At 71.5% G+C, this 57671-nt stretch carries 50 protein-coding genes; 21 read left to right on the top strand and 29 right to left on the bottom strand.

All coding sequences use genetic code 11. The features are described from left to right. Positions 1 to 6: 6 nt before the first annotated feature. Together IF46_RS0123555 and IF46_RS0123550 are read right to left on the bottom strand one after the other, a co-directional pair. The gene (locus IF46_RS0123555) at positions 7 to 1446 is read right to left on the bottom strand and encodes an ATP-binding protein (protein ID WP_420063589.1); all 1440 of its coding nucleotides are present in this window, start codon (positions 1444 to 1446) and stop codon (positions 7 to 9) included. A 61-nt stretch (positions 1447 to 1507) separates the two neighbouring features. Beyond that, entirely contained in the window at positions 1508 to 3166 is a 1659-nt protein-coding gene (locus IF46_RS0123550) for an FAD-dependent oxidoreductase (RefSeq protein ID WP_030490545.1), read from the bottom strand. Between the two features lie 147 nt (positions 3167 to 3313). On the opposite strand from IF46_RS0123550, the gene IF46_RS0123545 reads away from it, so the two are divergent. The 7 genes from IF46_RS0123545 (at position 3314) to IF46_RS0123515 (ending at position 10058) form a co-directional block, all read left to right on the top strand. Next, positions 3314 to 5542, top strand: coding sequence for a hypothetical protein (locus IF46_RS0123545; RefSeq protein WP_030490544.1), 2229 nt, complete (start codon positions 3314 to 3316; stop codon positions 5540 to 5542). Positions 5543 to 5567: 25 nt separating this feature from the next. Beyond that, positions 5568 to 6059 (top strand): SsrA-binding protein SmpB, encoded by a 492-nt coding sequence (smpB, locus tag IF46_RS0123540; RefSeq protein WP_030490543.1) that lies wholly within the window; start codon positions 5568 to 5570, stop codon positions 6057 to 6059. A 218-nt stretch (positions 6060 to 6277) separates the two neighbouring features. After that, positions 6278 to 6670, top strand: coding sequence for an SCO5389 family protein (locus IF46_RS0123535; protein WP_030490542.1), 393 nt, complete (start codon positions 6278 to 6280; stop codon positions 6668 to 6670). A 262-nt stretch (positions 6671 to 6932) separates the two neighbouring features. Then, on the top strand, positions 6933 to 7355 hold the full coding sequence (locus tag IF46_RS0123530) for a TOBE domain-containing protein (protein ID WP_030490541.1): 423 nt from the start codon (positions 6933 to 6935) through the stop codon (positions 7353 to 7355). A gap of 11 nt (positions 7356 to 7366) precedes the next feature. Beyond that, positions 7367 to 8146 (top strand): molybdate ABC transporter substrate-binding protein, encoded by a 780-nt coding sequence (gene modA / locus IF46_RS0123525; protein ID WP_030490540.1) that lies wholly within the window; start codon positions 7367 to 7369, stop codon positions 8144 to 8146. A 56-nt stretch (positions 8147 to 8202) separates the two neighbouring features. After that, positions 8203 to 8994, top strand: a complete 792-nt coding sequence (locus tag IF46_RS0123520; RefSeq protein ID WP_051724102.1) for an ABC transporter permease — start codon at positions 8203 to 8205, stop codon at positions 8992 to 8994. Then, a complete protein-coding gene (locus IF46_RS0123515; RefSeq protein WP_030490538.1) occupies positions 8991 to 10058 on the top strand; it encodes an ABC transporter ATP-binding protein in 1068 nt (355 codons plus the stop codon). Before IF46_RS0123520 ends, IF46_RS0123515 begins: the two co-directional genes overlap by 4 nt. A gap of 50 nt (positions 10059 to 10108) precedes the next feature. Here the strand turns inward: IF46_RS0123515 and IF46_RS0123510 are convergent, their stop codons facing one another. The 5 genes from IF46_RS0123510 to IF46_RS0123490 all read right to left on the bottom strand — a co-directional run bounded on the left by IF46_RS0123510 (position 10109) and on the right by IF46_RS0123490 (position 13058). Then, positions 10109 to 10522 (bottom strand): hypothetical protein, encoded by a 414-nt coding sequence (locus tag IF46_RS0123510; RefSeq protein ID WP_030490537.1) that lies wholly within the window; start codon positions 10520 to 10522, stop codon positions 10109 to 10111. A 42-nt stretch (positions 10523 to 10564) separates the two neighbouring features. Beyond that, positions 10565 to 11125 (bottom strand): GNAT family N-acetyltransferase, encoded by a 561-nt coding sequence (locus tag IF46_RS0123505; protein WP_030490536.1) that lies wholly within the window; start codon positions 11123 to 11125, stop codon positions 10565 to 10567. Between the two features lie 101 nt (positions 11126 to 11226). After that, positions 11227 to 11511 (bottom strand): hypothetical protein, encoded by a 285-nt coding sequence (locus IF46_RS0123500; protein WP_157563374.1) that lies wholly within the window; start codon positions 11509 to 11511, stop codon positions 11227 to 11229. 15 nt (positions 11512 to 11526) lie between these two features. Continuing rightward, positions 11527 to 12351, bottom strand: a complete 825-nt coding sequence (locus tag IF46_RS0123495) for a hypothetical protein (RefSeq protein WP_030490534.1) — start codon at positions 12349 to 12351, stop codon at positions 11527 to 11529. A 47-nt stretch (positions 12352 to 12398) separates the two neighbouring features. Then, positions 12399 to 13058 (bottom strand): TetR/AcrR family transcriptional regulator, encoded by a 660-nt coding sequence (locus tag IF46_RS0123490; protein WP_232234135.1) that lies wholly within the window; start codon positions 13056 to 13058, stop codon positions 12399 to 12401. An 88-nt stretch (positions 13059 to 13146) separates the two neighbouring features. On the opposite strand from IF46_RS0123490, the gene IF46_RS0123485 reads away from it, so the two are divergent. Beyond that, positions 13147 to 14274, top strand: a complete 1128-nt coding sequence (locus IF46_RS0123485; RefSeq protein ID WP_030490532.1) for an FAD-dependent oxidoreductase — start codon at positions 13147 to 13149, stop codon at positions 14272 to 14274. 56 nt (positions 14275 to 14330) lie between these two features. On the opposite strand, the gene IF46_RS0123480 is transcribed toward IF46_RS0123485, so the two are convergent. Then, a complete protein-coding gene (locus IF46_RS0123480) occupies positions 14331 to 15212 on the bottom strand; it encodes a DUF1963 domain-containing protein (protein WP_030490531.1) in 882 nt (293 codons plus the stop codon). Positions 15213 to 15296: 84 nt separating this feature from the next. Then, the gene (locus IF46_RS0123475; RefSeq protein ID WP_198041512.1) at positions 15297 to 16001 is read right to left on the bottom strand and encodes a PhzF family phenazine biosynthesis protein; all 705 of its coding nucleotides are present in this window, start codon (positions 15999 to 16001) and stop codon (positions 15297 to 15299) included. Between the two features lie 178 nt (positions 16002 to 16179). Here IF46_RS0123475 and IF46_RS0123470 point away from each other — a divergent pair, with 178 nt between their 5' ends. Beyond that, a complete protein-coding gene (locus IF46_RS0123470) occupies positions 16180 to 19644 on the top strand; it encodes a ThuA domain-containing protein (protein WP_036393037.1) in 3465 nt (1154 codons plus the stop codon). 89 nt (positions 19645 to 19733) lie between these two features. Here IF46_RS0123470 and IF46_RS0123465 read toward each other — a convergent pair whose 3' ends face one another. Together IF46_RS0123465 and IF46_RS0123460 are read right to left on the bottom strand one after the other, a co-directional pair. Next, positions 19734 to 20597 carry a PhzF family phenazine biosynthesis protein gene (locus IF46_RS0123465; RefSeq protein WP_232234133.1) on the bottom strand — a complete coding sequence of 288 codons (864 nt, stop codon included), beginning with the start codon at positions 20595 to 20597 and terminating at the stop codon, positions 19734 to 19736. Positions 20598 to 20617: 20 nt separating this feature from the next. Continuing rightward, the gene (locus tag IF46_RS0123460; protein WP_051724101.1) at positions 20618 to 20926 is read right to left on the bottom strand and encodes a winged helix-turn-helix transcriptional regulator; all 309 of its coding nucleotides are present in this window, start codon (positions 20924 to 20926) and stop codon (positions 20618 to 20620) included. 149 nt (positions 20927 to 21075) lie between these two features. Here IF46_RS0123460 and IF46_RS0123455 point away from each other — a divergent pair, with 149 nt between their 5' ends. Together IF46_RS0123455 and IF46_RS0123450 are read left to right on the top strand one after the other, a co-directional pair. Further along, on the top strand, positions 21076 to 22101 hold the full coding sequence (locus IF46_RS0123455) for an NAD(P)H-dependent flavin oxidoreductase (RefSeq protein WP_030490526.1): 1026 nt from the start codon (positions 21076 to 21078) through the stop codon (positions 22099 to 22101). A 2-nt stretch (positions 22102 to 22103) separates the two neighbouring features. After that, positions 22104 to 22772 carry an HAD-IA family hydrolase gene (locus tag IF46_RS0123450; RefSeq protein WP_051724100.1) on the top strand — a complete coding sequence of 223 codons (669 nt, stop codon included), beginning with the start codon at positions 22104 to 22106 and terminating at the stop codon, positions 22770 to 22772. 80 nt (positions 22773 to 22852) lie between these two features. Here IF46_RS0123450 and IF46_RS0123445 read toward each other — a convergent pair whose 3' ends face one another. The 9 genes from IF46_RS0123445 to IF46_RS0123405 all read right to left on the bottom strand — a co-directional run bounded on the left by IF46_RS0123445 (position 22853) and on the right by IF46_RS0123405 (position 34202). Continuing rightward, positions 22853 to 25921, bottom strand: a complete 3069-nt coding sequence (locus tag IF46_RS0123445; RefSeq protein ID WP_030490524.1) for a S8 family serine peptidase — start codon at positions 25919 to 25921, stop codon at positions 22853 to 22855. A gap of 301 nt (positions 25922 to 26222) precedes the next feature. Next, a complete protein-coding gene (locus tag IF46_RS0123440) occupies positions 26223 to 27443 on the bottom strand; it encodes a hypothetical protein (protein WP_030490523.1) in 1221 nt (406 codons plus the stop codon). Then, the gene (locus IF46_RS0123435; RefSeq protein ID WP_030490522.1) at positions 27436 to 28239 is read right to left on the bottom strand and encodes a sugar phosphate isomerase/epimerase family protein; all 804 of its coding nucleotides are present in this window, start codon (positions 28237 to 28239) and stop codon (positions 27436 to 27438) included. Before IF46_RS0123435 ends, IF46_RS0123440 begins: the two co-directional genes overlap by 8 nt. Then, on the bottom strand, positions 28236 to 29387 hold the full coding sequence (locus tag IF46_RS0123430; RefSeq protein ID WP_030490521.1) for a dihydrodipicolinate synthase family protein: 1152 nt from the start codon (positions 29385 to 29387) through the stop codon (positions 28236 to 28238). Before IF46_RS0123430 ends, IF46_RS0123435 begins: the two co-directional genes overlap by 4 nt. Continuing rightward, positions 29384 to 30535: a Gfo/Idh/MocA family protein gene (locus tag IF46_RS0123425; protein ID WP_030490520.1), complete on the bottom strand. Its 1152-nt coding sequence runs from the start codon at positions 30533 to 30535 to the stop codon at positions 29384 to 29386. Before IF46_RS0123425 ends, IF46_RS0123430 begins: the two co-directional genes overlap by 4 nt. 39 nt (positions 30536 to 30574) lie before the next feature. Then, entirely contained in the window at positions 30575 to 31330 is a 756-nt protein-coding gene (locus IF46_RS0123420) for an ABC transporter ATP-binding protein (protein WP_420063588.1), read from the bottom strand. A gap of 43 nt (positions 31331 to 31373) precedes the next feature. Beyond that, positions 31374 to 32378 carry an ABC transporter substrate-binding protein gene (locus IF46_RS0123415; RefSeq protein ID WP_030490518.1) on the bottom strand — a complete coding sequence of 335 codons (1005 nt, stop codon included), beginning with the start codon at positions 32376 to 32378 and terminating at the stop codon, positions 31374 to 31376. 22 nt (positions 32379 to 32400) lie between these two features. Further along, positions 32401 to 33354, bottom strand: coding sequence for an ABC transporter permease (locus IF46_RS0123410; RefSeq protein ID WP_030490517.1), 954 nt, complete (start codon positions 33352 to 33354; stop codon positions 32401 to 32403). Between the two features lie 128 nt (positions 33355 to 33482). Further along, positions 33483 to 34202 carry a cupin domain-containing protein gene (locus IF46_RS0123405; protein ID WP_030490516.1) on the bottom strand — a complete coding sequence of 240 codons (720 nt, stop codon included), beginning with the start codon at positions 34200 to 34202 and terminating at the stop codon, positions 33483 to 33485. A 93-nt stretch (positions 34203 to 34295) separates the two neighbouring features. On the opposite strand from IF46_RS0123405, the gene IF46_RS0123400 reads away from it, so the two are divergent. The 3 genes from IF46_RS0123400 to IF46_RS0123390 are packed head-to-tail and all read left to right on the top strand — an operon-like array spanning position 34296 to position 36913. After that, on the top strand, positions 34296 to 35369 hold the full coding sequence (locus tag IF46_RS0123400; protein WP_030490515.1) for a LacI family DNA-binding transcriptional regulator: 1074 nt from the start codon (positions 34296 to 34298) through the stop codon (positions 35367 to 35369). Further along, complete coding sequence (locus tag IF46_RS0123395; protein WP_030490514.1) at positions 35366 to 36388, top strand: phosphotransferase family protein; 1023 nt, start codon at positions 35366 to 35368, stop codon at positions 36386 to 36388. Before IF46_RS0123400 ends, IF46_RS0123395 begins: the two co-directional genes overlap by 4 nt. A 39-nt stretch (positions 36389 to 36427) precedes the next feature. Further along, positions 36428 to 36913 (top strand): GNAT family N-acetyltransferase, encoded by a 486-nt coding sequence (locus tag IF46_RS0123390; protein ID WP_030490513.1) that lies wholly within the window; start codon positions 36428 to 36430, stop codon positions 36911 to 36913. A gap of 78 nt (positions 36914 to 36991) precedes the next feature. Here IF46_RS0123390 and IF46_RS0123385 read toward each other — a convergent pair whose 3' ends face one another. Beyond that, on the bottom strand, positions 36992 to 38281 hold the full coding sequence (locus IF46_RS0123385; RefSeq protein WP_030490512.1) for an MFS transporter: 1290 nt from the start codon (positions 38279 to 38281) through the stop codon (positions 36992 to 36994). A gap of 69 nt (positions 38282 to 38350) precedes the next feature. Next, positions 38351 to 39250, bottom strand: a complete 900-nt coding sequence (locus IF46_RS0123380) for a LysR family transcriptional regulator (protein ID WP_030490511.1) — start codon at positions 39248 to 39250, stop codon at positions 38351 to 38353. Positions 39251 to 39407: 157 nt separating this feature from the next. Here IF46_RS0123380 and IF46_RS0123375 point away from each other — a divergent pair, with 157 nt between their 5' ends. Beyond that, complete coding sequence (locus tag IF46_RS0123375; RefSeq protein ID WP_030490510.1) at positions 39408 to 40346, top strand: SDR family NAD(P)-dependent oxidoreductase; 939 nt, start codon at positions 39408 to 39410, stop codon at positions 40344 to 40346. 57 nt (positions 40347 to 40403) lie between these two features. On the opposite strand, the gene IF46_RS0123370 is transcribed toward IF46_RS0123375, so the two are convergent. After that, the gene (locus IF46_RS0123370) at positions 40404 to 40964 is read right to left on the bottom strand and encodes an NADPH-dependent FMN reductase (protein WP_030490509.1); all 561 of its coding nucleotides are present in this window, start codon (positions 40962 to 40964) and stop codon (positions 40404 to 40406) included. A 137-nt stretch (positions 40965 to 41101) separates the two neighbouring features. On the opposite strand from IF46_RS0123370, the gene IF46_RS0123365 reads away from it, so the two are divergent. Next, entirely contained in the window at positions 41102 to 41575 is a 474-nt protein-coding gene (locus tag IF46_RS0123365; protein ID WP_030490508.1) for a MarR family winged helix-turn-helix transcriptional regulator, read from the top strand. 11 nt (positions 41576 to 41586) lie between these two features. Here the strand turns inward: IF46_RS0123365 and IF46_RS0123360 are convergent, their stop codons facing one another. From IF46_RS0123360 to IF46_RS0123340, 5 genes are all read right to left on the bottom strand, one after another. Then, positions 41587 to 43383 (bottom strand): IucA/IucC family protein, encoded by a 1797-nt coding sequence (locus tag IF46_RS0123360; RefSeq protein ID WP_030490507.1) that lies wholly within the window; start codon positions 43381 to 43383, stop codon positions 41587 to 41589. A gap of 47 nt (positions 43384 to 43430) precedes the next feature. Next, positions 43431 to 44039, bottom strand: coding sequence for a GNAT family N-acetyltransferase (locus IF46_RS0123355; protein WP_036393034.1), 609 nt, complete (start codon positions 44037 to 44039; stop codon positions 43431 to 43433). Then, positions 44036 to 45313, bottom strand: coding sequence for a lysine N(6)-hydroxylase/L-ornithine N(5)-oxygenase family protein (locus tag IF46_RS0123350; protein ID WP_030490505.1), 1278 nt, complete (start codon positions 45311 to 45313; stop codon positions 44036 to 44038). Before IF46_RS0123350 ends, IF46_RS0123355 begins: the two co-directional genes overlap by 4 nt. Before the next feature lie 35 nt (positions 45314 to 45348). Continuing rightward, positions 45349 to 46896 (bottom strand): pyridoxal phosphate-dependent decarboxylase family protein, encoded by a 1548-nt coding sequence (locus tag IF46_RS0123345; protein ID WP_051724099.1) that lies wholly within the window; start codon positions 46894 to 46896, stop codon positions 45349 to 45351. An 80-nt stretch (positions 46897 to 46976) separates the two neighbouring features. Further along, a complete protein-coding gene (locus IF46_RS0123340; RefSeq protein WP_030490503.1) occupies positions 46977 to 48008 on the bottom strand; it encodes an ABC transporter substrate-binding protein in 1032 nt (343 codons plus the stop codon). A 73-nt stretch (positions 48009 to 48081) separates the two neighbouring features. Here IF46_RS0123340 and IF46_RS0123335 point away from each other — a divergent pair, with 73 nt between their 5' ends. The 5 genes from IF46_RS0123335 to IF46_RS0123315 all read left to right on the top strand — a co-directional run bounded on the left by IF46_RS0123335 (position 48082) and on the right by IF46_RS0123315 (position 53730). Then, the gene (locus IF46_RS0123335) at positions 48082 to 49194 is read left to right on the top strand and encodes an iron chelate uptake ABC transporter family permease subunit (RefSeq protein WP_030490502.1); all 1113 of its coding nucleotides are present in this window, start codon (positions 48082 to 48084) and stop codon (positions 49192 to 49194) included. A 67-nt stretch (positions 49195 to 49261) separates the two neighbouring features. After that, entirely contained in the window at positions 49262 to 50290 is a 1029-nt protein-coding gene (locus IF46_RS0123330; RefSeq protein ID WP_030490501.1) for a FecCD family ABC transporter permease, read from the top strand. A gap of 29 nt (positions 50291 to 50319) precedes the next feature. Further along, the gene (locus IF46_RS0123325; protein ID WP_030490500.1) at positions 50320 to 51132 is read left to right on the top strand and encodes an ABC transporter ATP-binding protein; all 813 of its coding nucleotides are present in this window, start codon (positions 50320 to 50322) and stop codon (positions 51130 to 51132) included. Continuing rightward, positions 51129 to 53183: a penicillin acylase family protein gene (locus tag IF46_RS0123320; protein ID WP_030490499.1), complete on the top strand. Its 2055-nt coding sequence runs from the start codon at positions 51129 to 51131 to the stop codon at positions 53181 to 53183. Before IF46_RS0123325 ends, IF46_RS0123320 begins: the two co-directional genes overlap by 4 nt. Continuing rightward, positions 53173 to 53730: a GNAT family N-acetyltransferase gene (locus IF46_RS0123315; protein WP_030490498.1), complete on the top strand. Its 558-nt coding sequence runs from the start codon at positions 53173 to 53175 to the stop codon at positions 53728 to 53730. Before IF46_RS0123320 ends, IF46_RS0123315 begins: the two co-directional genes overlap by 11 nt. Before the next feature lie 63 nt (positions 53731 to 53793). Here the strand turns inward: IF46_RS0123315 and IF46_RS0123310 are convergent, their stop codons facing one another. Beyond that, complete coding sequence (locus IF46_RS0123310; protein WP_030490497.1) at positions 53794 to 57507, bottom strand: S8 family serine peptidase; 3714 nt, start codon at positions 57505 to 57507, stop codon at positions 53794 to 53796. Positions 57508 to 57671 lie beyond the last annotated feature (164 nt).

Here is a 57671-nt window from a genome sequence, read left to right as displayed (position 1 = left end):
GTTTCTCTAAGTAGTTGGCGCGTCGCGTGGCTCCTCGGTGCTGGGCAGCAGGACCCGGAAGGTGGTTCGGCCGGGCTCGGTCTCCACCCGGATGTCGCCGTGGTGTTTGTGCACCACGATCCGGTAGGAGATGTCCAGCCCCAGGCCGGTGCCCGCGCCGACCGGCTTCGTGGTGAAGAACGGCTCGAAGATGCGCGGACGCACCTGCGGCGCGATGCCCGGCCCGGTGTCGGTGACCTCCACCGCCAGCAGGTCGCCGACCAGTCCGGTGCGGACGGTCAGCACCCCCTTCTCCCCCATCGCGCCCAACGCGTTGTCGATCAGGTTGGTCCACACCTGGTTCAGCTCAGCCGCGTACGCCGGGATCGGCGGAAGACTCCGGTCGTACTCGCGGACCAGCTTGACCCCGGCGGGGATCTTGCCCTTGAACATCACAAGCGTGGCGTCGAGCAGGTCGTGCACGTCCACCACCCGGTGCGGAGCACGGTCCAGCTGCGAGTACTGCTTGGCGGCGCCCACCAGCCCGGAAATCCGGGTGACCGCGTCGCCGATCTCGCGCATCAGCAGCTCGGTGTCGACGGTGTAGGTGAGCCACCGCACCGCCGCCTCCAGGTCCGCCGCGCCGACCGCCGCCTTCACCTGCGCCAACCAAGCCGCGTCGAGCCCACCGCCGACCAGGATCGGCGCCAGGTCCCACGCCCCGCCGACCCCGTGCTCCTCCAGCCAGTCGGTGAGGGTGTCCTCGGCGTCGGCGGTGGCCATCGGGGTCAACTTCGGCGCGGTGGCCACCCGGGCGACCGCCTCCTCCTGCAACGCGACCAGGCCGTGCAGGGCGCTGCCGTCGAGCCGACCGTCGGCGATCATGGCGAGCTTGTGCCGCATCCCGGCGACCCGGTCACGCAGCACCGACGTGGCCCGCACCGCCGCCGCCGCCGGATTGTTCAGCTCGTGGGTCAACCCCGCCGAGAGCGAACCGAGAGCGAGCAGCCGCTCCCGTTCACCGACGATGGCCTGGGAGTCCCGCATCCCGAAGAACAGCCCCTCCAACAGGTGCATGGGCATCGGAAACCAGGACCGCAGGGCGTACGCGAAGTCCTCCGCCGGCAACACGAAGAACTCCGCGTCGGTCACCGCCCGCAGACTGTTGCGGTAGATCTGGTCGACCTGGTCACCCAGGTACGCCTGAGTGGCCCCGCCGTACACGCCGCGCTGATCGGTCCGGCTGACCTCGACGTCGTCGCCGCGCACCTGGCGACTCAACGCCACCGCCCCGCGCACCAGCACGAAGAAGCAGGTCGCGGGCTCGCCCTCGCCGTACACTAGGGTGCCGCCGGCGCGCTGCTCCACCCGGCCGTGCTCGGCCAGCCAGTCGAGCTGCCCCTCGTCGAGCGCCTCGAACAGGAAGAGAGTGCGCAACTGCGCCGGTGTCAGCCGATCAGCTTCCATGCTCATTGAGCTTCCTTTGTTCGCGACTGCGGGGCTCGCAAAACCGGCTCACTCCTCGCGCTCACTGGGCCTCCAGGTAACGGTGCACCAGCGACACGGCCATCGCGCCCTCGCCGACGGCCGAGGCGACCCGCTTGACCGACTCGGCCCGCACGTCCCCGGCGGCGAACACCCCCGGCACGCTGGTCTCCAGGTGGTACGGATCGCGCGACAACGACCAACCGGCCGGGCGTCGCCCCCCGGTGAGCAGATCGGGGCCGGTCACGATGAACCCACGCCCGTCGCGGACCAGCACCCCGTCCAGCCAGTCGGTGCGCGGCTCCGCGCCGATGAAGATGAACAGCCAGGACGCGTCGACCGAGCGGGCCTGGCCGGTGCGGGTGTCGCAGAGGGTGAGCCGCTCCAGGTGGTCCTCCCCCGCCGCGCCGACCACTGCGGTGTGCGGATGCACGGTGATCCGGTCGATCCGTTCCAGCTGGTCGATCAGGTACCGCGACATCGAGGCGGTCAGGTCCGCGCCACGGATGAGCAGGTGCACCCTCGACGCGTACCGGGAGAAGTGCACCGCCGCCTGGCCGGCGGAGTTGGCCCCGCCGACGATGTAGACATCCTGTTCGACGCAGCTTGGCGCCTCGGTGGCGGCAGCGCCGTAGAACACCCCCCGGCCGGTGAAGTCGGCGAGCCCCGGGGCGTCGAGCACCCGGTACGACACGCCGGTGGCCAGCACCACGGTGTGCGCGGCGATCTCGGTGCCGTCACCGAAGCGCAACAGCCGGGCGCCGCCGGCCTCGCTGAGACCGACCACCTCCCGGGCGCTGAGCAACTCAGCACCGAACTTGACCGCCTGCCGTCGGGCCCGATCGGTCAACTGCGCACCGGAGACACCGTCCGGGAAGCCCAGGTAGTTCTCGATCCGGCTGCTCTGCCCGGCCTGACCGCCGGTCGCCCGCCGCTCCACGAGCACGGTGCGCAACCCCTCCGACGCGCCGTACACCGCCGAGCCGAGGCCAGCGGGGCCACCGCCGATCACCACCAGGTCGTAGAAGTCACACGCCGGCACCACGGTCAGCCCAGCCAGCGCGGCCAACTCGGCCTCGCTCGGAGCGACCAGCGCCTTGCCCTCGGAGGTCACCACCAGCGGCACGTCCGCCTCGGTGGCCCCGGCCGCGTCGAGCAGCCGGGCGCCCTCCGGGTCGTCGGTCAACAACCACCGGTACGGCACCAGGTTGCGGGCCAGGAAGTCGCGGACCTTGAACGACGGCGCCGACCAGCGGTGCCCGACGACCCGGATCTCCGCGCTGGCCGCGTCCGGGGTGGCCGCCCACGCCTCCAGCAGCCCGTCGACCACCGGGTACAGCTTCTCCTCCGGCGGGTGCCAGGGCTTGAGCAGGTAGTGGTCCAGGTCGACCACGTTGATGGCCTCGATCGCGGCGTCGGTGTCCGCGTACGCGGTGAGCAGCACCCGGCGGGCAGCCGGGAAGATGTCCATGGCCGCCTCGAGGAACTCGACGCCGGTCATCTCCGGCATTCGGTGGTCGGCCAGCAGCAGCGCCACCTGTTCGCCGCGCAGCTTGACCTCCCGTAGCGCCTCCAGCGCCTCCGGCCCGGAGGAGGCGCGCAACACCCGGTAGCGGTCGCCGTAGCGACGCCGGATGTCCCGGGCCACCGCCCGGGACACCACGGGATCGTCGTCGACGGTCAGGATCACCGGGTTCGCCATGGCGCCATGAAACCACCTCCCGAGGCTCGACCGCACCATGGCCAAAGCGCGGGCCGCGGTTGATCGCGGCGGGGATGGGTAAGCCGGGGAGCCGCGCGGGTGGCCGCACATCGACGACCCTCCCGGCTGCGCACACTCGGGGGGCCCATGGCGGACGCGACACCGACCGAACCGACGACCTCGGGCGGGATCGTGGAGCTGCGGGTGCACGGTGTCTCCGGCGCGGGGGCGGACCAGGTGTTGGACCGGCCGTACGTGCACCAGGTCGCCGGGGACCGCAGCGGAGGGTTCTACCGACCGCGTCCCGGCTATCCGGACTCCACTGGGACGGACGGGGTGACGCTGGAGGCGTACCGCTGGAGTGACCTGCCGTCCGGCACGGCCGTGCGGACGTTGTCGCTGGTCTTCCTGCTGCCGTTCATGCTCTGCAACGTGGCGCTCTGGATGCGCCCGGCGACGCCCGCGTCGAAGCGCGCCTTCATGGCGCTGTGCCGGGTGCTCGCCCTCACTCTCACCATGCTCTACGTGCTCTCCATCGTCGGGGTGGCGGTGGACCTGATCGCGTGGCGCTGCATGGACACCCCGTCGTGCCTGGCCGGCCGGAGCTGGCTGTCCTGGCTGGGCGGGCGCCCGACCGGGCTGCGCCTGGGTGTGCTGGCGCTCGTGCCGGTCGCCGCCATCGGGCTCGTCTGGCGGCTGGGCGCACGCCCCAGCCATTCGTTCGACGCGTTCCGGACGCCAGCGACGCATGCGTCGAAACACCAGTTGAGCGCCGTCGGCCAGTGGGACGGCGAGCCGCTGGTGGGTCGGCTGCGCTCGGTCCACGTCGCGGCGGCGTTCGCCACCCTGGACGGCAGCCTGCTGGCCGCGCGGGCCAGCCAGCACGCCTCGTGGGTGATGGTGATACTGCTGACGGTTACCGTGGCGGTGCTGCTGGCCTGCCTGGTCCTGGTCACCGTGGTGCCGAGCATCGACCGGACCGACCCGTCGCCCCGGGTGGACGCCGTCTGCCGCGGGCTGCGCACGATCGCCTGCGGCCTGACGATGCTGGTGATCGTGCACATCGTCATCAGCCCAGCGCCGTGGCCGCAAGGTGGTGTGCTGCCCGGTTACGGCGCGATCGTGGCCTGGCTGTTCGTCAGCCAGACCGTGCTGGTGGCCGTCCTCGCCGCGCTGGTGCTCTGGCAGCGGGGTGGCGGGCAGCGCAGGTCACCGCTGCGCGCGTTAGGAGCGCCGGTCTTCATGACGATCTCGGCCGGGCTCGCCGTGGCATTCTCCGCCGAGCTGGTGTACCGGGTGTCGGACCTGCTCGACCGCGAGGGGACCACCGCGGACGGCTTGGAGACCAGCCCTCCCCTGGCGTACAAGTGGGCGATCTTCGGGTTCTTCCTGGCGGTGGTGACCGCGCTGCTGGTAGCTGGCCTGGTCACCAGGGTGACGCGGCGCGGGCGGCGGCGGGCCGCGCGGGCGATCGTGGCCGCCGACTTCCCGCACGCGCCGCCATCGGCGGCGGACCGGCTACGGCGGGTCGAGCAGGCCGTGGCCCGAGCCCGTTTCACCGAACGACTCGAACCACTCTCCGTGGTGTACGCCGGCCTGGCCGCGCTCGGCCTGGCCACCAGCGTGCTCGGCCTGTTGCAACTCCAACCGGGTGACGTGACGCAGCGCTACCTCGGAGTGCCGGAGAGCATGGTCAACTTTCTGATCGGGTCGGGCAGCTACGTGATCGCCGCGATCCTGCTCGGCCTGGTGGTGGGTGGCGTATTCGCGTACCGGACACCGCAGTTCCGTCGGTACGTGGGCGTGCTCTGGGATCTGGGCACGTTCTGGCCCCGGGCCGCGCACCCGTTCGCACCACCCTGCTACGCCGAGCGGGCCGTGCCGGAGCTGGCCAAGCGGATCTCCTACCTGGTGGATCAGGGGCAGGGAGTGCTGCTCGCCGGGCACAGCCACGGCTCGGTGCTGCTCGCCGCCACCGTCCTGCAACTGCCCACCCGGATCACCGACCGGGTCGCCCTGCTGACCTACGGATCGCCGCTGAGCCGGCTGTACTCCCGGCTGTTCCCGGCGTACGCCGACGAGCCGGCGCTGCGGGAGATCGGCGAACGGGTCGGCTGGCGCTGGATCAACCTGTGGCGCGACACCGACCCGATCGGCGGCTGGATCTTCGCCCCCCACCGGCCCGGGGAGGCCGAGACGCTGACCGGGCCGGCGGCGTCGGTGGACCGGCGGCAGACCGACCCACACGACGTCGTGCCGGCGCCCAGCGACAGCGTCCCCCCACCGATCCTGGGACACTGGCCATGTGAGTCGCAGGACGCGTTCGCGGAGGCGGTGCGGGACCTGACCGCGCGACTACGCCCCGCGCGCGACTGAGGTGGCGGCCTTATATCGTCGCCTGGTGACTCCGTCCAAGCAGCCCGCACGCCGGTTGATCGCCTCGAACAAGAAGGCCCAGCACGAGTACACCGTGCTGCGCACGTACGAGGCGGGCATCGTGCTGGTCGGCACCGAGGTGAAGTCACTGCGTGAGGGGCGGGCCTCACTGGTGGACGCGTTCGCGCACGAGCGCGACGGCGAAATCGTGCTGTACGGCCTGCACATCGCCGAGTACGCCTACGGCACCTGGACCAACCACGCCCCGCGCCGCAACCGCAAACTGCTGCTGCACCGGGCCGAGATCGACCGGATCCTCGACAAGGTCCGCGAGGGCGGAGTGACCCTGGTCCCGCTGTCGATGTACTTCGAGAACGGCTACGCCAAGGTCGAGCTGGCCCTGGCCAAGGGCAAGCGCTCGTACGACAAGCGGCAGACCCTGGCCGAGCGCGACGCCAACCGGGAGATCGCTCGCGAGCTGGGCCGACACCTCAAGGGCCACCCCCGCAGGCCCTGACGCCCACACGTCCGCCGTTCGCGGGCGTCTCTCGCACGCGTGCCCTTCCGCGCGCGCCTTCCGCGCGTGTCCTCAGCGTGGGCTTTCGCGCGTGTCCTCCGCGCGGGCTTTCGCGGCGCGCCGCGCCGGGACGTCGTTGACGTCGTCCGGCCGACGTGGTCTGCTCAGTCGACGCCGTTACTGAAAACGGTAATCGTTAGCTGAAGCGGAGGAGAACTATGTCGCTCACTGTCCCGCCCGCCCTGCTCGAAGCCGCCGAACACGGCCCCGTCGACGACGAGGCGTTCATCGCCTGCGTCCGTGACTCGCTCCCGTACGCCTGGGCCACCGTCAGCCGAGTGGTCGCCGAGTTGGAGGCCGGCGACGCCGACCTGGCCGACAACGCCGTCCCGCCGCCCACCGAAGCCGACCGAGGACAACTGCTCCGCGCACTGGCGAGCGACGCGATCCGCGCCGGCCTGGAGCGGCACTTCGGCGTACGCCTGGCGTTCCAGAACTGCCACCGCGTCGCCGCGTTCCGCCCGTCGGCCGTTGACAGTGAGCGCTACCGCCGCTTCGTGTCGACCCGTGGCCAACTGCTCAACCAGTCCCCCGTACTCCGCAACTGCTGACCGCGCGGCGGGCGGGCTCGCGCGAGCCCGCCCCACGCCAGACGCCAGACGCGCTCGAACCAGGATGTAGTGGCCTCACCGATACGCCGACACCACTACTTCCTGGTTCGAGCCCGATCATGCGGACGGCACGGACGGCACGGGCGGCGCGGGCGGCCGGCAGGGGTGGCAGGCACTTGCTGGTTCTAGCACCCGGTTGTCCGGGCGGGTGCTGGCTGTTTCGGGCTTTCGCCCTTGCAGTTGCGGGCGTTAGGGTGAACGGGTGACGACGTACCGGATCGGGGAGGCCGCCGACCTGCTCGGCGTCAGCGCCGACACCATTCGCCGCTGGGTGGACGCCGGGCGCCTGAGGGCCGAGCGCGACGAGCATGGCCATCGGGTCGTTGACGGGGTCGACCTGGCGGCGTTCGCGCGCGCCCAGGCCGCCGACCCGGACGCGGGCGCTGAGTTCTCCTCGGCCCGCAACCGGCTGCGCGGCATCGTCGTCGACGTTCGCAAGGACACGGTGATGGCCCAGGTCGACATCCAGGCGGGCCCGTTTCGGGTCGTGTCGCTGATGAGCCGAGAGGCCGTCGACGAGCTCGACCTGCGGGTCGGTTCGGTGGCCGTCGCGGTGATCAAGTCGACCACGGTGGTGGTGGAGCGGGCCGCACCCGCCCCGGCGCGCGGCAGGTCGGGCGGATGAGCGCGCGGAGCATGCGCACGGCGGTGGCCGTACTGGTGGCGGCTGGCATGGTGGCAGCCGGCTTGGCGTTGGCCGGGTGCGGCGCGGGCGATGACCAGGCAACCGGCGGCACCGAAGGCGGCCGGGTCACGGTGTTCGCGGCCGCCTCGCTGACCGAGTCGTTCACCCGCATCGGGAAGGACTTCGAGGCCGCCAATCCCGGCAGCAGCGTCACCTTCAACTTCGCCGGCAGTTCCGCCCTGGCCAACCAGATCACCCAGGGTGCGCCGGCGGACGTGTTCGCCTCGGCCGCTCCGGCGAACATGACCACGGTCACCGAGGCCGGCAACGCCGATGGCACACCGAGCACCTTCGCCCGCAACCAGCTGGTGATCGCGGTGCCCCGGGGCAACCCGAAGGGGGTGGCCAGCCTGACCGACCTGACCGGCCCGGGTGTGAAGGTGGCGCTCTGCGCCAGTCAGGTGCCCTGTGGCGCGGCGGCCCGCACCGCCCTGGACGCGGCCGGTGTCGCGTTGACGCCGGTCACCCTTGAGCAGGATGTCAAGGGTGCGCTCGCCAAGGTGAAGCTCGGCGAGGTCGATGCGGCGTTGGTCTACCGCACGGACGCGCGGGCAGCGAGCGCCGAGGTGACCGGCGTGGAGTTTCCCGAGTCGGCGAGGGCGGTCAACGACTACCCGATCGTCGCGCTGAAGGACGCACCGAACCCGACCGGCGCACGGGCCTTTGTCGCGTACGTCCGCTCGGCGCCGGCGCAGGCGGTCCTCGCCGAGGCGGGGTTCCAGGCTCCGTGAGCCAGGTCCGCGACGACAAGGCACCCCAAAGGCCGACGGTACGCAGGCAGCACGCCATGCCCCGACGGCGCGGGCGGGTGCCGGCGGCGCTGCTGATCCCCGCTGGGCTGGGGCTGCTGTTCCTCGTCCTGCCGTTGGCCGGCCTGCTGATCCGGGCGCCGTGGACGACCCTGCCGCAGCGGCTCACCGAGCCAGGGGCGCTGACCGCGCTGCGGCTGTCGGTGCAGACCGCGACCCTGGCCACCGCGCTCTGCCTGCTGCTCGGGGTGCCGCTCGCCTGGGTGCTGGCCCGGGTCGAGTTTCCCGGCCGTCGGCTGGTACGCGCGCTGGTCACCGTGCCGCTCGTGCTGCCGCCGGTGGTCGGTGGGGTGGCGCTGTTGCTGGTCTTCGGCCGGCGTGGGCTGCTCGGTGGCTGGCTCGACGCCACGTTCGGCCTCACCCTGCCCTTCACCACCGCGGGTGTCGTGCTGGCCGAGTCGTTCGTCGCCATGCCGTTCCTGGTCATCGCCGTGGAGGGTGCGTTACGCGCCGCCGACCACCGCTACGAGGAGGCCGCGGCGACGCTGGGCGCCAGCCGGTGGACCACCTTCACCCACGTCACGCTGCCGCTGGTGGCACCCGGTCTGGCCGCCGGGGCGGTGCTCTGCTGGGCGCGGGCGCTCGGCGAGTTCGGTGCCACCATCACCTTCGCCGGCAACTACCCCGGCCGGACGCAGACCATGCCGCTCGCCGTCTACCTGGCGTTGGAGACCGACCTGGAGTCCGCGATCGTGCTCAGCCTGGTGCTGCTCGTCGTGTCGGTGGGCATCCTCGTCGCATTACGGGACCGCTGGATGACCAACGCATGAGCGATCGGCTCCTCGACGCCCGGCTCGTCGTCGACCGGGGCACCTTCCGGCTCGACGTGCCGCTGCGGGTCGCGCCGGGCGAGGTGGTGGCGCTGCTCGGCCCGAACGGCGCCGGCAAGACCACCGCGCTGCGCGCGCTGGCCGGGCTGCATCCCCTCACCGACGGGCACGTCACCCTCGACGGCGTCGACCTGGACCGCCCGGCGACCGAGGGCTGGGTGCCCACCGAACGCCGGTCGATCGGCGTGGTCTTCCAGGACTACCTGCTCTTTCCGCACCTCAGCGCATTGGACAATGTGGCCTTCGGGCCGCGCCGGCACGGCGTCGACCGGCGGGCCGCCCGCGCCACGGCCCGTGAGTGGCTCGGTCGGGTGGGGCTTGACGCGCAGGCGCAGCGCCGGCCCCGGCAGCTCTCCGGCGGGCAGGCGCAGCGGGTGGCGCTGGCCCGCGCGCTGGCCGTGGCACCGTCGCTGCTGCTGCTGGACGAGCCGCTCGCCGCGCTGGACGCCCGTACCCGGTTGGACACCCGCGCCGAGCTGCACCGGCACCTGTCCGCCCACCCGGGCGTGACGGTGCTGGTCACCCACGACCCGCTGGACGCGCTGGCACTGGCCGACCGATTGGTCATCGTCGAGGGTGGCCGGGTGGTGCAGGAGGGCGACGGGCCGAGCGTCACCGCTCGCCCGCGCACCGACTACGTCGCCCGGCTGGTCGGCTTGAACCTCTACCGGGGCCGCGCCGACGGGCACACGGTACGGGTCGCGCCGGAGTTGACCCTGACCGTCGCCGACCGCTTGGACGGCGAAGCCTTCGTGGCCTTCCGCCCGGCGGCGGTGGCCCTGCACCCGACCCGACCGGAGGGCAGCCCTCGCAACACCTGGGCTGGCACGGTGGCCGGCGTCCAGCGGCACGGCGACAACGTGCGGGTGCAACTGGACGGGCCGATCGGGGTGGCCGCCGACGTCACGCCGGCCGCCGCCGCCCAGTTGCAGCTGATCCCCGGCCAGCGGGTCTGGGTGGCGGTCAAGGCGACCGAGACCCACGCATACCCAGCCACTGGCTGACCCCGAGCCCCACGGACGCCGTGGGACGCCGTCAGCCGAGCGGACGCGAGTCAGCCGGCGAGCAGGTCGGCGTGTGCGGCGCGCAGCCGGGCGAGCGTCGGGTCGCTGCCCGGGACGACCCGGCGATCCAGCTCGGCCCACGCCTCGGCCAGCGCCGCGCGGACCGCGCCCAGCTCGGCGGCGTGCCGCTGGCTGCTGCGTCGGTGCTGCTCGTCGAGGCGACGGGCCCAGCCGGCGGTGACCGTGGCGAGCCGGTCGGCGTCGGCGCGGGCCTGCGCGCCGCTGCGGGCGGCTGCCGCGGGGACGATCGCGGCGACCGGGCGGGGATCGCCGTCGCGGGTGACGACGGTGACCGCGTCGGTCAGCTCGGCCAGCGCGACGAGCTGGCTGAACCGGGTGCGCGCCTCACGCAGCGGCACGGAACGCGGCGGGTCGGGTTGCGGGGTGAGCGCGGGGACGGCCATGGATGCATGGTGCCGGGCGGGTACGACAACTCTTCGCCGTCGTCAGTGGACGGTGAGTGGTCCGTCGCGCCACTCGTCGGCCAGCACCGACCAGACCTCAAGGTCGACGCGGCCGTGCGGACCCGGGCTGACCTGGCGCAGCGTGCCGTCGAGGCGCAGCCCGAGCCGGCTGGCGAGGGCCTTGCTGCGCATGTTGTCGGCGTTGGTACGCCATTCCACCCGCTGGATGCCGCGCTCGCGGACCGCCCAGTCGACGATCCGGCGGACGGCCGGGGCGACCAGGCCCCTGCCCTGCGCCGCCGGCTCCACCCAGCAACCGACCTCGCAGACGCCCAGGGTGGCGTCGAACGACACGAACAAGACCCCACCGACGAGCGTGCCGCCCCACCACAGCCCCCAGATGCCGCCGCTGTCGCTGGCCCAACGGTCGGCGTATCGCTGCAACACCGCACGGGCCGACGGCAGGTCGGTGGCGACGAAGGACGGTGACACCCAGGGCTGGATGTGCTCGCGGGCCCGGTCGAGGTGGGCGAGGAACTCCTCGGCCCGCCACGGGTCCAACGGGCGCAGCTCGACATCCTCGGTCAGTAGCAGGGCAAACACCGGGCCTCCAGCAAAGGTGCGCTTCCAACGACGGGAGCAGGCTCGCACAGGTGCGTCGCCCGGGGCACAGCCGACCCAGGGTACGGGTGCGCCATCCGGCCTCAGTTGGTCGAACTGCCGAGCCTCTGTCGTAGGTCCCCCGTCTCACCAAGGAAGCCGAGCACGATCTCGCGGAACGAGTCGACGGACAGGTCGACGGCGGACTGGAACTTGGCATGGGCCAGGTCGATGTCGGATCGCTCGCGACCCTTGTCCCAACCGATCGGATTCGGCGTCTGGAACTGCTGGCGGGCCGCGAGCAGGGCACTCCTGGGCGTCCCGAACCCTAGCGTTGTTCGGTCAGGGGAACTTCCGTCGATCGAGGTGCCTTTCCGGGTCATCGACACTCTGCGAGCCGACGCTCAACGCGACAGGTGCGTGCAGTGGGCCACGGTGGCGTCATCCGGGCCCTGCGCATCGGCACCCTGTACTTCAGCACCCTGCACTTCGGCCTGCCGGACCTGGGCGATGACGCCGGCCGGCCCGCCGGCGCGGAGCAGGTCCAGCACGCCAGGCCAATCGGTGCGGCCGTACGGGCTGACGATGCGGCTGGCGCCATTGCTGAGCAGCGCGACACCGTTCAGGTCGGCGAGGGCCCGGCGGCCGGTCACCGCCTCCCGCGCCGCGCGCGGGTCATCCTTGGCGATCCAGTAGCCGCCCGGCTTGTTGCGGCAGGCACGCAGCGCGGTCACGCAGGAGGCTCGTACCCGGTCGTACTCCGGCGTTCCCTGAACAAGGCCCGCCAGCGGCGCCGAGCAGTCGCGCCGGGCGGTCGTCTCGCGCTCGTCGGTGACCACCTGCGGGCCGCCATCGGCCTGGTCGAGGACGAGGAAGGAATCCGCGAGCAGGAGCCACTCCAGGCGATCGTGGTCGGCGCGGACCACCGCGACGGTGGCCTGCGGGCTGCTGGGGTCTGCGATGTCGCAGGTGTCGCCGTGCTCGCCAGCAATCTCACCGATGGCGGTGGCGAGGATAGCGGCGAGGTCTCGCCCGTCGCCGCGTGACAGGTACCCGAGCAGCGTGCCGCCGAGGCGGTGCGTGTACCAGGCGACGCCGTGCAAGCAGACCGACTCGGCGCCCGGAATGCCGGCGCCGTCGAGCAGGACGACAGCACCGGGGACCGCGCCGACGAAGTCCTCGTTCGGCCGATCGGCCCTGCCGGCGCTCGTCGCCAGGCTGACGTGCACTCGTGGTCTCCTGTCGCGCCGAGGAACCCCACCCGTCGAGCAGTGGGTCAGGTTCGGGATTGGCTGGTGATGCCGTCCAGGACGGTGGTCAGGTTGTGCTTGAAGGTCTCCTCCGCATTGAGGTGGGCGCCGTCGATGACGAGCCGGGCCACGGTGGGGTATCTGCCGGTTTTCAACATGCGCGTGAGGTAGGGGCCGAGGCTGGCCTGGAAGGCGGCTTCATCGGTGCCGGTGGAGCGGGTGGTGCGCCGCTCGGTGACCTCCCTGCGGACCGCTCCGATGATGAAGGCGTTGAGGGCGCCCACGGCTCGCTGGAGATCGTCGATGTCACGCACGCCGGGGGCCGCGCTGAGCCCCGCTGCGGTCGCCTCGCCCACGGCGAGCGCGTGTGGTCCCAGGTGTGGCCGTCCGCCGAGCAGGTCGGAGAACCACTCATGATCGAGGGCGGCCTCGCGGGTCGCGTGGGCGATGGCCAGCACCGTGGCGCGCCACCCATCGCGCTGGCCGACCTCGGCGATCCGGGCATAGACGACGTCGACCATCAGATCGAGCAGTTCGGACTTGTTGCCCACGTAGTCGTAGAGCCGCATCGGACCGACGCCGAGCTCTTTGGCGATCTTGCGCAAGGACAGCCCGTCGAGGCCGTGCGCGTCGGCAAGCCGGATCGCCGTTGCGGCGATCTTCTCGCGGCTCAACGGCACCGGCACCGCCCTCGGCTGAGGTTCGGGCCGTTCCCAAACGGGCAGCGACTCACTAGCGTACGGTGTATCCACAGATACAGTGTACGGTAGCGCCGTGAGAACACGAATTGCGATCGCCGGTGGCGGTCTCGGCGGGTTGACGCTGGCACGGATCCTGCACCGGCACGGCATCGATGCGGTGGTGTACGACCGGGAGGCGAGCCGATCCGCACGGCCCCAGGGCGGTGCCCTCGATCTGCACCCGGAGTCCGGGCAACTGGCCCTGACCGAGGCGGGTCTCGCCGGCCAGTTCCAGTCGGAGGCGCGGCCCGAGGGCGAGGAACATCGCATCCTCGACCCGACCGGACGCACCCTGGTGCACCACGAGCCACAACCTGGCTCACTCTCCGAACGTCCCGAGATCGACCGGGGCGTACTGCGTGATCTTCTGCTCGACTCCCTCCCCGGCGACACGGTTGTCTGGCGGCACCGGCTTGTCGCGGCGACCCCGCGACCCGACGAGGGCTGGGATCTGACGTTTCACGACAACCACCGAAGCAGCTGCGACATCCTCATCGGCGCGGACGGCGCCCGCTCAGTCGTCAGATCGCTGCTGGCCGACGTCGAGCTGTCCTATGTGGCAACGCTCGTGGAGCTGACCGTCGAGAACGTCGACTGGCGTCATCCCGATCTCGCCGAGCTGGTCGGCCCCGGGAACCTGTGGTGTGTCGGCGTGAACCAGATCCTCGCAGCGCAGCGCCTCGGCGACGGCAGCCTCCGTGTCGGGATCTCGCTGCGCGCGCCGGGCCAGCCCCTCGACGCATACCGTAGTAAGCACGCCCTGCTGGACTTGTTCGCTGGCTGGGACCCCCGCCTCACCGCACTCATCACGGCCGCCGACAGCGCGCCGACGCCACGGCTGGTCGAGGCGATGCCCATCGGTACGCGCTGGGCCAGCCGGCCGGGCGTCACCCTCATCGGCGATGCCGCGCACCTCATGCCACCGGTCGGCGAGGGCGCCAACCAGGCCATGCTCGACGCCGCGGAACTCGCTGGCCAACTCGCCGCCAACCCGGCGGACCCGAATTCGGCGATCCGGACGTACGAAGAGTCGATGTTCGCAAGGATTCAGCCGATCGCCGAAATGTCCGCACGAGTCCAGGCGATGATGCTGTCCCCGACCGCGGCGGAAGACATCGTCCGGTTCTTTAGCCGGCCGACGGAACCGGCACGCGCAGACTGACATCTAGCGCTGTCGACACGCACGGCGACAGTCGTTCCATGAAGGCCGGCGGTGTCCTACTCGCTGAATTCGGTCACGGAGAACGCCTTGTCCAACCGACCGGCAGCTAGGTCGTCGTGGCGGATCACGAAGCTCCCGTAGTAGAACTCGTCGGCCAGGGAGAAGCGGGCGAGCGACACCCACTCGCTCGCCAGCCGATGCTGCTCCCTCTCCACATGCGAATACCACTTAGCCACCGGGATGACGATCTCGCCGGCCTTCTCACGCCCCGCGAGGGTCTGCTCGGCGATACTCCTGATCACCTCACCGTCGGCATACCCGCCGATACAGGCGCTGGCGAGCCCTTCATGGGGCGGCCAGAGGTCGTAGGCCAGCGCACAGAGCTCGTCCAGGTGCGGCAGGTCACGCTCCAGGTCACCGGCCAACTGCTGCTGGAAAGGCGATAGGTCGTCCTCATCCTCATCCTCGTCGGTCTCGAACCAATCGGGCAGCTCCACGCCGAGCGTGGCTTCGACGTCGTACTGCTCGCCGACGATGCCGCCGTTGGTCGGCTTCTCCGCGACCTCGGTCTTGGTGCCGGCCGGCACATACACGACCCGTGCGTACCCCCGCTCCCCGCTGGCGCCGGCCAGGTGATCCTCCTCGTGGTCCAGGAAGAAGAGCAGCGAGCCGTCCGCCGGCAGGTCGAAGCCGTCGACCCTCGGCAGCGCCGCACAGTCGACCGAGAAGATGAACGGCAGCAGGCTGGCCCCGGCGGTCGGCCAGGCCATGCCCACCGGCAACCGGGGCAACCCACCGAACTGCCCGGCCGCCCGGGCACCTTCGGCACCCCCGCTCAACCAGATCGACAAACGTAGGTGCCGGGTGAACGCGCTGATCTCCTCGTCCGGGATGCCCAACTCAAGCGCTGCACGGCGAAACCGCCCCTGCTGATCCATGGATCAGCATGATGCCAGGAGGACAACGACGAGTGGGCGACCGGCTGCCATATCGACTCTTGTCGGCGTCTGGCTCAAGGCTCGTTAGAGGGAGCGGGTCTCCTCCAGGATCACCCGACCGCCGACCTCGACGGTGTCGTCTGGACCGGGTCGAGTCAGGATCTGCGATCCCTTGCCCTGGGTGATGTCCAACGCCTGGCGCAGCTCGGCGGTGAGCACGATCGCGGACGCTCCGGTGGCTTCATCCTCGACGATGGCGTCGCCCCGGCGGGGAAATCCCCTGGTACGCACCCGGCCAGCTGCCCGGTCTTGCCATGCCCACGCGTACAGCCACCCGTCACCTGGCGGCGGGCACGGCAGCGCGCCGACCTCCTCGGCTGAGGCGTACTGCTGCACATGTCTGTCGGGCGCCCACTGCGCGCGACCCCTGATCCAGGTGAACTCGCCATCGCGCCAGGTTGGCACCGAGCCCGCCGGCGGGTGAAGCTGCGCCGGCCTGGACCTGAGGTGACCCAGCAACCAGGAGGTGCCCACCAGGGGGTGCCCGGCAAACGGCAGCCGCACGCTCGGCGTGTAGATGTCGACGACCCCCGTGCCGGCATCATCGACGAAGACGGTCTCACTGAAGCCCAGCCGCGCGGCCACGGCCTGGCGGCTGGGCCCAGTGGGCACGGCAGGGCCGTCGAGGACAACGCCGAGCTCGTTTCCGTACCTACCGTCGGGGCCGCAGAACACCCGTAGTACGTGAAGATCTGCCACAAGCGATGCTAACGGAGCGGACACCAGCATCGTGGGGTCAGGGCTCGCGGGCCACCGCGCCGTAGATGCCCGCCGCAGCGCGGGCCGCCGCCAGGACGGGAAACCGCTTACCAGAGGGCTATTGACGGTCGTCACTGGCTGTCAGTACCGTGATGCGGGCAGCGAGAAAGCGCTTTCCGACCCTCACCGTCCGACAGGGAGCGCCCCCATGCCCCGACACCTCCGCGCGATCTGCCTGATCCTGCTCACCATCGCCACCGTGGTGAGCACCACCACCGCCCTGCCCGCCGAGGCTGCCCCGCGCTTCCGGGTGCTGGTCTTCTCCAAGATCACCAACTTCTACCACGACTCGATCCCGGCCGGCATCGCCGCGATCCAGCAACTCGGCGCCACGCACAACTTCGAGGTCGTCGCCACCACCGACGCGACCGCCTTCACCGATGCCAACCTCGCCACCTTCGACGCCCTCGTCTTCAACAACACCAACTCGCTGCCGACCTCGGGTGACCTGCTCAACGCCAGCCAGCGGGCGGCGCTGCAGACGTTCATCCGCAACGGCGGCGGTTGGGCCGGCCTACACGCCGCCTCGGCCAGCGAACGCGACTGGCCGTGGTACGAGGGCCTGGTCGGCACGATCTTCGACTACCACCCCGACTTCTCGTCCACCGGCGGCACCTTCCCCGGCCGGGTCAAGGTGCTCGACCGGGCGCACCCGTCGACGCGCAACCTGCCGGAGCTCTGGGAGCAGAGCGAGGAGTGGTACAACTGGCGGACCAACCCGACCGGCAACGTGCACACCCTCGCGCAGATCAAGGTGCGCGACGGGATCAACGGCCTGGACGAGGGCGTCGACCACGCGTACTCCTGGTGTCAGCGCTACGACGGCGGCCGGTCCTGGTTCACCGCCGGCGGGCACGCCAGCTCCCAGTTCAGCACGCCAACGTTCCTGGAGCACCTGCGCTACGGCATCGAGTGGGCGGCCGGCGCGGTCGCCGGTGACTGCTCGGCCACCGAGACCAGCAACTTCGAGCGGGTGGGGCTGGTCACCGAGAACCTGGCCGACCCCTTCGAGCTGGCCGTCGCCCCGGACCGGAAGGTCTACTACATCCAGCGCACCGGCGCGCTGAAGGTGGTCAACTCCGACACCCTCCAGGTCACCACGCTGCTGGACTTCGCGTACACCTCGGCGATGACCGACCAGTCCGACGGGCTGCTCGGGATGACCCTGGACCGTAACTTCGCCAGCAACGGCTGGGTCTACCTGCTCTGGTCGGACAAGACCCTCAAACAGCTCAACCTGTCCCGGTTCACCGTCGCCAACAACAGCGTCGCGCTCTCCTCGGAGAAACGCCTGCTGGCCGTCCCCACCTACCGGGGTGAAGGCCGGGCCAACTCGCACATGGGTGGGTCGCTGGCCATGGATGCGGCCGGGCGGCTCTACGCGGCGATCGGCGACAACACCGACCCGTTCGGCTCCAGCGGCTTCACCCCGGTCGACGAGCGCGCCGGCCGCGCGGCCTGGGACGCCCAGGGCACCGCCGGCAACACCAACGACCTGCGCGGCAAGATCCTGCGGATCACCCCACAGGCCGACGGTACGTACACCGTGCCGAGCGGCAACCTCTTCGCGGCGGGCACCGCGAAGACCCGGCCGGAGATTTACGCGATGGGCATGCGCAACCCGTTCCGGATCACCATCGAGCCGGGAACCAACGCGGTGCTGGTCGGCGACTACGGCCCGGACGCCCGCGCCGCGGACGCCAACCGTGGTCCGGAGGGAACTGTCGAGTTCAACCGGATCACCAGCGCCGGCAACTTCGGTTGGCCGTACTGCGTGGGCAACAACATCGCGTTCAACGACTACAACTTCGCCACCAACACCTCGGGGGCGAAGTTCAACTGCGCCGCACCTGTCAACAACTCGCCAAACAACACCGGCCTCACCACCCTGCCGGCGGCGAAAACGGCGCTGGTCTGGTACGCGTACTCCGCCTCCACCCAGTTCCCGGAGCTGGGCACCGGCGGTGGTGGGCCGATGAGCGGGCCGGTCTACGACTTCGACCCGGCCAACACCCGCACGACGAAGTTCCCGGAGTACTTCGAGGGCAAGTGGATCACCTACGAGTTCACCCGAAAGTGGTTCAAGACGCTCTCGATCCACAAGACGGCCCAGACCTTCAGCAACGCGCGCTTCGGCCCGACCGCCGTCGGTGACCTCCAGTCGATCAACGGGATCTTCGACAACATGAGCTGGATCCAGCCCTTCGAGGCGGAGTTCGGCCCGGACGGCTCGCTCTACGTCATCGACTTCGGCGAGGGCACCGGCAGCGGTCGCGGCGGCAGCAACGCCGGCGCCGGCATCTACCGGATCGACTACGTGGCCAACGGCCGACCGCCGACCGCGAAGATCGCCGCCACCCCGGACAGCGGACGCACACCGCTCGCGGTGTCGTTCTCCTCGGCCGGATCCACCGCCGGTGACGGCTCGGCGCTCAGCTACGCCTGGGACTTCACCAACGACGGCAGCACCGACTCCACCGCGGCCAACCCGAGCTACACCTACGCGACGGCTGGCAAGCACACCGCCCGGCTGACCGTCCGCAACAGCGGCAACGGGTTGACCGCCAGCGCGGTCACCGACGTGGTGGTCGGCAACACGCGACCCACGGTGACCATCAACGTGCCCGACGGTGGGTTCTTCGACTTCGGCGACAAGATCCCGTACACGGTGACGGTCACCGACCCGGAGGACACCACCATCGACTGCGCGAAGGTCACCGTGCAGACCCAGCTCGGCCACGACTCGCACGCCCACCCGCTGGACGTCTACACCGGCTGTTCGGGGTTGCTCGCCACCGAGGCCGATGCCGGTGACGGGCACGGGCCGGGGCAGAACCTCTACACCCTGATCACCGCGCAGTACACCGACGGCGGCGCGGCCGGCGGCGTACCGGCACTGACCGGATCGACCCGCGTCCAGTTGCAGCCCAAGAGCAAGGAGGCCGAGCACTTCAGCGCCCAGTCGGGCGTCGGGGTCAACGACCGGGCCACCGCCCGCGCCGGCAAGCGGCTCGGCGACGTCGACCACAACGACTGGGTGGCGTACGGTCCCGCGGACCTGCGCAACATCGGCTCGGTGACGCTCGGGGTGACCAACGGCGGGCTCGGCGGCACCATCGAGCTACGGACCGGCTCGCCCACCGGCACCCTGATCGGCACGGCCACCATCGGCTCCACCGGCGGGTGGGACAACCTGGTGTCCCCCACCGTCACGCTGACCAACAAACCCACCGGCACCACCACCCTGTACGCGAAGTTCGTCAACGCCGCCCAGGTCGGTGGCACCCCAGACCTGCTCGCCCTGGACTGGCTGCGGTTCAACGGTGCCGGGGTCAAGCAGGAACCAGGCGGGACGCTCACCATCGCGGCCAACCCGACCGGTGGCACCGCACCCCTGACCACCACGCTGACCGCCACGGCGACAGCGCCGTCCGGGCAGAGCATCACCGACTACGCGTGGGACTTCGGCGACAACAGCGCCATCACGCACGGGGCGACACTGCGGTCGACCGCCCACAGCTACCCCCGCAAGGGGACCTTCACCGCCCGGGTGACGACCACCTACACCAGCGGGGAGACCCGCTCGCTCAACCTGACCATCACAGTCAACTGACCGTCGAGCGGTGGCGGGCGGGGGACCACCCCGCCCGCTCCTCGAGCGATTTGGTGATCTTGTCGAACAGCTGGCGCGGTGATGGCGACCTACGGTGCTTCCCCGTTTGCCCTGCCGTTGGGACCCGATCGGATAGTGGCCATTCCGCCGACCCTGGCGGAAATGCCTTTCGTGGTGGCGGTTGCGGTGGCGAAGACCAACGAGGGGCGGCCTGCAGTCTGCCCTTGCTCGACTTCGATGCTGCTGTGGCCGTGGGTCGCGAACAGGTGTGCCGCGAGGCATCCTGTGCTGTTGGCGTTGACGACGTCCTCGCCGACTCCGATCGCCGGAGCGAACATGCGCGCGGCTGCTGCGTCGCGGGTCGGGGAGAGCGTGTAGACGAAGCAGCCGAGAAAGCCGAGACGACGGCATTCGGCTGCGAGTCGACGTAGGTCAGGCCGTATCGAGAGCAGGGTCGGCAGCGTTCTGACCGGTACGAGCAGGCGTGGTGTTCCCGGTGAGGCGACACACGGGGCGTCGTCGGTGGCCATGTCGTTCGACCTGATGTTGAGGGCGGCGAGGATGCTGTCTCGTCCTGCGGCGGTGCAGTCCTGAAGCTCCACCGGGCCCTGGTCGAACCAGACCTCGATGCCGTCGTCGCGCTGGATCGCCGTTGTGTCGAAGGTGCGGCCACCGGTCCGCTGACGCAAGCGATGTTCTCTGATCCGGCGACGGTGTAACAGGACCGCCTGGGCGGCGATTGTGCCGTGCCCGCAGTTGGTGAGCTCACCGTGTGCGGTGAAGAACCGCACCGTGGGCGTGGTTCCCGCGTCGTCGACGAACGCCGCGTGCGAGGTGCCGGCGCGCCGGACGATCGCGCGCCGAGTGCTGTCGCTGAGCGTGATGTCATCGATCAGCACGGCGGTCGGGCTGCCACCTTCCCGGCGGCGAGTGCAGGCGTCGACGATCGTCACGTCGTCGCCGTTGGTCCCGGTCATGTCTGGGCTTCCTCCTCGGTGGCCGGGTCGCCGTCGGCGAGGGCGCTTGCCCACCCGTCCGACCACCGCACGAGGGGGCGCAGGGCTCGGTAGGCGCCCTGTCCGAGTTGGGTGAGGGCATAGGCGGCGTCCGGTTGCTGCGCGACGAGGCGTGCCTCTATCAGCTCGGTCAGTCTCTGCCGCAGGACGCTGGACGACATGTTGTCGCAGTGTTGCTGCAGTGCGCGAAAGCCGAGTGCGCCGCGCTGTAACTCCCAGACGATGCGCAGGCTCCATCGACGTCCGAACAGGTCGAGTGCGGCCATCAAGGGGCGCCCGGTGTTCGACCCGCGAACCGGGCTTCCCGGTCTCGGCACTGCCATCGGCTCGTCCCACTTCTCCTGGTGCTTCTTTTTCCGATACGCTACCTCCTCGCCAGTGATTCGGTTTCCGAAGCGCAGGGGGTCGGGCTTAGATGACGTCCAAGTTGCGCAACGCACTGTGCGAGCGGCTGGGTATCGACGTGCCGGTGGTGCAGGCGCCGATCGGCTCCGCGGCGGCGCCCGAGCTGGCTGCGGCGGTAGCCGAAGCCGGTGGGCTCGGCATGCTGGCGTCGACCTGGCAGAGTCCCGAACGCGCGCGCCTCGGCATCCGCCACGTTCGGCAGCGGACTTCGCGGCCGTTCGGGGTGAATCTGGTGCTGGACTTTCCCGTCATTGACACCCTGGCGGTGTGCCTGGACGAGGCCGTACCGGTCATCTCCACTTTCTGGGGTGATCCAAGACCCGTCAGCCACCGGATCCGTGCTGCCGGTGCGCTGCATATGCACACCGTCGGCAGCGTGCGGGAGGCTGTGCACGCCGCCGGCTGCGGCGTCGACGTCATCGTGGCGCAGGGCTGGGAGGCCGGCGGCCATGTTCGCGGCACGACCGCCACCATGGTTCTGGTGCCAGCCGTCGTCGACGCCGTGGGCCCGATTCCGGTCATGGCCGCCGGCGGCATCAGCGACGGCCGCGGCCTCGCCGCCGTTCTGGCTCTGGGCGCACAGGGCGCGTGGCTCGGCACGCGTTTCCTGGCGACCGCTGAAGCTTTCACCCACCAGCTGTATCGGCAGCGCCTCGTCGCTGCCACCGCGGAGGACACCGTCCACACCCACTGCTTCGATGGCGGATGGCCCGACGCCGCGCACCGCGCATTGCGGAATCCGACCCTGCAACGTTGGGAACTAGCCGGTTCACCTCCAGCGCCAGGGCGCCCGGACGAAGGCGACGTCGTAGCCATCGACAGCGCAGGCCAGGCCCATTACCGGTACGAGGATCTGATGCCCTTACCCGGCATGACCGGCGACTTGGCGGACATGGCCCTCTACGCCGGCCAATCGGTCGAGCTCGTCCGGGAAGTCCGACCAGCAGGCCGGCTCATCCACGAACTCACGGCGCAGACCGTGAACGTCATCGAGCAGATGAGCCGCACGACTGAGACGGCAGGCGGGGCTCCGTAGCCATGACTTCCCTCGCTCGGATCAACGGAGACGCCGACTGCGGCGCTGCCGTGCTGTTCGACGTCGACGGCGTTCTGGTCGACTCCTACGCCGCATATCGCCGTATCTGGGACCGCTGGGCGCTTCACCACAGCCTGGACCCGGCGCTCGTCTGGACTCACACCCACGGCCGCCGCCCGATCGACACCATCGCGGTCGTCGCTCCACAACTCGACCCTGAAGCCGAATACCGACTGGTACGCGACTTCATGGCGGACGAAGGCGACGCCTTCCCGGTGTACCCCGACGCCCCGAGCGTGCTGAAGGTCATCCGGAACCGGCGATGGGGTGTGGTGACCTCCGGCCGAGCCCCTACCGTGCGGCAACGACTGCGAGCAGGCGGCCTACCTGATCCCCCGGTCCTTGTGGACAGCACGCAGGTCGCCCTCGGAAAACCAGACCCGGAGGGCTACCTCCGTGCGGCCGACCTGCTGCGAACCCCGCCAGAGCGTTGCCTGGTCATCGAGGACGCCCCGGCCGGAATTGAAGCAGCTCGCGCGGCGCGGATGACAGTGATCGCACTGACCACCACCCATTCCGCAGCCCAGCTCACCGGCGCACACCACATCACCAAGACCCTCGGCGATGCGATGCCACTCATCGAGAGCTGGCTCGGCGCAACGGTGCCATGACCGGGCCGCGTGACCACCTGAGCGGTGGTTCCGGGTGTGGGGCGGTGCACATCGGCACCGCCCCACACCCGGTTGAACGGTTACTGCCAGGAACTCTGTTGGGTGTAGACGAGGTTGCCGGGGACCACCGTGCCGTTGGTGCGGTACTCGGTGTACGCCCAGAATTCGCCCTCGGCCAGCGGCTTCTTCGGCTTCAACGTGAAGTTGAAGCCCTGACCGCGCTCCGAGGTGGCGGGCAGCGTCAGGGTCGCACCCGAGTACTTGGCATTGCGACCGATGATGGCGTGACGCAGTTCGAAGTCGACGACCGGACCACCGGGCATCTGAGCGAACACGTAGGCGGTATAGCGCCCCGGCTCGGGCAGGAACTTGTACGCCTGCTCCGAACTGGTCCAGAACCTGTCACTGCTGTAGACGAGGGTGTCGCCCTTGTACAGGTAAAGGTCGAGGTTCGTGTTCGGGTCGTCGGTGTTGGCTTCGACGACGATGCCGGCGGTGTCCGCCGGCACGGTGAAGTCAACCTTCTTCACGCCGGATGCCTTCGGGTCGAACACCCCGCCGTAGACGCCGGCCGGGATCGAGTACGACTCCCGCTGCATCGGCGTGTAACCGGTGCTGCGGCCGGTGAGCGGCCCGGTGAAGCCCGGTTGGACCAGACCGAAGGCACCGTTGGCCATCCGGCCGAACTCCTCCCCGTCGTCACCGTACGGCCGGGCGGTGATCCCCCACGGACGGGCGGCGACCGGGATCCGGGCGGTGTGGGTCCTGCCGTGCCAGCTGATCGATCCGGTCACGTACCGGTCCCAGGGGGCGCTGCCCCGACGCACGGTGATGGTCACCGTCGCGGACTTGCCGGGTGCCAGCGTCACCGACGCTGGCGACACGGTGACCTTCATGCCGGGCAGGCCGAAGACCGACGAACGGTAGGTTTCCCGCGCATTGCCCACGTTGGTCAGGGTGCGGGTGAGGGTCACCGGGCGGGTGCCGTCGTACTCCCGCAGTGAGATGGCCGGCAGGTTGAGTTCCTTGCCGTCGGGCTCGGCCGCCTCGCTGAAGGCGACCAGTTCCGCCGCGGTCGGCTCGATGACCAGTCCCGGGTCGGTGGCCCCGGCCAGGTTGATGAAGCCGCTGCCCTGGTCCAGGGGACTGCTGGTGCCAACGGTGTCGGTGGCGGTCGTCCGCAGCGCCGAGGCGATCCTGCCCGGCGACCAGTCCGGATGCGTGGCATGCAGGATCGCTGCCGCGCCGGCCACGTACGGCGACGCCATCGAGGTGCCCGAGTACGCGTCGTACTGCCGTCCGAAGTTACCAGCCGGTGAAACCGCGGCGATGATGTCCGACCCCGGAGCGACCAGGTCCGGCTTGAAGACGCCGAAGGTCACCTTGTCCGGGCCGGTGGAGGAGAAGTCGGCGACGCTGGGTACGCCCGGGACGCTGGAACCGTCACCGCCGGTGCGCACGGACGCCGTCGCGTCGGTCCGGTGGCGCATCAGGTAGTTGAATAGCTGGCCGGCCTGCTTCTCGGTCGGCAAGTAGACCACCGGGAAGTTGTAGATGGAGTTGACCCGGTAGTTGCCGACCGGGTCGAACAGCACCATGGCCGCCCCACCCTTCTCCTTCACCTCGCTGGCAGAAGCGAAGGTGTCGGACAGCGCGCAGGCAACCACCTTGCCCTTGATCTTGGCGGGGTCGAGGCTGCCCGGCTCGCAGTACACCGCGCCCAGGTCCGGCGATCCGGCCTGGTCGCCGAAGACCATCGGCCGTGCGTCGCCGCCGGGCAACGCGTCCAGTGAGCCGCCGACAAGCTTCGTGCCGTCACCGAGCTTGATGGTCGCCTCGTCGAGGTTCGTCACCGCCGCGCCGACCGTGGTGACCCAGGGCGCCGCGTTGCTGATCGCTCCGCTCACGATGCCGGTGTTGCCGGCTGACGCCGCCACGAACACCCCGGACAGGGTGGCGTTGAGGAAGGCGATGCCGATGGGCGTGTTCGCCTCCCAGTCGCCGAGCTGCGAACCGATCGAGAAGTTGATCACCTGCACGCCGTCAGCGACGGCCGAGTCGATGCCGGCGATGATGTCGGCGTCGTAACCCATGCCACCCCAGAGCACCTTGTAGACGGCGATCTGAGCATCCGGCGCCACGCCGGAGACGGGACCGAAGCGGCGACCGTCGATTGTGACGTTCGAGATCGGCAAGCCGGCCGCCGTGGAGGCGGTGTGGGTGCCGTGCCCGGCCGCGTCGCGGGGGGACAGGAACTCACCCTCCGGCACCGAGCCACCGCCGGCGAGCCACGAGTCGGCGAAGTACCGGGCTCCGACGATCTTGCCGTTGCAGTGCTCGGCCACGAAGGCCACCCCGGTCTGGCAGGTGCCGTGCCAGGTCGCGGGAGCGGGCATCTTCTTGTCGAACGACGCGCTCTCCGGCCAGATGCCGGTGTCCAGGACGCCGATCACCATGCCAGCGCCGGTGCTGGGGCTGGGCTTGGTCGGCCGGCCGGTGCGGTCCGTCGACGCCGACTGGTCCGCCCCGGCGGGGGCGGCGGGCGTCTGGGTGGCGGGCACCGTGGTCGCGGCGGGCGGCGTAGTGGGCGTGCCGAGCGCCTGCGACGCGGTGACGGCGCGGACCCGCTTGTCCGCCCGCAGGGTGGTCGCCTGTTGGGCGGTCAGTTTCGCCGAGAAACCGTTGAACGCGGTGGTGTAGACCGCGTTGACTTTGACCCCGGCCGCCGCGGCGACAGCGGTCCGCTGCGCGTCGAGGTGCCGACGGTACGCCTGCGACGACGCCGAGGTCACGTCGAGCCGGTTGCCCGCCGCCGGGCGGGTCCGGGCCAGACCGGACACCCCACCGGTGTACGTGGTCAGCGGGTCTTCGGCCAGTTCGACGACGTACACGCCGGAACCGTTCTCGTCCACTGCGGTCTTCGGGGTGGCCGCGCGGTGGCCGCCGGGCCGGCGGTCGGCCCCGTCGGTCAGGGTGACCTTCTCCTCGGACCCGGCGGTGAAGTAACCGGCGCCGCTGCCGTTACCCGCTGACCCTGCGGGTGCCGCCGACGCCGTTCCCGCCACACCGGTGGTGCCGGTGACCAGGGCGAAGACCAGCGTCGGTATCGCTAGTCTTCGCAGTCTGTTCCCGCTCGTGCCTGTAGCCACGAGACTCCTCTCAGTTGCTCCCTTGTGGAGCTCTTCATCGATCGCGACCCGCTCATGGGAGCGCTCCCCCACCTAAGCCGCCGATGGTTAATCGATGGTTCGCACTGTGTTACGGATCGCCGGTGCGTATAAGATCACGTTCTGCCGGCCACGCCTAGATCAAGTTTTCCCGATGCCACGAGAGCAGGGTGAACGCTCCGGTCAGGCCAGGCCGAGCAGCGGCACGACGCCGACCTCGGCGAGACAGGATCGAGCAGCACCCACACCCCGACCATCGCCGGATCCGCGAGGTGGCAGCCATTCAGGCGTGGTCAGTCGCCGATGAACCACAGATAGAGGTGTGTTCCCCGCCCCCGCGCCTACCTGATCCGGCACCACGCCGCCAGAGCACGGTGCACGCCCCGGCGAGGGCCAACCCGAGCAGCGGGGCGACGCCCACCCCGGCGAGCGTGCAGGCCACCGCGAGCAGCGCTGGCGGCATCCAACACCAGGCGGGCACGGTACGCGGCACACGACCGCGCCGACGGGCCGCCGCCTCCACGGCCATCGGCACCACCAGCACCGGCAACGCGGCGGCCAGCAGGGTCAGCCAGGGCAGCACCAGACGGTCGAACCGCGCCACCGCCAGCAGCCCGCCGAGCACCGCGACGAGAAGCATCGCCGCCCGCGCCGGCACCCGGGGGGTCAAGCCACGCAGCGCCAAGGAGCCGGAGTACGTGGTGGTCAGCGCCGCCGCGAAGACCGCCACCGCGACGAACAGATTCGCGTACGCGGCCAGCCCCGAGCCGGCGGCGAGCAGTGCGACCACGTCGGCCGACCCGGTACGCAGCCACAGGCCGGCCCCGGCGAGCACCCCGAGCAGCGCCGGGCCGACCAGCAGCCCCACGCACCAGGCCAGGTCCCGCCGTCGGGCCAGGCCGACGCTGAAGTCCGGTGCGCGCAGCGCGAACACGGCCGCGTACCCGATCAGGGCAGCGGCGTCGGCGAGCCCGCCGCCGACCAGGCGGACCGGCGCGCCGGGCGGTGGCAGCACCATCAGGCACCAGCCGACCAGCACCACCGCGCTGAGCGTGGTGACCACCGCGACCCGGTTGCCGAGTCGGGCCGGGGCCCAGGAGACGGCGAGGACCGCCACCTCCAGCAGCACCGGCCCGGCCCAGCCCGGCAGGTGGGTCAGCGCGGCCAGGGAGGCCCCGCCGAGCCCGACGTTGAAGCCGTTCCAACCGACCATCGACACGGCCAGCACCGCCGCCAGCAGCAGCCGCGAGGTGTCCCCCAGGTACGCGGGCAGCACCGCGGTCAGCGTCCCGCCGTCGCCGAGCGGCCGGCGCAGACCGATCCGGCCCTGCCCCCAGAGCAGGGCCGCCATCAGCGCGCCGCCGACCAGCAGCCCGGCCACCGGCACCGCGCCGCCGTGCCGGGCGGCCATCGCCGCGCCGAGTACCAGCGTGGCGGGTGCCGTACCGATGCCAAGCCAGGCGCCGACCGCAGACGGCCAGCGCCGTTCGGGCAGCTCAGACAACGTGGCGTAGGTAGCCGGCGATCGCCGCGTCGAGCACCTCCACGCCCGGCCGCGCCCACACCTCGGCGTTGAAGACCTCCACCTCGATCGGGCCGACGTAGCCCGCCGCGTCGACCGCCTCGCGTAGCCGGCGCAGCTCGATGCACCCGTCGCCGGGCAGCGCGCGGCCCAGCAGCACCCCCTCCGGCAGCGGGGTCACCCAGTCGCAGACCTGGAACGCGGCGATCCGGGCGGCGGCACGCGCGATCTGCGCGTACACCGTGTCGTCCCACCACACGTGATACGCGTCCACGACCACGCCTACCACTCCTGCGTCGAACCGCTCGGCGATGTCCAGCGCCTGGCCAAGGGTGGCGATCACGCACCGGTCGGCGGCGAACATCGGGTGCAGCGGCTCGATGGCCAGTCGTACCCCGGCGGCCTCGGCGTGCAGGGCCAGCTCGCCGATCGCGTCGGCGACCCGACGCCGGGCGCCGTCGATGTCCCGGTTGCCGGCCGGCAGCCCACCGGAGACCAGCACCAACTCCGGGGCCCCGAGGGCGGCGGCCTCCTCGATGGCCCGCAGGTTCGCTACCCGCCAGTCGTCGGCGGAGAAGAACCCGCCGCGGCACAACGACGTGACGGTGAGGCCGGCGTCGCGGACCAGCTTCGCCGCGCGGGCCAACCCGTACTCGGCCACCGGCTCGCGCCACAACCCGATGCCCGGCACACCGGCCGCCACGCACCCGGCCACCACGTCGGGCAGCGGCCAGCGCTGGGCGGTGGCCTGGTTGAACGAAAAGCGCGCGAGGCTCATTGCGCCACCCCGGCCACGGTGAAGAAGGCTCGGGCACGGGCGGCGGCCAGGTCGGCGTCGGGCAGCAGCCCCGCCGTGTCGGCCAGGGTGAGCAGGGTGGCCAGGTGCGCCGGGGACCGGCCGGACTGCGCGCCGCCGACCATCGTGAAGTGGTCCTGGTGCCCGGCCAGCCAGGCCAGGAACACGATCCCCGTCTTGTAGTGCCAGGTCGGGGCCGCGAACAGGTGCCGGGCCAGCGGCACGGTCGGCGCGAAGATCGCGTCGTACGTCGTCTGGTCTCCCTGGTCCAGGGCGGCCAGCGCGGCGGCGGCGGCCGGCGCGATGGCCGCGAACACCCCGAGCAGCGCGTCGGAGTGGCCCACCTCGTCACCCCGAATCAGCTCCGGGTAGTGGAAGTCGTCACCGGTGTAGAGGCGTACCCCGGCCGGTAGGCGGCGGCGCAACGCGATCTCTCGACCGGCGTCCAGTAACGACACCTTGATGCCATCCACTCGGGACTGGTGCGCCTTGATCAGCTCGATGACCGTGTCGGCCGCGAGGTCCAGGTCGACGGCACCCCAGTAGCCGGTCAACGCCGGGTCGAACATCGACCCCAGCCAGTGCAGCACCACCGGCTCGTCGGCGGCGCTGAGCAGCTCGTCGTACACCCGCAGGTAGTCCTCCGGGCCACGGGCGGCGGCCGCCAGGTGCCGGCTGCACATCAGCACCGGCCGGGCGCCGGCCGCGCGCACGTCGTCGAGCTGCTGGGCGTACGCGGCGGTGACCGCTGTCAGGGTGGCCGGACCGGCCGGCAGCTGGTCGGTGCCGACCCCGGCGACGATCCGCCCGCCCATCGCGCGGGCCTCGGCGGCGCTGCGCCGGATCAGCTCCCGGGTGGCCGGGTAGTCCAGCCCCATCCCCCGCTGGGCGGTGTCCATCGCCTCGGCGACCCCCAGCCCGTACGACCAGAGGTGCCGTCGGAAGGCCAGGGTGGTGTCCCAGTCCACCGCCGCCGGGGCACCCGGCACGTTCTCCGCGCGTGGATCGGCGACCACGTGCGCGGCGGCGTACGCGATCCGGCTGGTCGCCGGCGCGTCCGGCCGGGCGAAGGTGCCACCCCCGGCGAGCCGGTATCGCCGACCGCCGGGCAGCACCACCTCGACGGTCATGAGTTCAGCTCCGGCACCTCGACACGGCTGCCCTCGCGGGCCGAGCGCAGGCCCAACTCGGCGAGCTGCACCCCGCGCGCGCCGGCCAGGAAGTCCCACCGGAACGGCTCGCCGGCCACCACGTGCCGCAGGTACGCCTCCCACTGCACCTTGAAGCCGTTGTCGAACTCCTCGTTGTCGGGCACCTCGGCCCACTGGGCGCGGAAGTCCTCGGTGACCGGCAGGTCGGGGTTCCACACCGGCTTCGGAGTGACCGCCCGGTGCTGCACTCGGCAGTTACGCAGGCCGGCGATGGCGCTGCCCTCGACGCCGTCGACCTGGAACTCCACCAGCTCATCGCGGTACACCCGCACGGTCCAGGACGAGTTGATCTGCGCGATCACCCCGCCGTCGAGTTCGAAGACGGCGTACGCGGCGTCGTCGGCCGTGGCCGCGTACGGGTGACCGGCCTCGTCGACCCGCTCGGGCATGTGGGTGGCGATCACGCAGGAGACGGCCGTGACCCGACCGAACAGCTCCTCCAGCACGTAGTGCCAGTGCGGGAACATGTCGACCACAATGCCGCCGCCGTCCTCGACCCGGTAGTTCCACGACGGCCGTTGAGCGGGCTGCCAGTCGCCCTCGAAGACCCAGTAGCCGAACTCGCCGCGCACCGAGATGATCCGGCCGAAGAAGCCGCCGTCGATGAGCCGCTTGAGCTTGCGCAGACCGGGCAGGAAGAGCTTGTCCTGCACGACGCCGGTGCGTACCCCGGCCGCGTCCGCCGCCCGGGCCAGGTCGAGCGCCGCCGCGGTCTCCTCGGCCAGGGGCTTCTCCGTGTAGATGTGCTTGCCGGCCTCGATGGCCTGCCGGATCGCCTTCTCCCGCTGCTGGGTGACCTGCGCGTCGAAGTAGATCTCGACGTCGTCGCGGGCCAGCGCCGAGGTCAGGTCGGTGGTCCAGTCGGTCAGCCCGTGCCGCTCGGCGATCTCCCGGAGTTTCGTCTCGCTACGCCCGACCAGGACCGGTTCCGGCCAGATGGTCGTGCCGTCGGCCAAGGCCACCCCACCGGATTCGCGGATGGCCAGCAGCGAGCGGACGAGGTGCTGCCGGTAGCCCATCCGTCCGGTCACGCCGTTGACGATGATGCCGATCGACCTGCGGGTCATGGGTGTTCCTTCCGTCGTGCTGGTCGTGCCGATCCGTGCTCAGTGGTTGGCGGCCGCGCTGCCGAGCAACCCACGCAGATCGGTGGCGAGCCGGTCGAAGCGGGGATCCGACATCACAGACGCGTAGTCGCGGTGCGCCGGCAGCTCGACCGGGAAGGTGCGGATGATCCGGCCGGGCCGGGGACTCATCACCACGACCCGGGTGCCGAGGAAGACCGCCTCGGCGATGGAGTGGGTGACCAGCACCACGGTGGTGCCGGTCTCCCGCCAGATCCGGTGCAGCTCGGCGTTCATCTGCTCCCGGGTCAGCGCGTCCAGGGCGCCGAACGGCTCGTCCATGAGCAGCACCGGTGGGGAGTGCAGCAGCGCGCGGCAGAGCGCCACCCGCTGCTGCATGCCGCCGGACAGCTCGTGTGGCAGCGCCTTCTCGAAGCCGGTCAGGCCGGTCATCTCGATCAGCTCGTCCGCGCGGCGGGCCGCCTTCGCCCGGTCCATGCCACGCATCTCGGCCTGGAGCAAAATGTTGGCCCGAGCGCCGCGCCACTCGAGCAGCGCGGCCTTCTGGAAGACGAAGCCGATCTCCTTCTGTGGGCCGCGCACCGGCCGCTCCAGCAGCGACACCGCGCCGCTGGTCGGCGTGACCAACCCGGCGACGATCTTCAGCAGAGTGGACTTGCCACAGCCGGACGGGCCGACAATCGTGACGAACTCCCCGGGCTCGATGTCCAGCGACACGTCGTCCAGCGCGGTGGTCTGCGACCGACGGGTGGTGAACCGGACGGTCAGCCCGGACATCCCGATGGCGGTGCCGGTGGCTGCCGGCGCGGTGCTCACCGGGTCACCCCTGCGCCGCGTACGAGGAGTCCCAGTACGCGCTGGGCGCCCCCGGGTCCTTCAGCTCCGCGTAGCGGGACATCAGGTCGATGGTCTCGGTCCACTGGGCCTCGGTGTTCACCCCGGGCGGGCCTTCCGCGCCGATCAGCGGCATGTTGAGCGTGAGCTGCTTGGTGAGCACCTCGGGCGCTGGCTCGTTCTCGGCCAGGGCCACCATGGCGCTCACCGCGCCGGCCGGGTCGCGGGCGGCGTCGGCCCAGGACTTCTGGGTCGCCCGGACGAACTTGCGGACCAGCTCCGGGTCCTTCTGCAGGGTCTGGGTGTTGGCGATCAGGCCGGTGCCGAGCAGGTTCATCCCGTAGTCGGCGAAGAGCAGCACGTCGACCTTCTTGCCGGTCTTGCTCTCGATGGTGGGCGCCTGGTCGTGGAAGAAGCCCATGATGGCGTCGACCCTGCCCTCGGTCAGGGCGGCGATCTTGCCGGCGGCGTCCACGTTGACCACCTTGACGTCGTCCTTCTTGAGACCGTTCTTCTCCAACCAGGCCGGGAAGGTCGCGTAGAGGGCGTCGCCGGGGGTGCCGCCGACGGTCTTGCCCTTGAGGTCGGCCGGTGTCTTGATGTTCTTCTCGGTGAAGAACTCCACCGAGGAGGGCCCCTTCTCCAGGTACGCCCCGAGGCTGCGGACCGGCATCCCGCTGGCCACCGACTTGAGCAGCACCGGGCTGTCGGCCCAACCGAAGTCGGTCTGTTTCTGGGCGACCTGCTTGACCGTGTTGCCCGAGCCGTTGCCGGGCAGGATCTTCAGCTCGATGCCCTCGGCGGAGTAGTAGCCCTTCTGCAGGCCGTAGTAGAAGGGGGCGTGCTCGCCGTAGGGCACCCAGTTGAGGGTGAGGGTTACCTGCTTGCTGCCGTCGGCGTTGGTGCTGCCGGCGGGGTCGTCCCCACCGCAGCCGGTGGTGGCCAGGAGCAGGGCGGCGGTGGCCAGGATGGTGGTGGCGGTGCGTTTCATCGGTGCCTCCGTGATGGGTCGGTCAGGAGGTGGTGAGGGACACGCCGGCCCGGCGGCTGGCGTGCCACGGGATGAGCAGTGCCTCGGCGATCTCGACCAGGACGAACAGGACGATGCCGATGGCGGACATCAGGATCAGGTCGGCGAAGAGCAGCGGGGCGTCGAGGTTGCCGTTGGCCAGCAACAGGACGTAGCCGAGCCCTTCGCTGGCGCCGACGAACTCGCCGACCACGGCACCGACCACCGCGAGGGTGACGGCCACCTTCAGGCCGGCCATCAGGTGCGGCAACGCGTTCGGAAAACGGATCTTGCGGAAGGTGCGCCACGGCCCGGCCCCCATCGTGGCGGCGAGGTCGAGCAGCTCCGGGTCGGTGGAGCGCAGCCCGGCCACCCCGGAGATGACCACCGGGAAGAACGCGATGAGCACTGCCAGGATGATCTTCGGGGTGAGGCCGAGGCCGAACCAGACCACCAGCAGCGGCGCGATGGCGATCTTCGGGATGACCTGTGCGAACAGGACGATCGGGTAGAGCGCCTTGTCCAGGGTGCGGGAGTAGGCGATGGCGACCGCGGTGGCGAGGCCCAGCGCGGCGGCCAGCACGAAGCCGAGCACCGTCTCGTAGAGGGTGACCAGGGTATGCCGGGCCAGCTCGGACCACTGCTCGGTCATCGTCTCCCAGACCTGGGCGGGTGTGGGCACCAGGTAGTTCGGGACGTACCCCCGGGCTGCCACGAACCACCAGGCGGCGAAGAAGACCGCGAGCACCAACCCCGGGCGCCAGAGCGAGTCGGCGAAGGCCACCGCCCGGCGACCGAGCGTCGGTCGTGGTGAACGGCCACCGCCGCCGGGTGCCGAGCCGACCATCGTGGACGGAGGCGAACTGTCGACGCGAGCCGGCGCGGCCGAGGAATCGGCACCGCTCTGCGCGTCGGCGGTGGCCTGCCGACCCGCCGTGTCCAGAGAGTTCTCGGTCACGCGGAACCTCCTCGGGGCCCGGCACGGCACCCGTGGACCGGGCCGGTCGGCGGATCAGGCAAACGCTTTCCTTGCACCGTAGGGGGCACTTTCGCCCTGGGCAAGGGCTTTCCTCGATGTATTCGCGCTCAGCCGGCGGCCGGGTAGGTGTCGAGCAGGCCGCACATGCCCAACCGGCCACGCTCGACCGGCCCGGCGACCGCGTACACCCCGGCGTCGCCCAGGTGCCCCGGATCTCCCCGCTGCAGGGCGTCGAGCTGCGCGGCGGTGTCGGCGGCGGCACGGCCCGCGCCGGCCTCCCACCGCTGCCGCCACCGGGCCAGCAACGGCTGGCGCAGCGCGATCGCGGCGGCGTGGAAATCGGCCAGCGCCGAAGGCCCGCCGGCTCGCAGCGCCTGGAAGCCGCTCACCGCCAGATCCCGCCTGCGGTACGCGGCGTGCACGTCAGCGCCCGGCGCTCCCCCGTCGGGCAGCGCCGCCGCGGCGGCGTACGCGGCCGGGTCGGCCAGCACCTCGGGCGGAAAGGTCAGCACGGCGTCACCGGCCTCGGGCAGGCCGCTGTTCTGCATGAGCACCACGATGCTCAGCCCACCGGCGTTGACCAGGCGGTGCACGGTGCCCGGCTCGAACCAGACCACCACGCCCGGCCGCAGCGGCGTCTCCCGGAAGCCGGCGGTGGTCAGGGTCTGCACCGTGCCCTCGCCGTCGGTCACCACGTACCCCTCGGTGCAGCACAGGTGCACGTGCGGGGTGCCGCCGACCAGGCCGTCCGAGGCGACGGTGTCGTAGACGCGTAGTCGGGACACCCCGATCCCGCCGGGCAGCGGTGCGGCGAAGCGGTCGGACACGGCCGGGCCTCCCTGCGGGAAAGGGCTTTCTCTGCGGTACGGTGACGCTAGCCGGCACGACGAAACGTCGTCAACAGATCGAGGGGGCGGGCCATGGCGACCCTGTCCGATGTGGCCCGCCGGGCGGGCGTCTCACCCGCCACCGCCTCCCGCGTCATCAACGGCAGCAGCAAGCCGGTCACCGACGAGCTGCGCGAGCGGGTGCTCGCCGCCGTCGCCGAGTTGCAGTACGTGCCGAACGCCCACGCCCAACTACTGGCCCGCTCGCACCGCAGCGCGGTCGGCGTGATCGTGCACGACGTCTCCGACCCGTACTTCGCCGAGATCACTCGTGGCCTGCAACGCGTCGCCACCGACCAGGGCCGACTGCTGATGATCTGCAACAGCTACCGGGACCCGGACCGCGAGTTGGAGTACGTGGAGCTGCTGCGCGGCCACCAGGTGGCGGCGCTGATCCTCGCCGGCTCGGGCTACCACGACGAGGCGTTCACCCGGCAGCTCAACGAGAAGCTCACCGCGTACGAGGCCACCGGCGGGCGGGTGGCGGTGATCGGCCGGCACGAGCACTCCGGCGACGCGGTGATGCCGGACAATCGGACCGGGGGCTACCTCGCCGGGCGGGAGCTGTGCGCTCTGGGGCACCGGGCGATCGGCGTGGTCGCCGGCCCGCGCATCCTGACCACCACGACCGACCGGCTGGCCGGCCTCCGGCAGGCCCTCGCCGAGCAGGGCCGCGAGCTGCCCGAACGGCGCATCCGGTACGCGGAGTTCGACCGCGACGGCGGCGCCGAGGCCACCGCCCGACTGCTCGACGCGGACCCGGACCTGACCGCGATCGTGGCGCTCAACGACTCGATGGCCATCGGCGCGCTCGCTACCCTGCGCACGAGAGGGCTGGCCGTGCCGCAGCAGATCTCGGTGCTGGGCTTCGACGACATGCCGATCGCCCGGGACGTGACCCCGGCGCTGACCACCGTGCGACTGCCCCTTGTCGACATGGGTGTGCGGGCGATGTCCCTGGTGCTCGGCGTCGGGGCCCCGACGCCCCGGGTCGAGGTGCTCCCGGCCGAGCTGGTCCGCCGCGACACCGCCGGTCCCGTCCCACGGTCCACCCGCGCCACCGTCGGTTCCGCGCCACGCGCACGGCGAGGTGACGCCGCGTCGTGACCGGCGCCAGCCCGACCCAACGGCCCCTCACCAGCGCCGAGGTGGCGTACCTGGTCGGTGCGTCGTTCGGGCCGCAGACCCGGGTCCGGGACGCCGGTCCGCTGGCCGGTGGCGGTTACGCGACGGTCTGGTGGGCGCTTCTCGACGACGACCGCCGGGTGGTGCTGAAGCTGGCCCCGCCGGCCGGAACGCCGCTGCTGCGCTACGAGCAAGGGCTCTGCGCCGCCGAGGAGCGGTACTTCCGGCTCGTCGCCCAGCGGGCACCGCAGGTGCCCGTCCCGCCGGTGCTGCGACACGGCACCGACCCGGCGTACGGCGAGTGGTTGGTCACCGCGATGCTGCCCGGCCGGTCGCTGTCCGACCTGGCCGAGGCCGGTGTCGCGGTCGACGACGGCCCGGTGCGCTACGACCTCGGGGTGGCTCTCGCCGCGTTGCACCGGGTGACCGGTGACCGGTTCGGGTACGACGGCGAGCGGGCCGCCGGGGCGACCTGGCGGGCGGCGTTCACGGCGATGCTCGACGCGCTCCTCGCCGACGCCGCCGACTGGAACGTCCGGCTGCCGGTCACCCCGGAGCACCTGCGCGCGCTGGTGCGGCGGCACGCCGACGTGCTCGACGAGGTACGCCGCCCGGCGCTGCTGCACTTCGACTGCTGGGACGGCAACGTGCTGGCCGCTCCCGACGCGGACGGCCGGCTGCGGCTCTGTGGCCTGGTGGACGGCGAACGGTTCCTCTACGGCGACCCGCTACTGGACCTGGTCTCGCCGCTGCTCTTCCGGCGTGTCGAGGACGAGCCGGAGCACCCGCTGCTGCGCGGCTACCGGGCCGCCACCGTCGATCCGCTGGTGCTGGACGCTTCGGCACGCCGCCGGCTCGCCCTCTACCGGTTGCACCTGTACCTGCTGATGACGGTGGAGATGCCCAGCCGCGGCATGACCGCACAGACACATCCTGGGCGGCACGCCCGGCTGGCGGCCCTACTCGACGAGGAGCTCACCACGCTCGGCTCCCGCGGATAACGCATTGTCCGGGGCTCGTCCGGGGCTTAACCTCCCCCAGTGCTGATTCGGGAGTTCGTCGACCAGGACTGGTCGCAGGTGTGGCCGATCATCGAGGAGGTGATCCGGGCACAGGAGACGTTCGTCTACGACCCGGCGATGACCGCCGAGCAGTCGTACGGCATGTGGGTCGAGGCGGCGCCGGGGCGGACCGTCGTGGCGGTCGACGGCGAGCGGGTGCTCGGCACCGCGAAGATGGGCCCCAACCGGCCCGGGCCAGGCGCGCACATCTCCACCGCGAGCTTCATGGTCGCCGCCGACGCCCGGGGCCGGGGCGTGGGCACCGCGCTGTGCCGCGACGCGCTGACCTGGGCCCGCCAGCAGGGGTACGCCGGCATGCAGTTCAACGCCGTGGCGGAAGGCAACCGGTCGGCGGTGGAGTTGTACCTGCGGGAGGGCTTCACGATGGTCGGCACCGTGCCGGGCGCGTTCCAGCACCCCACCCTCGGCCGGGTCGGCCTGCACGTCATGTACCTGGAGTTCTGACCGAGCCGATCCGCCCGGGGCAGGATGCCATGGCATTCCCACCGCCTGAATCGTCTACGACATCAGCTCCATTGCGTCTCAACCACCAACGGTGCCGCCGGCCGGGGCCGCACGCATTCCGGGCTGTGCAGCGGCTGGCTCCGCACCAGCGCGGCGGACCGGGGTGAACAGACCCCCGATCGCGACCAGCAGGCAGCCAGCGCCCGCCGCAAGCGTCACCACCGACGTGCCGTGCCGGCCGGCGGCCCAGGTCAGCACGACAGCGCCGGCCGGGCCGAGGGCGTAGTGCGTGCTCCAGAACGCCGAGGTGACCCGGCCCAGCAGGTGATCGGGAGTGATCTCCTGGCGTAGCGACATCGAACAGATCCCACCGACGCTGAGACAGCAGAGGTATACCGCGGTCAGCGCGGTGACCGCCGGCACGGTCGTGGCGATGCCGACGCCCGCCACCGCGAAACCGCAGATCGCGTGCGCGCCGATCCAGGTCGCGCCGAAGCCGCGACGGCGACGCAGCGGTGCCACCAGCAACGCTCCGGCGACCGTGCCCAACGCCGCCAGGCCGAGCACCGTGCCGACGGTGCCCTCGGAGCCGCCGAGGTCGTGCGTGACGTGGTAGATCAGCACGTCGATGAAGCCGTAGGTGAGAAAGATGAAGACCGACAGCAGGACGGTCAGCGCGCGCAGCACAGGCTGTCGCCACAGGAACCGTGCCCCGGCCAGGAATTCGGCCAGCGGGCGTTGCCGGGGGGTAACGGCGTCGAGATCGACCTGGACGGGACGCAGTCTGATCAGCCACAGGCCGGCCGCGGAGAGCGCGAAGCTTCCCGCGTTGACGGCGATGGCGGTCGCCGGGCCGAAGCGGGCCGCCACCACACCGGCGAGCAGCGGCCCGAGGACGGCCGCCGCCGCGTACGTCGCCTGCAACCGGCCGTTGGCCTCGGTGATCCGGTCACGGTCGACGAGGTTGCGGACCGCGGTCACGGCGGCGACCTGGAACACCATGCCGGCCGCCTCACAGATCGGCAGCACGACGAAGAGCAACCAGACCTGCGCGCCGGCGAGCCACGCCAGTGGCACCAGGCTGTAGAGCACCAGCCGGGTCAGGTCCGCCACGATCATCAGCGTGCGACGGTCGTACCGGTCGACCAGCACCCCGCCGAAGACACCGGCGACGACGGATGCCGCACCCGCGACGGCGGTGAGCAGGCCCATCTGTGCCACCGACCCGGTCGCCTGGAGCACCAGCAGCGGCACCGCCAGGTAGGCGAACGAGTCGCCGGCCGCCGAAAGCGACTGGGCAATCCAGTACGTGCCGAAGGTGCGGTCCCGCCAGAGCGGAGCCCGACCGGTGGCGGCAGATCGGCTCATCGCGCCAAGGGTAGTGAACGCGGCCGTCCGACGCTGGCCGTGGCTGGATCAGCATCCACCACGTCGCCGTCAGCCGGTGCTGGTGAGGTCGGTCGTCGCCGCGAGTTCCGTGACCACGTCCAGGAGCCGGTGCAGCGCGGGTGCCGTGTTGCCCGCCAACCACACCATCTCGGTGTGCGCGTAGGCGCCAGTCAGCGGGACGAACACCACGCCGCTGCGCCGAAGGCTGGCCGCCGAGCAGGCGAGCCGGGTGACGCCGAGCCCGGCGGCGACCAGGCCGAGGAGGCTCTGCACGCCGGCCTCCTCCTGAACGATGGTCGGTGCGAAGCCCGCTTCCCGGAACTGGTCCTCGTAGGCGCGGTGCCAGGGTTCCCAGGAGCTGCGCGGCGTCATGACCCACGGTTCGTTCGCCAGATCGGCGAGCGTCAACTCGTCGCGCCCGGCGAGCGGGTGGCCCTCGGGCAGCACCGCGCAGACCGGTTCGGTCGTCAGTCTCCTGGACTCCAGGCCGCCAACCAGCGGGGTCCGGGTGAAGGCGACGTCGAACTGCCCGCCGAGGACGCCCTGGACCAGCGGCGCGATGCTTGTGGACTCGGTAGCCAGGTGCAGGTCGGGGAGGTGGTGGCGCACCGCCCGGACCACCGGGGGTAGGAGGTGGTTGGCGACGGTGGTCAGGAATGCGAGCCGGAGGGTGCCGACCTCGCCCCGCAGGGCTCGTCCTACGACGGCGGCGGCCTGCTCGGCGCGGTCCGTCACGGCGCGCGCCTCGGGCACGAACAGGGTGCCGATGTCGGTGAGGGTGGTGCCGCGGCTGTCGCGGTCGAACAGCTTTACCCCGAGGGCGCGTTCCAGGGCGGTGATCTGCTGCGACAGCGACTGCTGGGCGATCATCAGGCGGGCGGCGGCCCGGGTGAAGCTCAGCTCCTCCGCGAGGACCAGGAAGTAGCGCAGTTGTCGCAGCTCAGGCATGGCCACAGGCACAGACTGTAGCCACGCCAGGAAGAGCGTGTTGGCGGTCCGCGCAGACCTCCGCGCACGATCGTTGCGGAGGGCGGTGCCGGCACACCGTACGCCTGTACGGCGAGCCGGCGCGGCCACGTGAGACAACCACCGAAAGAAGTCAATCATGGCTGAAACACGCGTCACCACGCCGTTCAACGGCCGTTCCACCGCCGCCGACGTCGTGGCCGGTATCGATCTGACCGGGCAGCGCGCCATCGTCACCGGCGCCTCGTCGGGCATTGGGGTGGAGACCGCTCGGGCGCTCGCCGAGGCGGGCGCCGAGGTGACCCTGGCGGTACGGGATGTGCGGGCCGGAGAACGGACCGCGCGGGAGATCGGCACCGGGGCCGCGACCCGCTTGATCCGGGTCGCCCCGTTGGACCTGTCCGACCAGCGCTCGGTCGCCGCTTTCGTGGCCGCCTGGGCTGGCCCCCTGCACATCCTGGTCAACAACGCCGGGGTGTCGGCGACGCCCGAGATGCGGACCGCGCAGGGCTGGGAGTTGCAGTTCGCCACCAACCACCTCGGCCACTTCGCACTCGCCAACGGGCTGCACCGGGCGCTCGCCGGGGCCGGTCGGGCCCGCGTGGTGTCACTGAGTTCCATCGCCCACGTTTCCGCCCCGATGGTCTTCGAGGACGTCAACTTCCGGGCACGCCCCTATGACCGTCTCCTGGCGTACGGGGAGTCGAAGACCGCCACCGCGCTGTTCGCGGTCGAGGCGAACCGGCGCTGGGCCGGCGACGGCATCACCGTCAACGTGGCCAACCCCGGCGCGGTCGCCACCAACCTCGGACGGCACCTCACCGAGGAGGACTACGCGAACCTTCCGGCGTTCGACTTCAAGACCCCGCAGCAGGGGGCCGCGACCTCAGTGCTGCTCGCCGCCGCGCCGCAGCTGGAGGGCATCGGCGGCCGGTACTTCGAGGACTGCGAGCAGGCGGTGCGTCACCGCCCGGAGACGCCGCTGCGAGGCGTCGCCGACCACGCGATCGACCCCGCGGCGGCGGCGCGACTGTGGCAGCTCTCGCTGGACCTGCTCACCGGTGCCGAGAGTGCCTGAACACCCGGAAACGGCCGGCGGGGTCCCCCGCGGCCGTTTCCGGGAAGCACGAAACGCTCAGCCCTTGCGCAGCGGCGCGAGTGCCGTGCTCCAGGCGACCACCTGGTCGAGCGTGGCGGCCAGCGAGTCCTGGTGGAACTGGTTGGGCTTGAAGACGCTGAAGTTCTCGAAGTCGGTGAAGAGCGACAGCGCGACCTGCGAGCGCACGTCGGCCATCTGCAGCTCGCCGGAGATCAGACGCAGGTGCTCCACGGCGCGCGTCCCGCCGACCGAGCCGTAGCTGACGAAGCCGACGGCCTTGTTGTTCCACTCGGCGTAGAGGAAGTCGATCGCGTTCTTCAGGGCACCCGAGGTCGAGTGGTTGTACTCGGGGGTGACCATGACGAACCCGTCGAACGACGCGATCGTCTCGGCCCACCGCTTGGTGTGCGGCTGGGTGTACTGGCCCATCGAGGGCGGGTACGCCTCGTCGAGGTGCGGCAGCTGGTAGTCGAGCAGGTCGATCAGCTCGTACTCCGCGTCGGAGCGCTGCTTGGCGATCTCGAGCACCCAGCGGGCGACGGCCTCGCCGTTACGCCCCGGGCGGGTGCTTCCGAGGATGATCCCGATCCTGGTCATGTGTGGCGCCTTTCAGAGGTCCTTGCCTGACGGCCGGAACGCTAGCCATTGCTTGCTCGGTCAAGCAAATATCTGGGCTATGGGCGTGGTCACACGGAGAGTGAGCACTTGCTGAGTCAAGCAAGTATGATAAGAGGATGCCCAACGCCTCCCCAGAGACTCCGCAGCCCCTGACCCCCGATGAGGAGTCCCTGGTCCGCGCCCTGGGCCAGGTGATGCACGTCCTGCCCCGCGCGATCGACGCCGACATGGTCGGTGACCGTCAGCTACCGCTCACCGAGTACACCGCGCTGATGAACCTCTCCGAGACACCGGGCCGGCGGATGCGCATGAACGAGCTGGCCGCGCTCTGCCACCTCTCGCTCAGTGGCATGACCCGCACGATCATCCGGCTGGAGACGCAGGGCCTGGTCCGGCGGGAACGGTGCGAGGAGGACGCGCGCGGCTGGAACGCCGTCCTCACCGACGCGGGCTTCGCCCGCCTGGAGGAGTCCTGGCCCAGCCACCTGGCGGCCGTACGCCGCCGGTTCCTCCAGCACTTCGCGGGCTTCGACCTCGACGTGCTGGCCCGCGCGTTCCAGCGGGCCGGCACGTCAGAGACGACCGGCTGAGCCGACGTCGGTCACCGGGCCGGAGCGTGGGCGGCGAGCGGGTTGGTGAGGGTGCCGACGAACTGGAGAGCCGCCGACGGGTCGGCCAGGTCGATCATCTGCTGGTTGTTGCGCAACTGCAGCCGGTTGAGGCAGGAGAGCGTGAACTCCGGGGCGAACAGGTCGTAGTGGCGTACCCGCTCGGCCAGGTGCGGAACCCGGTCGAAGTAGTCGGCGGCGCACGCCGCGACCGTACGCCAGAAATCGTCCTCGGCGAGCACACCAGCCTCGACCAGGACCGCGTTGAGGTGCCGCAGGAAACAGTCCACCACGTCGGTGAAGATGGTCAGCAGCTTGGTGTCGTCGGGCACCTCGACGCGGATCCGCTCCACCGCTTCGGGCAGCTCGACGTCGCCGCTCATCACCGCGATCTCCTCGGCGATGTCCTTGAAGATCACCCGCTGGACCGTGTCCTGCTCGTCGAGGACCAGGATGACGTTCTCGCCGTGCGGCATGAAGGCCAGGTCGTGGGCGTAGAAGCTGTGCAGCAGCGGGGTCAGGTAGGCGTCCAGGTAGCGGCGCAGCCACGCCTCGGGCGTCCGGCCGGACCGGGCGATCAGCGCCGCCGCCAGCGAGCCGCCGTCGTCGTCGACGTGCAGCAGCGCGGCCATGGTGGACAGTCGCTGCCCCGGCGCCAGGTCGGGCACCGGGCTCTCCCGCCACAGGGCGGCCAGCATCTTGCGGTACGGGGAGGTGCGCTCGGTCGCCGCCTCGTACTGCCGGTGCCGGTAACCCACCGCGGCCCGCTCCCGGATGACGGTCAGGCCGGTGCCGGTCAGCACCTCGTCGGAGGCGATCAGGTCGGCCAGCCAGTCGTTGATCGCCGGGGTGGCCGCCATGTACGCGGCCGACAATCCTCGCATGAAGCCCATGTTCAGCACCGACAGCGCGGTCTTGACGTAGTGCCGACCCGGCTCGCTGACGTTGAAGAAGGTGCGGATGGACTGCTGGGCGAGGTACACGTCCGGGCCGGGGCCGAGGTGCACCAGCCGGCGCTCGGCCAACTCCCCGGCGAAGGTGACCGCCAGCTTGTTCCACCACTGCCACGGGTGCGCCGGGATCAGGTGGTAGTCGGCGAGGTCCAGCCCGAGATCGGCCATCGTGGCCGCGAACCGGGCCCGGGTCTCGGCGTCCAGCTCGCCCTCAATGAGCGTGTCGTAGTCGAGGTCGGCGGCGCTGCTGAACGTCGAGTGGTCCCGGTGCGCGGCCAGCCACTCCAGCCGCACCGGCGCTGCGGCCTCTGGGGCGTACCTGTGGTACTCGTCGACGCCGAAGCCGAGCCGGCCGTTGTTGGCCACGAAGCAGGGGTGTCCCTCGGTCATCGAGGTCTCGATGGTCTGGAAGTCCGCCTCGGCCAGCTCAGCGGCGCTCGGCGCGGCCTGGGCCAGCTTGTACGCCGTACCTGCCAGCGTCGAGGTGATCTCCTCCAGGTAGACCGGGAGCACCCGCGCGGAGAGCCCGAGGGTGGCGCGCAGTTCGACGATGAGGTCCACCGCGTCCGGTGCCAGCGACTCGCCGTCGCGGTGCCGGGTGATGCTGTCCGCGTCGATCTGCCAGTGCGCCAGGGCGAGCACCCGCGCCGCGAACCGGTAGGTGACCGTGCCGTCGTCGCTGCGGACCTCGTACCACTGCCGGTCGTCGGGGCCGGGCACGGCTTGCGGGGTGAGCAGCCGCTCGTGGGTGAACTCGGCGAACGCCTTGCGGACCAGCAACCGGTTGGCCCGGGCCCAGCGCTGCGGGGTGAGATGTCCGACCGGGTCGCCGGGCACGGCGTGCTCGGCGTAGGAGGACGGTTGGGTGGGGACGGCGGTGGTGGTCACGCCGGGGCTCCTTCGATTCGGGTGGCGGCGGCGCGGTCGGCGGCGGCACGGTCGGCGGCGGCCTGGAACTGGGCTCGGGTGCAGACGCTGAGCAACGCGTCCTTCTCGGGCTTGGCGATCGGGCCGACGACCGCGAAGCCGACGGCGGCGTTCAGCGCGTGCACGGCGGTGTTGCGTACGTCCGGCTCGACCACCACCCGCCGGGTCGTCGGGTCGGCGAAGAGCCACGCCATGACGGTGCCGATCACCGCCCGGGTGAAGCCGTGCACGGGCGTGTCGACCGGCGCGCAGAGGAAGTGCATGCCCACGTCACCGGGCTGGTGATCGTAGCGGCCGACCAGCTCGACGTGGGCCGGGTCGTAGCGCTCCGCGAGGAAAGCGGGCCTCCCCCGCCACAGCCCGAGGTACGCGTCGTGGTGCGGGTGCTCGGCGATCCGCCGGTACTCCTCGGTCACCTGGGCCTGATCGGCGTCCTGCATCAGCCAGAACGCCGCCTTCGGGTGGGTCACCCAGGAGTGCAGCAGCGCCGCGTCGGCGTCCGGATCGAGCGGCCGCAGTGCGAACTCACCGAGCCGGTCGTCGACGCGGGTGAAGACGGTGGTCACGACGTCACCCCGAACTCCTGGAAGGTGATGCTCTTCTCGATCGGGTAGTGCTCCCGGCCGAGCAGCTCACGGATGATCCAGGAGTTGCGGTAGGCGCCCATGCCCAGGTCCGGTGAGGTGATGCTGTGCGTGTGGGTGCCGGCGTTCTGCAGGAAGATGCCCCGCCCGCTGTGGTCGATGCTGTAGTTGCGGGCCACGTCGAAGCGCCCGTGCGCGTCCCAGCGGATCCGGTCGCGCACCGGCGTGAGGAACTCCGGCACCCGGTAGTGGTAGCCGGTAGCCAGGACGAGGCCCTCGGTACGCAGGGCGAAGTCGCGCTCCTGCTCCGCCTGGCGCAGCCCCAGCGTGTACTCCCCGTCCTGGTAGTCGGCGCTGACCAGTTCGGTGTTGGTGAGCAGGCGGGTGTTCACCGGTCCGTCGACGCTGTGCGCGTAGAGCAGGTCGAAGATGTCGTTGATCAGGTCGGCGTTGATTCCCTTGAACAGGCCCTTCTGCTCGGACTCCAGCCGGTAGCGGGTCGCCTCGGGCAGCGCGTGGAAGTAGTCCACGTAGTCCGGTGAGGTCATCTCCAGCGTCAGCTTGGTGTATTCGAGCGGGAAGAACCGCGGTGACCGGGTCACCCAGTTGAGCTGGTAGCCGTACCTGTCGATGTCACCGAGCAGGTCGTGGTAGATCTCGGCGGCGCTCTGCCCGCTGCCCACCACTGTGATGCTGCGCTTGGTGCGCAGCGCCGCCCGGTGCTCCAGGTAGTGGGAGTTGTGCACGGCGTCGCCGGGCAGCTCGGCGACGGCCGGGGGCAGGTGCGGCGGGGTGCCGGTGCCGAGCACCAGGTGCCGGGCCCGGTATTCGACGGTCTCCCCCGCGCCGGTGCTGGCCCGCACCACGTACCGCTCGTCGGTGGAATCGAACTCCACGTTGGTCACGGTCTGACCGAAGCGCAGGTTCGGCAGCTTCGCCGCCGCCCACCGGCAGTACGCGTCGTACTCGCTGCGCAGCGGGTAGAAGCTCTCCCGGATGTAGAACGGGTAGAGCCGGCCGATCTCCTTGAGGTAGTTGAGGAAGGAGTACGGCGACGTCGGGTCGGCGAGGCTGACCAGGTCGGCGATGAACGGGGTCTGCAACCGGGCCGACTCCAGCAGCATGCCGGGGTGCCAGGCGAGGCTCGGCCGGGCCTCCAGGAACACCCCGTCCAGCTCGTCGATCGGCGCGGTGAGGCAGGCCAGACCCAGGTTGTACGGGCCCAACCCGATGGCGATGAAGTCGTGGGTGGACATCGGTGTCTCCAGGCGCGGGTTCGTGGTCACCGGCGTCAGCCGACAGGGCAGGTCAGGTCGGCGTCGGCGTCGACGTGGTCGTGCACGTACCGGCCGGCGTGGGTGGCGATCAGGTCCAGCACATAGCCGACGTCGTCGACGGTGGTGGCCGGGTTGAGCAGGGTGAACTTCAGGAAGTGCCGGCCGTCCACCCGGGTTCCGGCGACCACGGCGAGACCGGACGCCGCGAGGGCCTCCCGGGCGTGCAGGTTGGCGGCGTCGGCCAGCTCCCGGCCGGGGCCGGTGGGCAGGTAGCGGAAGACCACCGTGCTCAGCTCGGAGCGGGTCACCACCTCGAAGCGGGGGTCCTCGCTGACCAGTTGCCAGGCGTCGGCGGCCCGGTCGACGACGTCGTCGAAGAGCGCGCCGAGCGCGTCCGGGCCCATCACCCGCAGGGTGAGCCAGAGCTTCAGCGCGTCGAAGCGGCGGGTGGTCTGCAGGCTCTTGTCGACCTGGTTGGGGATGCGCTGCTGCACCATCCGAGCCGGGTTGAGGTAGTCGGCGTGGTAGGTGGCGTGCCGCAGCACCCGCTGGTCGCGGACCAGCAGCGCGCTGGAGCTGACCGGCTGGAAGAACGACTTGTGGAAGTCGACGGTCACCGAGTCGGCCCGCTCGATGCCGTCGAGCAGGTGCCGGCGCGTCGGTGAGACGAGCAGACCGCAGCCGTACGCGGCGTCGACGTGCAGCCAGACGCCGGCCGCCGCGCAGATCGCGGCCAGCTCGGTGAGCGGATCGATCGAGCCGAAGTCGGTGGTGCCGGCGGTGCCGACGACGGCCATCACCACCAGACCAGCCTCGCGGCACCGCTCGATCTCCTCGCGGACGGCCGCCGCGGAGATCCGTCGCCGAGTGTCGGTGGCCACCGCGATGACCGCGTCCGGGGCGAGGCCGAGCAGCTTGGCCGACTTCTGCACGCTGAAGTGACCGGCGGCGGAGGTGAGCACGCGCAGCCGGGGCAGCAGCTCGGCGCGGGCCGCCGGGCCGACCGCGTCGACACACGCCTCCTCCCGGGCCAGCAGCAGCGCCTGGAGATTGGACTGGCTGCCACCGCTGGTGAAGATGCCGTCGGCGCGGGGGCCGAGGCCGATCCGTTCGGCGGTCCAGTCGATCAGCCGCCGTTCGATGAGGGTGGCCCCGGAGCTCTGGTCCCAGGTGTCCAGCGAGGAGTTCACGGCGGTGAGCACCGCCTCGCCGAGCAGCGCCGGGATGGCGACCGGGCAGTTGAGGTGCGCCAGGTAGCGGGGGTGGTGGAACCAGACGGCGTCGCGCAGGTAGACGTTGTCCAGCTCGTCCAGTGCGGCGCCGGCGTCGCCCAGCGGCCGGTCCAGGTCCACCCGGTCGACCAGGGGGGCCAGCTCGGCCGGGGTGATCCCGGTGACCGGACGGTCCACGGTAGCCACCCGGCGGGCGACCCGGTCGACGCCGTCGGCGATGGCCTGACGGTACTGCTCGACCGAGCCGCCATGCAGCAGCTGGGCTCGCGCGGCGGTCGACGCCGATGGCGGCGCGGTGCTCTCGACGGCGGGGTACGTCGGCACGGTCACGGAATGTCCTTCCACGTTCTCGATGAGGGGCAGCCGGAACCCACCCCAGGCGCGGCGATGCGCCTCGGGGGTGGTCTCGGTCAGCTGACCTTCTTCGCGTTCCGGATGGCGGTGGCGAGGTTCTCCAGCAGCGGCGCGGAGCCGGCGTACGAGAAGCGGGGCACCGCGTCCCACGGGCTCACCTGGTTGGCCTTGACCGCCGGCAGTTGCTGCCAGGTCGGCTTGGCGGTGAGGTCCTTGGCCTGCAGCGCGGTGCTGCGGTTGTCCAGCAGGATCAGGTCGGCCGGGAACTTGCCGGCGCTCTCCCAGCTCAGCGCCTCGAAGTAGTCGCCGGCTTCAAGCTTGGTGGGGACCACGATGTCGACGCCCAACTCGGCGAAGTACATCAGGTCGGTGCTGACCTTCGGGTTGGAGACGTAGAAGAGGTCGGGGCTGCCGGAGCAGGCCATCACCTTGATTCCGGGGTTGGCCTTGACCGCCTGCCGGACCGCGTCGGCGGCGGCGTCGAAGCGGGTCTTCGCGTCGGTGACCTTCTTCGCGGAGAGGTCCGCGCCGAGCGATTCGGCCAGCGCGGCGTACCGCTCGATGGGCTTGGTCATGGGCACCCGGGCGGTGGTGATCGCCACGCTGGGCGCGAGCGGGAGGATCTTGGCCTTGCTCTCGTCCGGCACGTACCAGAGGGCGTCCGGGTCGTACATGTGGGTGACCAGCAGTTCGGGGCGCAGGGCCGCGTACTTCTCCAGGCTGAACTCGCCCCACACGTTGCCGAGGATCTCGACGGCCTCGATGTTCAGGTCGCCGGCTTGCGGGTCGGCCGTGCCGTCGGCGCGCTTGGTCTCACCGAACACACCTACGAGCTGCTTGTCGAGACCGAAATCGATCAGCGCCGCCGCCACGCCGGTGAAGGCCACCACGCGGGTCGGGCGGGCCGCCGCCTCGACCTTCGTGCTGCGGTCGTCGGTGAACGACCAGGGGCCACTTCCGGTGCCGGTAGCGGGCTTCGCGGCGTCGTCCTGGCCACAGGCGGCGAGCAGGGTGGCCAGCGTGGCGGCGCCGCCGGCGGCCAGCAGGCCACGGCGGGTGAGACGACGAGCGGACAGGGCATCGGGCATGGTGTTGTCTTTCGATCAGGGGTTGGCCGGGGTCGACCAAGGCAGCGGGGTTAGGTTAGCCTAACCTCGGTCATTGTCAACAGCGGTTCGCCGAGTCGCCACCACCCCGGAGCCCACACTGGACGCCACACCCACCGTCACCCGACCGGCACCGCCCGTGCCGGCCAGGGAACCGGCCGTACCCCCGAGCCGGCGTGGTCGTCGTGCGGCCCGCGCCGCCGGCCTGGTCACCGCCGTGGCACTGCTCGCGGTGATCGTGGTGCTCAGCATCGCGGTCGGCGCGAAGGCCATGCCGCTCGCCGACGTCTGGTCCGGCCTGCTGCACCGCGACGCCACCGAGTACGCGGTGGTGCACCGGATGCGCCTGCCCCGCACCCTGCTCGGGCTGCTCGCCGGCACCGCGCTCGGCGTGGCCGGCGCGGTCATGCAGGCCCTCACCCGCAACCCCCTGGCCGACCCCGGGCTGCTCGGCATCAACGCCGGCGCGTCCGCGGCCGTCGCCACCGCTGCCGCGTTCCTGGGCGTCACCGCCGTCGGCGGGTACGTCTGGTTCGCGCTGCTCGGCGCGGCGGTGGTGACCGCGCTCGTCTACGCCGTCGGCGGCGGACGGGGCGCCACTCCGGCCCGACTCGCGCTGGCCGGCGCGGCGCTCAACGCCACCCTCTACTCGTACGTCAGCGCGGTGATGCTGCTGGACACCGCCTCGCTGGAGCGGCTGCGCTTCTGGACGGTCGGCTCGCTGGCCAGCGCGGACTCCGCAACCGTGACCCGGGTGCTGCCGTTCATCCTGGTCGGGCTGCTGGTCGCGCTCGGCGCCGCCCGTCCGCTGAACGCGCTCGCGCTCGGCGATGACGCGGCGCGAGCCCTCGGCGCTCGACCCGCGCTGATCCGCGTCGCCGTGATCGTCGCGGTCACCCTGCTCTGCGGCGCGGCGACCGCCGCGTGCGGCCCGATCGTCTTCGTCGGGCTGCTGGTGCCGCACCTGGTGCGGGCCCTGACCGGCCCGGACCTGCGCTGGCTGCTGCCGTACTGCGCGGTGCTCGCGCCAGCGCTGCTGCTCGGCGCCGACGTGCTCGGCCGGGTGCTGGGTCGGCCCGGCGAACTCCAGGTCGGCATGGTGACCGCCGTGCTGGGCGGCCCGCTCTTCCTGTGGCTGGTCACCCGCCGACGGGTGGCCCAACCGTGAGCGAGCGAACCAGCAGGCTCAGCAGCGTGACGCCTCGCGTCATCGCGCAGCGAAGCGGAGCGATGGCGTGAGCGTTCTGCGTACTCCTGGGGGGTTGTCGTTGCGGTTCCGGCCCCGCGCGTTGGGCGTCGGAGCCGGCGCGGCGCTGCTCGCGGCCGGGTTCGGCCTGGTGGCCCTGGGCAGTGGCGACTATCCGATGGGGCCGGCCGACGTGCTGCGCACGCTGATCGGCGGTGGCACCCCGGCGGAGCAGTTCATCGTGCACGAGCTACGGCTGCCCCGGCTGGTCACCGCCCTGCTGGTCGGTGCGGCGCTGGCTCTGGCCGGCACGGTGTTCCAGTCGCTGGTCCGCAACCCGCTGGGCAGCCCGGACATCCTGGGCTTCACTCAGGGCGCGTCGACCGGCGCGCTGGTGGTGGTCGTCCTCGGCGGCAGCAGCCTGGCCCTCGCGGGCGCAGCGGTCGTCGGTGGGCTCGGCACCGGCCTGGCGATCTACGCGCTCGCCTGGCGGCGCGGAGTGCACGGCTACCGGCTCATCCTGGTCGGCATCGGCGTGGCCGCGATCCTGACCGGCGTCAACGGCTACCTGCTGACCCGGGCACCGCTGATGGACGCCGCCCGCGCGGTGCTCTGGCTCACCGGCAGCCTGGACGGGCGGGGCTGGGCCAACGCCGGGCCGCTACTGGCCATCCTCGTGGTGTTGGCGCCGCTGGTGCTCGTCGGCTGTGCCCCGGCGCTGCGGATGATGGAGTTGGGCGACGACGCGGCCAGTGCCCTGGGCGTGCCGGTACGCCGGCTGCGCCTGGTGCTGCTCGCCGCGGCCGTGCTGCTGGTCTCGTTCGCGGCAGCCGCCGCCGGTCCGGTGTCCTTCGTGGCGCTCGTCGCCCCACACCTGGCGAAACGGCTGACCCGGGCACCGGGCCCGAACCTGGTGCCGTCGATGACCGTCGGCGCGGCGCTGCTGGTCGGCGCCGACCTGCTGGCCCAACGCGCGTTCGCCGGGCACCAACTGCCGGTCGGCGTGGTGACCGGCGTGATCGGCGGCGGCTACCTCGTCTGGCTGCTGGCCGTGGAACGCCGGGCGGGCCGGCTGTGAACACCCGTGACGCCCTCGAAGGAGCACCCATGCGACCCGGCGATTCCCGGCTCGGCGGCACCTCGCTGACCCTCGCCTACGACCAGCGCACCATCGCCGAGGACCTGACCGTGGCGGTGCCCGACAAGTCCTTCACGGTGATCATCGGCCCGAACGCGTGCGGCAAGTCGACGCTGCTGCGCGCGCTGTCCCGGATGCTGCGCCCGAGCGCCGGTGCGGTCCTGCTGGACGGACGGGACATTCACGACCTGCCGGCCCGCAAGGTGGCCCGTACGCTCGGCCTGCTGCCGCAGTCGTCCATCGCACCGGACGGCATCAGCGTCGCCGAGTTGGTCGCCCGGGGCCGCTACCCCCATCAGGGGCTGCTGCGGCAGTGGTCGCGCGAGGACGAGCGAGTGGTCGACGAGTCGATGGCCGCGACCGGGGTCGACGACCTCGCCGACCGGCCGGTGGACGAGCTGTCCGGCGGGCAGCGGCAGCGGGTCTGGATCGCCATGGCGCTGGCCCAGCAGACGCCCCTGCTGCTGCTCGACGAGCCGACCACGTACCTCGACATCGCCCACCAGATCGAGATCCTGGACCTCTGCGCCCGGCTGCACGAGGAGCAGGGCCGCACGCTCGTCGCGGTGCTGCACGACCTGAACCACGCGGCCCGCTACGCCACCCACCTGATCGCCATGCGCGACGGACGCGTGGTGGCCGCCGGGGAGCCGGCGTCGGTGGTCACCGCCGACCTGGTGGCGGAGGTGTTCGGGCTGCCCTGCCGGGTCATCGACGACCCGGAGACCGGCACCCCGCTCGTCGTCCCCGCGGCCCGACGCCGCGCCACCACGCCGGCATGAGCGCGCAGCGTTTCCGTGACCCGTGGGGGGTACCGCACCTGCGGGCCGACGACCCGCTCGCGCTGGCGGCGGCGCAGGGCCGGGTGACCGCGTACGACCGGGCCTGGCAGATCGAGGTGGAACGGCACCGGGCCCGGGGCACCAGCGCGGCGTTTCTCGGCCCTGACGCGCTCGGCTGGGACCGGTTCGTCCGGCAGGTCCGGCTCGACGACACCGCACGCCGCTGCCACGCGGCGCTCGATGAGGCGACCGCCGAATGGGTCGGCGCCTACGTGGACGGCGTCAACGCCGGTCTCGCCGCCGGGGCGGCCCGGTCGCCGGAGTTCGCCGCCACCGGGCTGCACCCCGGCCGGTGGGAGCCGTGGACACCGCTCGCCGTCTGGCTGGGCCACCACATCCTGTTCGCGGGGTTCCCCGGCAAGCTGTGGCGCGAGCATGTGGCGCAGCGGCTCGGGCCGGACGCGGTCGACGCGTTCGCCACCGACGGGCCGGCCGTCGCCGGCAGCAACGGGTGGCTGCTCGCCGCCGAGCGCACCGGCACCGGGGCCGCGCTGCTCGCCGGCGACCCGCACCGGTTCATCGAGGATCCGGGCGTCTACCAGCAGATCCGGCTGGCCTGCCCAGAGTACGACGTGGTGGGGCTCGCGGTGCCGGGCGTGCCGGGCATCGCGCACTTCGGGCACACCGGTGCAGTGGCCTGGGCGATCACCAACGCGATGGCCGACTACCAGGACGTGTACGCCGAGCGGCTGCGCCGCGACGGCCCCCGGGTGCAGGCGCTCGGCCCGGACGGCTGGCGACCGGCGTACCGCCACGTCGAGACGATCGAGGTGGCCGGGGCCGACCCGGTCGAGGTCGAGGTGGTGGAGACCGACCGGGGTCCGGTGATCGCCGGTGGGCCGGACGACGAGACGGCGCTCAGCCTGCGCTACCCGCCCCGGGTCCGTGGTGACCTCGGCTTCGCGACGCTGCCGGAGCTGCTACGGGCCCGCACGGTAACCGATGTGGACCACGCCCTGCGGCACTGGGTGGAGCCGGTAAACGTGGTACAGGCAGCGGACACCGCCGGAGGGCTGCTGCACCGGGTCGCCGGGGCGGTGCCGCTGCGGCACCCGGAAAACGGCCGGCGGGTGGTCCCCGGGTGGGACGCCGCGCACGCCTGGCAGGGCTGGTACGCGCCGATGCCCTCGGCCGAGGTGCGCGGTCGGGCGGTGATGGCCAACGAGCGTGGGCTGGCGGCGCCGCTCGGGGTGGAGTTCGCCCCACCGCACCGGGCGCACCGCATCGCCGAGCTGCTCGACGCCGGTTCGGCCTGGACGGCCGACGAGTTGGCCACCGTGCACACCGACACGTACCTGGGCGCGGCCGGGCCGCTGCTGGCAGTCCTGCAACGGCTGACCGGCCTCGGCCCGGCCGCCGCCGCGCTGCGCGATCGGTTGCTGCGCTGGGACCGCCGGATGGCCGCCGACAGCACGGACGCGGCGGCGTACGCCATCCTGCGGGCGGCGCTCGTACGCCGGATCGCCGCTGACCCGGCGCTGGCCGCGCTGAGCGAGCTGCCCGCGTACCCCGAGGTGTTCGCGCCCTGGCTGGCGCTGACGCCGCGCGTCGGTTACGCGCTGGAGCACCTGCTCGGCGCGGCCCCGCTGTCCGGTGTGGACATCACCGCGCTGGTCCGCGCGGCGGCCGAGGAGGTCGGCGACGCGACGGCCGCGACGGCGCCCTGGGGGGACCTGCACCGGCTGGCGCCGTGGCGGGCCCTGCCCGGCCCGGACACCGGCCCCGGCCCTCGACTCGACGGCGACCACGACTGTGTGTTGGCCACCTCCAGCGTGCCGGGGGTCACCCACTGGTGCTTCCGGGGGCCGGCGGCGCGCTTCGTGTGGGACCTAGCCCGGCGCGCGGACAGCCGCTGGGTGGTCCCCCACGGTGCCTGCGGCGTGCCTGGCGACCCGCACCACGACGACCAGAGCCCTGCCTGGCTGGCCGGGGAGTTGCTGCCGGTCGTGACGGACTGGGACCGCCTCGTTGAGGAGCCAGATGAACACTGATCAGCAGCACTACCGCAGCGACGTCACCGGGTTCGGGGTGGTCACCATCCGTGCCGTGCGGCCGGACCACGACGTCGACCTGCTGCACGGGTGGGTCACCCAGGACCGGGCCCGCTTCTGGGGGATGCGGGAGGCGAGCCGCGAACGGGTGCACGAGATCTACGCGTACCTGGACTCGCTGAGCACCCATCACGCGTACCTGGTGCACCGCGACGGCGTCCCGGCCGCGCTGGCCCAGACCTACCAGCCCGAAGCCGACCCGGTGGGCGAGTGCTACGACGTACGCCCCGGCGACATCGGCGTCCACCTGCTCATCGGGCCACCGGTGGCAGCCGAGCGCGGGTTCACCGGCGCGCTGTTCGGGGCGATCCTCGACTTCGTCCTCGCCGATCCGCGCCGGCTACGGGTCGTGATGGAACCCGACGCCCGCAACGACCGGGCCGTCAACCGGTTGCTGCGCACCGGGTTCCGGCCCGGGCCGCTGATCGACCTGCCGGAGAAGCACGCCCGCCTCCTCTTCCTCGACCGACCGGCGACCACCGGCTGAGACGGGGCCGGCCGCCGGCCAGGATGCGCGAGGCACCCCGACCGGCGGCCGGTCACCGTGGCGTCAGCGCAGGCCGAACGCCCTGGTGATGCTCTGACTCACGGTGTTGCCGGCGGTGTCCCGCGCGGTGCTCCGCAGGCTCACGAAACCGGCCTTCGCTGGTGCCGCCAACGCGCTACGCCAGCCGTCGCCGTGCCGGGTCAGTCGCTGCTTCTGCCAGGTCGCCCCGTCGTCGTAGGACACCTCGACGGTCACCGCGCCGATCGTGCCCGTGACGCCGGGCAGGTGGGAGGCGACCACGGTCAGCGGCGCCCGCCGCGATGCCCTGCCGGTGGAGTCGATGGCCACCTGGTAGTCCAGCTGGATCATCGGCAGCACCTCGGTCGCCTCCTCCCCGGTGGCCGCCGAGCGGAAGCTCCACTCGGTGCGGGTCTGCCGGGAGTACGGGTTGGTCCAGGCCGCCCGGTCGTTCTCCACCACCAGCCGGTACGGCAGTCGCTCAGACGCCAGCCCGGAGACCTGGAGGTACTCGGCGTTACCCCAGTTCAGCTCCTTGTCACCCTGGTAGAGGGTGGTCCGGTTGACCATGTCGAAGTTGGCGTACGCCTCCCCGATGTGACCACCCCCGTCGCCCCAGCCGGGTGCGGGCAGGTAGACGGTGTCCAGGTACCGGACCGGCACGTAGCTCCCGCCCATCCGGGGTCGCTGGATCGGCCCGAACCAGTGGACGCTACTCGACTTGCCGGCCGGGTACGTCGTCACCGCCTGCAGGTGCTGACCGGTCTCGCCGGCGATGAACGCGTCGTCGACCCACCGCTGGTCGGCACTCACCCAGTCGGTGCGTCGGCCCTGCGCCGGGGCGGTCTCCTGGTTGCTCGACGCCCAGCCGCGCCAGATGTCGGTGCGGAACTCCAGCGCCTTGCCCTGCCGGTAGTTGCGGAACTCCACGTCAACCCGGGCCAACTCCCGCTTCGTGGGCCGGTAGGTGGGATCGGCCGGCACCGCGCCGCTCCAGTGGTGCGCCACGTCGTACAGGTAGGTGGTCTCCGGGTGCGACTCGACGGTGAGCCGCACCGCGCCGTGCTCCAGCGCGGCGATGAGCTGCCCACCCTGGTCGGCGCCGAGGGTTGCCACGGTCACCGGGGCCGGGCTCTCCGCGCTCCACGGCGCCTCGTCCCAGGGCTCAAGCCGGCCGACGCCGTCGTTGACCACGAGCAGCAACTTCGCCCCGGCCGCCGCGGCGGCCTGCGCCTGGGTGGCGATGTCCACGCTGTCGCTGCGGCGCACCACCACGGCCCGGTCCCGGACCGGCCGCTTGGCCAGCCCCGTCGCCGACGCGTCGGCGACATAGACCGCGTCCAGCTGACGACGACCGGCCGGCAACTCCGGGGTCGACCGCTTCACCAACAGATCGTCGTACGAGCGACCGCCCGCCGAGATGCTCAGGGCTGGCTGCTCCAGCCGCCACCGGGCGCCGAACTCGAACTCGCCGTCGGTGACCGGGCGGCTCGTCGGCAACGCCCACAGGCTGTCGTACGAGTCGTTGGGCAGCACCTGACTCTCGGTGAGACCGTTCTTCGTGGACCGGTGGATGTCCATCCGCAGCGAGGTGGCGGTTGCCTCCTGTGGCACCTTCGCCTGCACCTGCCGGGCGGCGCGCGCGTCCAGGGTGACGGTGCGGTCGCGGTCCAGGTTCACATCGGTGAAGCTGAGCATCGCCATGCCCTTGGAGTGCGGCCCGTGCACGCCACGCACGTCGGTGGAGAGCCAACCGGTCCAGCTCGCCACCGGCAGCCGCAGCGTCGCGGTGCCGGTCTCGGGCAGGTCCACGGCGGTGAACAGAGTGTCGGTGGTGAGGATGACCTTGCCGGCGAGCGGTGTGCCGTCCCGGTCCTTGGCGACAAGCGTCAGGTTCTGCCGCTGGCCTTCCTTGCCGGCGCCGATCAGGGTGCGGCCACGTACCGTACCGGCGTCGTCGGTGGCGACGATCATGCCGCTGACCTGCCTCTCCACCGGCAGCTTGTCGTACGCGGCGGTCACCGTCACGGTGGCGGTGCCGCCCGCCGGCACGGTGACCCGGTCGGCGGAGAGCGCGAAGAGGCCGGCCGGCGCGGTGGCCGCGTCGAGGGCCAGCTTCAGTGCGACCGGCGCGCTACCGACGTTGGTGTAGGTGACCGTCCGGTCGACGGTCATGTTCGGCTGCTGCGGCCACGCCTGGAAACCGGAGTAGGCGCTCGGGGTGGCGAAGACGGTGGCGTGCGCGGCGGCGACCGCGTCGACCCGACCGGCACCCGCCTGGTACGGGTTGTACTCGGGGGTGGCCTTGACCGTGCTGACCAGCGCCTCCTTGATGCGCTGACCGGTCCAGTCCGGGTGCGCGGCGGCGACCAACGCGGCCGTGCCGGCCACGTGCGGGGTGGCCATCGACGTGCCGCTCATCAGCGTGTAGTCCCCGGAGCCACCGCGCACGTAGTGGGATCGGGCCGCCAGGATGTCCACCCCGGGGGCGGTGATCTCGGGCTTGAGCCCGCCGTCACCGGCGCGGGGGCCCTGGCTGGAGAACTCGGCGAGGTGGTCGGCGGCGTCGACGGCGCCCACGGTGAGCGCGGAGTCGGCGGCGCCCGGGCTGCCGATGGTGGCCGGGCCGCTGTTGCCGGCGGCGATCACGAAGAGGGCGCCGGTCTCGGCGCTGAGTCGCTCGACCGCCTGGCTCATCGGGTCACTGCCGTCGGTGGCCGCACCACCCAGGCTCATGCTGACCACCCGGGCCTTCTGCTCGCGGGCCGCCCACTCCATGCCGGCGATGATCCACGAGTCGTGCCCGCTGCCCTCGCTGTTGAGCACCTTGCCGACGTGCAGACGCGCGCCGGGGGCGACGCCCCGCTCCGCGCCACCGGACGCGGCGCCGGTGCCGGCGATCGTCGAGGCGACGTGCGTGCCGTGCCCCTTGTAGTCGAGGATGTCGGGCTCCTCGGGCACGAAGCTGCTGGACTCTGCGATCTGGCCGACGAGGTCGGGGTGTTCGGCGTCCGCCCCCGAGTCGAGCACCGCGACGTCGACACCGGCAGCGGTGTTGCCCTCGGCCCACAGCTTCGGCGCACCGATCTGCGCGGTCGACTCGGCCAGGTCGGCGTGCACCCGGCCGTCCAACCAGACCTTCGCGATGCCGTTGGCCAGCATCGGGGCATCGCCCGTACGACGGGTCGAGCCGGCGGTGAGCGCGGTCCAGAACCGGTCGGCGGCGGCGCGCTGGCGGGTCAACGCCGCACCCTGCACGCTCTCCAGCGGGCGGACCAGCTCGGCGCCGTCCACGGCGGGGCGGGTGCGGTTGCGGGCCGCGGCGTCGGTCATCGTGACGATCAGCGGAAGCGCGTCGGTGTGCGCGTCGTCGTAGCCGTCGGCGATGAGGTCGGTGACGTTGAACAGTCGCCGGTCCAGCACACCGCTTGTGACATAGGACAGCGCGGCGTCCGGGTAGACGTAGGTGTCGCCGTCGCGCACGGTGCGGTGGAAGCTCGGGGTGCTGCCGTCCGGCCGGCGCACGGTCGACACCGTGCTGCCGTCCGCCGCGGTGGTGACCGTGACCGTGTCACCGGTGATCAGGGTGACGGTGGACGCGCGTCCGGCGGCGGCCGGGGGTTGGCCCACCGGGCGGTCGGGGGTGTTCGGCGGGGCGGCGGCCGCCCCTGCGGCGGGTGGGGTGAACCCGGCCGCCAGGGTGAGGGCGGCGCCGAGGGCGATAAGCCCGGATCGGCGACGCCTGGAAGACAGAGCCAAGATGACCTCTTTGTGTCGAGAAGCGGTACGCAGCACAGCATCGATGCCACACCCACCCCTCGCCCCCACCCCACCGAGACGCACTTACGCCATGACGCAACCCCGCCACCCCACCCGCAGAAAGTCAAGCCTCCACCGCCCGGCCGGCTTTGCCCCCTGCCGCC

The sequence above is a fragment of the Micromonospora chokoriensis genome (genome assembly GCF_000718555.1).
GTDB classification, from domain to species: domain Bacteria; phylum Actinomycetota; class Actinomycetes; order Mycobacteriales; family Micromonosporaceae; genus Micromonospora; species Micromonospora chokoriensis_B.
This window is presented reverse-complemented; position numbering and strand designations above follow the sequence as displayed.

Excerpts from the sequence above, each read along its gene's own strand:
- IF46_RS0123480 (WP_030490531.1), bottom strand. The coding sequence starts at position 15,212 with ATGGATCAGCAGGGGCGGTTTCGCCGTGCAGCGCTTGAGTTGGGCATC.
- IF46_RS0123375 (WP_030490510.1), top strand. The coding sequence starts at position 39,408 with ATGGCTGAAACACGCGTCACCACGCCGTTCAACGGCCGTTCCACCGCC.
- IF46_RS0123420 (WP_420063588.1), bottom strand. The coding sequence starts at position 31,330 with ATGTCCGGGCTGACCGTCCGGTTCACCACCCGTCGGTCGCAGACCACC.
- modA (WP_030490540.1), top strand. The coding sequence starts at position 7,367 with ATGCGCACGGCGGTGGCCGTACTGGTGGCGGCTGGCATGGTGGCAGCC.
- IF46_RS0123435 (WP_030490522.1), bottom strand. The coding sequence starts at position 28,239 with ATGAGCCTCGCGCGCTTTTCGTTCAACCAGGCCACCGCCCAGCGCTGG.
- IF46_RS0123400 (WP_030490515.1), top strand. The coding sequence starts at position 34,296 with ATGGCGACCCTGTCCGATGTGGCCCGCCGGGCGGGCGTCTCACCCGCC.
- IF46_RS0123320 (WP_030490499.1), top strand. The coding sequence starts at position 51,129 with ATGAGCGCGCAGCGTTTCCGTGACCCGTGGGGGGTACCGCACCTGCGG.
- IF46_RS0123475 (WP_198041512.1), bottom strand. The coding sequence starts at position 16,001 with ATGCTGGTGTCCGCTCCGTTAGCATCGCTTGTGGCAGATCTTCACGTA.
- IF46_RS0123350 (WP_030490505.1), bottom strand. The coding sequence starts at position 45,313 with ATGTCCACCCACGACTTCATCGCCATCGGGTTGGGCCCGTACAACCTG.
- IF46_RS0123385 (WP_030490512.1), bottom strand. The coding sequence starts at position 38,281 with ATGAGCCGATCTGCCGCCACCGGTCGGGCTCCGCTCTGGCGGGACCGC.
- IF46_RS0123315 (WP_030490498.1), top strand. The coding sequence starts at position 53,173 with ATGAACACTGATCAGCAGCACTACCGCAGCGACGTCACCGGGTTCGGG.
- IF46_RS0123470 (WP_036393037.1), top strand. The coding sequence starts at position 16,180 with ATGCCCCGACACCTCCGCGCGATCTGCCTGATCCTGCTCACCATCGCC.
- IF46_RS0123370 (WP_030490509.1), bottom strand. The coding sequence starts at position 40,964 with ATGACCAGGATCGGGATCATCCTCGGAAGCACCCGCCCGGGGCGTAAC.
- IF46_RS0123555 (WP_420063589.1), bottom strand. The coding sequence starts at position 1,446 with ATGGAAGCTGATCGGCTGACACCGGCGCAGTTGCGCACTCTCTTCCTG.
- IF46_RS0123325 (WP_030490500.1), top strand. The coding sequence starts at position 50,320 with ATGCGACCCGGCGATTCCCGGCTCGGCGGCACCTCGCTGACCCTCGCC.
- IF46_RS0123340 (WP_030490503.1), bottom strand. The coding sequence starts at position 48,008 with ATGCCCGATGCCCTGTCCGCTCGTCGTCTCACCCGCCGTGGCCTGCTG.
- IF46_RS0123415 (WP_030490518.1), bottom strand. The coding sequence starts at position 32,378 with ATGAAACGCACCGCCACCACCATCCTGGCCACCGCCGCCCTGCTCCTG.
- IF46_RS0123460 (WP_051724101.1), bottom strand. The coding sequence starts at position 20,926 with ATGGCCGCACTCGACCTGTTCGGACGTCGATGGAGCCTGCGCATCGTC.
- IF46_RS0123365 (WP_030490508.1), top strand. The coding sequence starts at position 41,102 with ATGCCCAACGCCTCCCCAGAGACTCCGCAGCCCCTGACCCCCGATGAG.
- IF46_RS0123380 (WP_030490511.1), bottom strand. The coding sequence starts at position 39,250 with ATGCCTGAGCTGCGACAACTGCGCTACTTCCTGGTCCTCGCGGAGGAG.
- IF46_RS0123455 (WP_030490526.1), top strand. The coding sequence starts at position 21,076 with ATGACGTCCAAGTTGCGCAACGCACTGTGCGAGCGGCTGGGTATCGAC.
- IF46_RS0123425 (WP_030490520.1), bottom strand. The coding sequence starts at position 30,535 with ATGACCCGCAGGTCGATCGGCATCATCGTCAACGGCGTGACCGGACGG.
- IF46_RS0123430 (WP_030490521.1), bottom strand. The coding sequence starts at position 29,387 with ATGACCGTCGAGGTGGTGCTGCCCGGCGGTCGGCGATACCGGCTCGCC.
- IF46_RS0123450 (WP_051724100.1), top strand. The coding sequence starts at position 22,104 with ATGACTTCCCTCGCTCGGATCAACGGAGACGCCGACTGCGGCGCTGCC.
- IF46_RS0123545 (WP_030490544.1), top strand. The coding sequence starts at position 3,314 with ATGGCGGACGCGACACCGACCGAACCGACGACCTCGGGCGGGATCGTG.
- IF46_RS0123550 (WP_030490545.1), bottom strand. The coding sequence starts at position 3,166 with ATGGCGAACCCGGTGATCCTGACCGTCGACGACGATCCCGTGGTGTCC.
- IF46_RS0123520 (WP_051724102.1), top strand. The coding sequence starts at position 8,203 with ATGCCCCGACGGCGCGGGCGGGTGCCGGCGGCGCTGCTGATCCCCGCT.
- IF46_RS0123515 (WP_030490538.1), top strand. The coding sequence starts at position 8,991 with ATGAGCGATCGGCTCCTCGACGCCCGGCTCGTCGTCGACCGGGGCACC.
- IF46_RS0123510 (WP_030490537.1), bottom strand. The coding sequence starts at position 10,522 with ATGGCCGTCCCCGCGCTCACCCCGCAACCCGACCCGCCGCGTTCCGTG.
- IF46_RS0123535 (WP_030490542.1), top strand. The coding sequence starts at position 6,278 with ATGTCGCTCACTGTCCCGCCCGCCCTGCTCGAAGCCGCCGAACACGGC.